We start from the raw sequence: 57,671 nt of genomic DNA on the forward strand, positions 1-57,671 counted from the left end.
CTTTTCTTGTTTTCTTGACCCTACATTAGATTCTTCTGAGTCCTTGTGTCAAGCCTAATTGAGATGCTCTTACCCTGATAAAGCATCCTTATTAGATTACTTCAAAATGCTTGATGATATTTAACTTAGCGCAATAATTAGAGTACGATCGCAATTGCGCGATCGAGGGAGTGACAAAGAGCGATTCCCGACGGGATAGCTTAGCTTCACGCGATTTGAGATTGAATTACTGAGAAATTTTTTATGTCTAAACGCAAACAGTCTGAAGGTTGTCGCCCGATGCTGCGGCGCACTTTTTTATTTTTAACGGGCATAGCTTTGGCGCGGGTTTTGGCTGACTATTTTGCGATCGCCAAAAACCGAGATACTTTCTTGACTCTGGGGGCTCAACTGTGGCAAAAGTCACTCGCTTTTTTATCAAGTATACAATCAAATCAAACTCCTCAACCTCTTCCTAGCAATCCCATTGTAAAATCGGCAAAAACCAATCAACCTCTGCCGAGTAATCCTATTGTAAAATCGCCCGAAAATTATCCTGCTACGCAGCCGTCTCAACCTCAAATTATCAGACGTTCTGCTAAGCAAGCAAAACCCGTACAAGTCAGAATAAAAACTGTAGCTGGCGCAAGTTTTTATCTCACAACTATTGACCTCGCCGACCCAGAAAATTATATCACAATTGGGTTAGCTAATAATGCAGATTTTGCTAATACTTCTAAAGTAACGCGGGGCGACGAACCTTTTGAAAATATGGTGTCGCGTTACCGGGCTGCTGTTGTTGCTAACGGGACTTTTTTTGGTAAAGACGATCAGAAATCGGTGCTGGGAAATATGGTGGCGGCGGGTAAGTTTCTGAAATACAGCCGATGGGAAAATTACGGCACGACTTTGGGGATTAAAGCGGGAAATCAATTGGAAATGGTGACGGCTAGAACTGAAGGTAAGCCGGATTGGAGTCAACATTGGTTTTCTCTGACTTGCGGGCCGAGATTGGTTAAAGGGGGGAAAGTTTGGCTGTCTCCTTTGTCGGAAGGTTTTAAAGATGCTGGTGTTTTGGGCGTGGGTTCGAGAACGGCGATCGGCTTTCCGGCTTCGAGAGATAAGTTATTTTTGGTGACTTTTCTTGATAGTTTGTCTTTGGAAGCAGAAGCTAATGTTATGCGGGCGATCGGCTGTTTTGAAGCCATGAATTTGGACGGGGGCGCTTCGGTGGGTTTGGCTCATCAAGGGCAGATTTTATTGCCGCCGGGACGGAATTTGACGAATGTGCTGGTGGTTTACGATCGCCAATATCCAGCGCCGGCTCAGTTAAAGGAGTCCTGGGAACGCTTTCAAAAGGGCTCTCGACCAACGCCGGACAAATCAGTGTTTTTTGATTGATCTAGCAGAAGGAAGTTCGGCAACGCGCACTGAATCGGGATGTAACGGATGGAGGAAAGAACGAAGAAGGAAGAAGGAATCGAGGGAGCATCCAGATTTTGGGTGGTGCTCCCAAGGGAAGGATGAAATCATTAGAGATAATGCTATAACCAGTGGTTGGGATACGTCCTTTCTGCCGCTAAATTATTAAAGATGACGGCGCACAAGACCAAGATTATTGAACCCTCAAAAGCAGGTGTTAGCAAAAATTTCCAGTCTGGTTGGGTCATCATGACGACTAAGGCAACTGCTCCCGAAGGCGGATGTAGAGTTCTGGTAATCTGCATAATTCCGATCGCACTAGAAACAGCCATTCCCATCGCCCAGGGAGAAGAACCGAGAAAATGCAGAATGATTAAACTGATGAGAGCAGCGAAGAAATTGCCCCCAATGACATTCCGGGGTTGAGCCAAAGGGCTGTCAGGGACACCAAAGATCAGAACGCTTGTAGCGCCAAACGGAGCCATTAGTAAAGGAGAATTAGTTTTTAGAGCAAGATAGGACGTTGCAGTAATTGCCAAAAAACTGCCAATCAAACTCCAAAAAATATGCCGAGGATGAGGTCTGTCTATTGGGCAGGCCAATGGACACGATCGCCATCTCCCAAGGGTTTTAAACCAATAACTTTCCCATTTCAGTTGAATTTTTTTACGGTCAATCATAAATCAGGTTACTTGATAACCAGGTTTCTTAAATTGCCTGAACTAGCCTCCGCTAAAGTTAAGATATCATAACAATTGGTCAAAAGGTAGTTAAAAGCACAGATTTTTTACTTCTATGCCGCTCAAGCTGCTGCTAACCACTCCGTTGGAACGGACTAGCAAGTTTGGTGGGTTTTGCAACTCACATCTTGCACCATTCTCAGGAACCGGCAAGATGCCTGTTCCACAAAGAGTGAATTTTTTTGTGGAACAGGCCGGAAAGCCTGTTCATAAAAAGCTTATTGAGAATGGTGCAACATCTCAGTTGCAACAGACGTTATCGGCAGCCGCAAAACTTCACCGTTAGCCGTCAGAGTTATTGATGAGGGTAAAGCGAGAGGTTATTTGTAAGGTGCCAGGCCCAGTAAGCGTAAGCTGGATTGGAGTCAATATTGGTTTTCTTTGACTTGCGGGCCGAGATTGGTTAAAGGGGGGAAAGTTTGGCTGTCTCCTTTATCGGAAGGTTTTAAAGATTCTCATGTTGTGGGCGTGGGTTCGAGAACGGCGATCGGCTTTCCGACTTCGAGAGAGAAGTTATTTTTGATAATTTTTTTTGATAGTTTGTCTTTGGAAGCAGAAGCTAAGGTTATGCAAGCGATGCGTCCCGCCCTCGCCCGTGCTACGGCTGTTTTGAAGCGATGAATTTGGACGGTGGTGCTTCCGTGGGTTTGGCTCATCAAGGGCAGATTTTATTGCCGCCGGGACGGAATTTGACGAATGTCCTGGTGGTTTACGATCGCGAATATCCAGATCCTGCTCAATTAAAACAGTCTTGGGAACGCTTTCAAAAGGGAGCTCGACCAGCACCGGACAAACCAGTGTTTTTTGATTGAATCGGCAATTACTATAATATGAAGTAAGCTTTTGCAGGCAAAGATTATGACAGCAACAAAAGAAAGAACTTGGACAGTCGAAGAATATCACCGCATGATTGAAGCTGGCATTCTCACTGAAGGTGATAAGATTGAATTGCTAGATGGGAGAATTGTTGAAATGAGCGCACAAACTCCACCCCATGCTGCTACAACCCAACGCAGCGATCGATATCTACAACACCTGCTAAGAGATTTAGCATTAATTCGCGTGCAGTTGCCAATTACTTTAGCAACTTCGGAACCGGAACCAAATATAGCTATTGTTTGTATCGATCCGGGAGATTATCGCGACCATCACCCAAATCCTAGCGAAATCTTGCTGTTAATTGAAGTTTCTTACGCGACATTACACATTGACCGCCAGGAAAAAGCCCCGATTTATTCTAGAGCAAATATCCCTGAATATTGGATTTTAGATGTAGCGGCGCGGGAGGCATATATTTATCGGAATCCTGCACCGGGAGGCTATCAATCTGAGACAGTTGTTGCAGATAATGCTGTGATGAGAATGCTAGCTTTTCCTGACCTTGAAATTAGTTTTTCCGAATTGTTTTTGCCTGTTTAGTTTGTGTTTTACAGCCACAAAATATGAACAACAAATTTACTTCGAGCCAATCTCAAACTGACTCGCAAGGCCTCGATGCCATAAGCGATCGAGATATTGATTTATCTGATTGCCCTGAAATTACGCCTAAAATGTTTGCGCTTAGCAGTAGTTGGGCGAGGTTTGCCCAACCCTCAGACTAAAGCTCAACTCACCTTACGCATAGACAGTGATGTTTTGGAGTGGTTTAAACCTCAAGGTCGTGGTAAGATTGAAAAATGAATTCAATGGCGTTTTATGTCAAATCTTGAATTATTAGACCAACTGCGGCAGTTATCCCCGGCCGAGAAGTTTCAAATAATGCAATTTTTAATGGCTGAATTGGCGAAAGAAGAAATGTTAAAGCCATTGGATAATGGCGCGGGTTATCGTGTTTGGTCGCCTTATGATTATGGTGATGCTGCCCAGAAATTAATGAGCTTATTAGAACAAGAAGAAACGAAAGAAAATGCGAAATTTTAAACGATTTTCTTTTATCGAACGAAGGAATCAAGCAGGAGAAACTAATTTTTTTCCCTGTGTACCCATAACTTTAAGCTATCGGGATTGTATTTCGGAGACTGTGGGTTTGTTGGATACGGGATCGAGTCTTAATGTTTTACCGTACCATGTTGGTTTAGCGTTGGGAGCTGTTTGGGAGGAGCAAACGCTTTCAATTCCGTTAGCAGGTAATCTTGCGCCAGTGGAAGCAAGGGGTTTAGCTGTTGTGGGACAAATTAGCGATTTTCCACCTGTTCGTTTGGCTTTTGCTTGGGCTAAATCTAACGATCCGCCTATTATTTTAGGCCAGTTAAACTTTTTTATGGAGTTTGATGTCTGTTTTTATCGTTCACAGTTGGCGTTTGAAGTGTGTCCTAAATTTAGGGCTAGTTGAGATTATGAATATGATAAAATGGTGGGTTGCAGCATAGATATGGGAAAATCTTAATTTTTTTGAGTCGAGATTGACACTACGCTCTGCAAGTAAACTCCGCTCAGAATGACATAATTACAATGACTTTCCGTGGGCCTAAAATCTCTTCATCCGCCTTAGCGGGATACACCCACAACTTAATCTGCCCGCATAACCCCCCTACTCAATAGTTTGTGATTCAATCCTGCATTCCCTACGGAGAGTTTTGCCACTCGGCGGTAAGATTGCGGAAATTATATTTAGATGCGCCGGGGTGACAAGTAACACAACTGCTGATATTTGCGGGTTGTGACATTTTGACTTTGGGGTGCAATGCTTTGAAATAGCGAGAACTGGCGACTCGGTAGGCGAGTTCTTCGTCTTTGGCTTGGGGACGGGAAAAAGTTTGCAGGTAGTTCCAGACTAGCAGGCGGGGCGGGTCTACTAGCAGTTTGATGGTTTGTCCGTAGTGTTGGGGATCTTGCAGCAACCGGCGCCAGGTTTCTGTAGGTAAGACTTGCGGCGGTAAAGCGATGTGACAGGTGGCGCAGTTTTCTAGGTATAGTTGTTGTCCGAGTTGGTAGCGTTCGGGGATGCGATCGACCGTACCACTATCCTCGATCGAAGAAACCTGAGCAAGTCGCGCGGGAGTGCGAGAGTAGGCAGTCTGATCTGCAACCCATCCGCCGCAGGTACAGCAGATAATTATCAACAATACCAACGTTGAGTAAAGCCCCCGCAAGCCTACTCTGCGACGTTTGCGGGGTTTTTCCTGTTTCATAATTCTGAATTTATTTTTGGTTAAATCACTGGTATGCTCATACCTTCGCGGGCTAAGCAGCTATTGGCGAACGCTGCTTGCACGTCTGCTTCTACGCCATCGAGAAAATTGTCGTCGTGGCCCGGATCGTGGTGAAACATCACGATTTTTTTGACTCCAGCAGCTTTCGCTATTTCTACTCCTGCTTGCCAAGTCGAGTGTCCCCAGCCAACTTTCGGGGTTTTGAAGTCGTAATACTCTTGGTTGGTGTAGTTGGCGTCGTAAATCAGCACGTCGGCGTTCCGAGCTAGGTGTACCACATTGTCGTCCAGGCGATCGGGAAAATGTTCTGTATCGGTGCAGTAGACGGCCGTGTGTCCCTCCCAGGTGACTCGATATCCGATCGCGGTGTTGGGATGGTTCAGCAGTGCCGTTTCTATTTTCACATCGTCGAGTTCGAGAATATCCCCAGGCGTCAAATCGTTGAATTTGAGGTCTGACTGCATCACCTGGATGGGGACGGGGAAATTGGGGTGCACCATTTGGTCGGCAAGACGGTGTTTGATTGTAGTGCCGTTGGGGGCGATCGCACCGTAAATATGAAAGCAGTTCCCTGGGATAAAGGCGGGAGTAAAGAACGGAAACCCTTGAATGTGATCCCAGTGAGTGTGACTAAAAAACATATGGGCTTCCACCGGCATTTGCCGCAGCAGATTGAGGCCCAGAACTCGCAGGCCCGTACCGCCGTCAAAAATCAGGCGTTTTTTGCCCAATCGCATTTCTACACAGGAGGTGTTCCCTCCGTAGCGCAGTGTTTTGGTGCCGGGGGTGGCGATGCTGCCCCGCACGCCCCAAAACTGAACGACAAACTCGGTCAAAGGACTATTTTCCATAGGGGCTTTGCGATCGGAAGGCTGTGGATTGGCTAGAGAGGGTGCGGAATCTGGCATTTTTTTTAGTTTTGGGGGCTGGAACTTGGGAGTTGAAATCTTAGTTTTTACTTTTTAGTTTTTAGCAATCTGTACTATAATAAAGCCCTCGATCGGGAAACTATTCGAGTGCCTAATACTTGGGCTGTTAGAATTCTCAACCTTACCGATTCGTGTAGGAGATGTCACGCTTGAGAGATGATTTGTTGCATCATCCGGGCAGCCCGCCGTGTTCTGTGTTCTGAGATTAAGATAGCGCCGATCGCTCTAAGTGTTAGGGTAAAACTTCCTCAAACGTAGAACGCATTCCTCTGGGGTAGAATTTGCGCTTCATCTTACTCTAGGAGTAGTATTTTTTTCAAGATTGGGGCCGGGATGGGGTTTTGAGGAATGCTGTTCCGGTGAGTCGGCATTACACGACTGATTTGACATTCTAGCCACCCGTTCCTCGACTGCATCCCCTGACGTGCAGCATCGCCTTAAGTTCGGCCTCCTGAGTTTTTAGTCGGGTTGCAGTCGAGGAGTACGGGCTAGGGACTTATTTGCGATCGGCTGCGATGCACTTTTCGACTAAGGGCATGACTTGATCGACATCTTGCCAACCCAGAATTTCCGTGACTTTTTTCTCCAAATTTTTGTAGGTTCTAAAAAATTCGGCTATTTCGTCCAAGCGGTGGGGGGCTACGTCTTTGAGGGACTTATAGTGAGCATAGCGGGGGTCTTTGTCGGGAACGCACAAAAGTTTTTCGTCCCTGTCGCCTCCGTCGATCATTTCCAGCATTCCGATCGGACGGGCTGCGATAATGCACCCTGGAAATGTGGGCTCATCCATCATGACCATGCCGTCGAGGGGGTCGCCATCATCGGCTAAGGTATTGGGTATGAAGCCGTAGTCGCACGGATATTGGACTGAGGAAGAAAGCACCCGATCGAGAGCAAAGGCTTGTAAGTCTTTATCAAATTCGTACTTGTTTTTGCTACCGGCGGTAATTTCGATGAGGACGTTGAGCAGTCCTGGTTTCGGCTGTGCCGGAATTAGCGATAAGTCCACAACAATATCTCCAAGTTAACAGATGATTGGGATGAGTGCTACTTGCCAAATCCCTTTGATAGCATTTTACGGGCGATCGGGCCTTTCGGCTGCATGAGATTGACCGAAAGCGGACGAGTGTGTCGCCGGCTGGGGGAATACACGCTTTCGGGCGGGACGCCCATCCCACACAAGAGAGAGCGGACGGGCGGGACGCCCATCCCACAATTTGAGAGGGGAATGCTTGGTTTGGGCGAGGGAGATATTTTCACATCGATCTCTTCTTTTGACCGTCTGTCAAAGTTCTTTGAATTTTCAATCTCAACCACTGGCTCAGTTCTGTTGCTAACCACTTGATTTCTGATTCACTTAGTCCCTCCTTCTCTCCTAACTGATATTTGTGGTTGCCTGCTTGAACTATCATCTGATAGACTTTCCCTAATCTCACTTCCGAGTGGCTCTCCTGCATAAATAATGATGCCGCTTGATATAACTCTCTAGGGATTGAAAAAGCAAAAATCATAACTTTTATAACTTTTACACCAATACCGCTGTTTCTATATTCACGTTGTTGAATTTCCAACTGGCAAATCTCGTTCCTGGGAGATGGCTTGGCATGATTCCATCTCAACCCCAGTAGATGGCTGCTACAGGAGATTTGCTGGCGATCGATTCTGAGACGCCTTTCCCGAAATAGTGCAAATATCAACTTTAGTCCTGCCATACATAACAAACTTCCTGATATTATTATAAAAAATTGGGGATTTATCTTTAACGCATCGCTCAACATATCCCTTGCTATAAATGAGACAGGACTCGCAGATACCAGAGCCGAAAGCGTGGCAATTAAACCAAAACCGATGCCTTTGGGCGGAATTACAATTTCTATAAATTCCGATTTTTTTGTAAGTTTAATATCGCTGCCTTGTGGCTGCAGCACCACCAGAGGATTTTTGTTGATCGGGCGGGGATTTTTAAGCCCTCGCCATGCTTCCCTAGCCGAAGATAACCGTTTGGAAAAACTTGGTTCTGTCATCCACTCCAGCCAATCTATTAAATTAGGATTGAGATGCGTTACCCGATCGGCAAATTGAATTTTCAAATCCTGCTGCGACAGTTCGGCGGGATGCAAACCCGTTACCAAATAAATTAAAGTTGCACCTAAACCGTAGAGGTCAGAAGCCGGAACCGAGCGCCCGCCAAATTGTTCGGGTGCCATATACCCGTAAGTTCCCACTACTGTAATTGTGCCGCCAAATTTTGCAGCTTGGTTCTGCACCGAACCGAAATCAACTAAATAAACTTGTCCGACCGAGTTACCCGATCGGCTGTGCAGTAAAATATTACTGGGTTTAATGTCACGGTGAATAACAGGCGGATTTTGCTTGTGCAAGTAATTCAAAATTGCTAACAGCGATTTAGCTAATTGTTTCACCTCGCTTTCGCTAAAAGTCCGCCCCGATCGCAAATGCTCTTGCAAAGTTTTTCCCTCTACATAAGTCTGTACCAGCGCAAAGCTTTTACTGTTTAGTTCGTCAATTTCCAGGTAATCGAGGTAGCGCGGAATTGCTGGGTGACAAAGTGCTTTTAAAGTTTCCGCTTCCCGTTCAAATAGCTTGAGGTCTTGCCATTCAAAATCGCTGCCGAGGAATAGCTGTTTGATGACAACTAATTCTTGAGTTTGTAAGTCACGAGCCAGCAGCGTTTGGCGACCAGTTTGTTTTCCTAGTTGTCGCTGCACTTCGTAGCGTTCTGCTAATATTTTGCTGGTCATATTTTTTTACATGAATTTGAGTGTGAGGGGAACGTCGGGGTTCAGAAACCGGGTTTTTTAGCGAGTCTGGCGGTTGTAACGTGGCTTTTCGTAAAAACCCGGTTTCTAGGAGTCGGAGTGCGTCCATAACTGTAAATTTTAGATTACAGTCCACTTTCTTTTTGATACCACCGGGCAATAGACTTGCTACTTGCCCCCATTGACAGTCCTGCAATTAGGGACGGTGCTAGCACGAAAACAATCTCAACACTCAAGTCGTTTAGCTTATTCCAATCCATTATCCGAAAGTAGACGATGCTTGTCGAGGTACAGAGTACGATACTAATTGCAGTTAAAACCTGTCGGTGAAGTTTGGGATTAGTTAGGGGAAAAAACCACAAGCGCGTCACAATTCCTACGATTATTCCGTTCCCCAACCCCAGCAGCAAGCCCAGAAGAAGACCGATTAATCCTCCGAAAATTGTCGCCACTACCGGAAAAATAAATGTGCCGTAAATTGCTGCACAAGCTCCTACACCTAGAGTGCCCATCCAAGTGCTGCGCCCGATCGCATTCTTGAACAACCTAGAGGTATCTAGCGTTTTTCCCAGTCTCAATGTCTGGGAATATTTATTTATTTCCTGTGGTTTTTCTAGAACTTCTTTAGCTATTTGGACTGAGGCGGGACGGCATTCTAAACTGGGATGCGTCATCCACTTCAGCCAATTGGTAAAACCGGAACTTAATTTGGTGAATTGCTCGAATTCAATCTGCAAATCTTGCTGTGGCAAATCTGCAGGATGCTGCTTGGTAATTAAGGCGATTAATGTTGCTCCCAAGCTGTACAAGTCGGAAGCTGGAACTGCTCTCCCGCCAAATTGTTCGGGCGGCATATAGCCATATGTTCCGACAACGGTGACTGTTTTTCCCTGTTGCGTTGCTAGGGTTTGAACTGCACCGAAATCGACTAGGTAGACTTCGCCGACGCTGTTTCCCGATCGATTCTTGAGTAAGATATTGCTGGGTTTAATGTCGCGGTGAATGACTGGGGGCTGTCGCTGGTGCAGGTAGGCGAGAATGTCTAATAATGCTGTGGCTAATTGTTTGACTTCTCTTTCGCTGAAGGTGCGGCCGTCTGAGAGATATTCTTGTAGGGATTTGGCTGCGATGTAAGTCTGAACTAGGGCGAATCCTTTGCGCTTGGGCGTGTCGATTTCAAAGGAGTCGAGATATCGGGGAATTGCGGGATGGGATAGGGATTTTAAGGTTTCGACTTCTCGCTGGAACAGTTTTAAGTCTTCCCAGTTAAAGTCGCTGCTGAATGACAGGAGTTTGACTACTACTTGCTTTTGGGTTTTTAAGTCGCGGGCGAGTAAGGTTTGCCTTCCTGCTTGCTTGCCGAGCCGCCGATCGCACTGATAGCGATCGGCTAATATTTCTTTTGACAAATCGCCGATGTTTTGTCCGCTCATGTTCTCTTGCCCTAGAACCGATTAAACCTAGTGTAATTGACAAAAGTGCAATAATCGGAAATGTTCGGGCTAGGGCAAAAAATTTTTTATGTCAAAGACCAACTGCCTTTAAGAGCGATCGATCTCGCACTGCGGAAGATGCCCCTGAGTTAAGCTTGAATTTAATTTTGGATTTGCTTGTAAATTGACTGCACTACGTCGAGCAGACTCAAGACTTGCTGCCATTCGGGGGCATCGGGGTTGTAGCTTTTGGCGCGCTGAGTTTTCAAACTGTGGTGCAAGAGGGAAAGCAGCGCGTCTGGAGACTGTAAAGAATTGTCCTCTTCATCTGCTGGGGTTTGGGCTGCATTTTCTTCGATATCTTCTTTAATTTTTTGTGCTCGATCGGCGAGGGCTAAAGATCTGCCTGCAAGGTTTTCCGGCATTTTGGGCTGTTCGGACAAAGAGGCGCTGGTTAGTTCTACCAATAGTTGGCAGACTCGATCGACCCATTCGCGATCGTTTACTGAAAAGGAACCTGATTTGAACACTTGCCCGTCAGGTCTTTGCTGAATGCTTTGTACCTTCTGGATCAAAGGGATAGCCTTAACAGTGATGTTTTCCGGGATTCTGGGGATATCTGACAGCGAGCTCCGAGCAATCTCCAGCAATAGTTGGTAAACCTGATCTACCCACTCAACATCTCCCGATTGCGAATTCCAATTATCCATAACTGACGCTAGTGGTTTTCTATATCTAAGACTAGAACATTGACTATCTGCGAAGTCAGCTCTTTTTAGGAGCCACTAACGCTATTAAGACTTACGCGGGCGGGGTGAGAAACCCGGTTTTTGAGCGGATTTTTCGTCGCCTTTCTCCAAGATTTTTCTCAGAAACCGGGTAACGCTGCCGCCCGTCATAACTATTTTTAAGCGCTTCAAATAATAGAAGTGCTAAGTTTGTTGCGGTAGGTAGTGCGAACGAAACACGTAGGGCGAAACCCCGGCATCTCGCTGGCAAATTCAAATCCGGTTATTTGACATACTCACGCCCGTTCTCTTCAGCGGTGATTCTTGACAGTTCATCGGGTCTTGCTACCGAAGTAGTCTTACAGTCCCTCCCTGTCCGTTTAAAGTCTCCCAATGCCCGCTAGGCGACTTTTACTCTTGCCTTCCGGGTTAGAGTCAACCATTGCCCTTCTAGCTGTCTTTAAGGAGAGCTCTCATCGTAGCTGTTTCAACGTGTCTTGAGCCTAAAGATCCTTTGAGTCTTCAGCATTTTAATACAAAGCCGTCCTAAAAGGACAGGGTTTTAAACCCATCTTCCTGATAACCATAATACCTGTTGGAGCTTATTTACAATTACCTCAATAGGATATTAAGGTTAATTGGTGGTGGGATGGGAGGCGCACCCCCGATCGCGATCGCCCCCGCCCCGAACCCTGACGCCACCGCCAGCATTTGCTGTGGGCTACTGCTATTTTTCTGTGAGATTCCACACACCATCCCAGTTGAGTACGTCTGAAAAACTATGCTGAAATAACATACAGCGATCGACGTGCAATTTAGCTGCCTTGTTTTTCGGGTCAACTTCCAGAACGGCGTTAAATTCGCGTTTGGCGTCTGTAAAAGCTTGCTTGGCTTTTGGTTCTAAGGCTTTCTTAAACTCGCTCAGCAGTTTTTTCACCCGATCGAGTCCCAGGTTTTCAAATTCCTCATCTAACATTTCTGCAACTGTCTCGCAGGCCCGACTTTTAATTTTCGCCTGCAATAGCTGCCTGATCTCTCCTGGTTTCAGCCGCTTGATTTGGGGATTTGATGGTTCTAAGATGTCTGCTTCCAACAGCTTTTTAACTTCGCCTTCTTGCAAGTATTTAATATCGTCTGCTGATAGGGGCTTGATTTTTGCTTGCAGCAGCATTTTGGCTTCGTCTTCCGAGAGGTTTTTGATTCCTTCCAATTTCAGCAGTTGGATTTCTGGCTGCAACAGTACGATGAGTTTGTCTGCTTCGGACAGGTTTTTCGGGTCGTACTCTGACAGCTTTTTCAGTTGATATAACAGGTTTTTGAGTTCGTGTTCCAACTGTTGCTCTAGATTGTAGGACAGTTTCTTAATCTCTGCCTCTGGCATTTCGGCGACATCCTTTAAGACGTTTTTCACCTCACTTTCTGAAAGTCTTTGCCTGACTGGAGTTTTGTAATGTTCGCGCCCCTTCGTGTAATGTTCTATAATTTGTTGCTGTGTTTCGGTTAGTGACTTGCCCACTGGCGAGTATCCCTCGCGGATGCCGACGAGTTCGTAAACGATTACGGGTTCGCTTTTGCCTTTGACAGTAATAAAGTCGAGTTCTCGCACGTACAGCCGATCGGCATAATCTCTGTAAGTATTGTCGCTGATGATCAAGTCGGTGCCGTACTGCTTGCTAGCGCCTTCTAAGCGAGAGGCGAGGTTTACGCCGTCTCCGATCGAAGTCAATTCCATGCGTTTGCTACTACCGATGTTGCCGCTGACAACTTCATCGGAATGTACGCCCATACCAATGCCGATCGGCAATTCGCCATTTGCCACCCGATCTTCATTAAACTCTGCCAGTTTTTCGCGCATTTTCACTGCCGTTTGCATGGCGCACCAAGCATGATCCTCTAGGGGCGCTGGAGAGCCAAAAACTGCCATCAGAGCATCGCCGATGTATTTGTCGAGAGTCCCTCCGTACTCGAATACGACATCTACCATCACTTCAAAATATTTATTCAGCATCACTACCACTTCTTCGGCTTGCAATTTTTCCGTAAGTGTGGTATAGCTGCGAATGTCTGAGAACAGCACCGAAACGTTTTTGCGCTTACCGCCCAATCCTGTATCGCCTGAAGCTAAAAGCGCTTCGGCTACTTCTGGAGTCATGTAACGGTACATCAAGTTTTTGATTTGCTTGGCGCTGCTAATATCTTCCATGACGACTAACGCGCCGTTGACCTTGCTGGGGTCGGTAGCGTCGGTCATTGAATTAATCGAGAGATTGATACTCTGCCCTTCTCCTTCCAAGGTCAGCAAAACTTGATCTGGGTAATACTGCTGGCGGTCGTTCTCGTCTTCGGGAGACAAAGAAGCATCAAACCATTTGGCAAAATCGCCTTTTTCTAACTTAATTAAGTCGCGCAAAGATTGACCTTCGGCTAATTCTGCATCGCTGACACCCAGTAAGTTTTTGGCACTGGGATTGGTTGCTACTATATTGCCTTTTTTATCTGTAGAAATCACGCCGTTAGTCAAGGCGTGTAGCATATCTTTTTGTCTTTGTTCTTGCTGTTTGACTTCGGCAAACAGTTTGGCGTTTTGCAGCGCGACTCCTGCTTGGATGTTAAACGCCTTCATAAATTCCATGTCGTTGCGATTGAAACTCGCTTTCCACTGTTCCGGGGCGTGAGGCCAATCTTCCGGGTTGTAGGGCGGGAATTCTCCTTGTCGTTTTTTATTAACTAATTGGGTGACGCCAATCAATTTTTTGTCCGAGTTAAATACTGGCATACAAAGCATACTGCAAGTGCGGTAGCCCGACTTTTGATCTACTTCTTTGGAAGTGGCGGCGCGGGGGTCGTCGTACACATCAAAGGGAATCAGCAGCGGTTCGCTAGATTGGGCGACGATGCCTGCAAAACCGGCGGTTCTGGGTATGCGAATTTCTTTAAGGTTGCCGCCCATCGGGATTTTCGTCCACAGTTCGTCTTTCTCTTCGTCGATCAGCCACAGGGTGCTGCGATCGGCGTTCATGAGTTCTTGGGCCTGATCCATCACCCTTTTTAGGGTATCTTCTAAGTCTAAACTGCTCTGAGAAAGAGCATTGACGGCATTCATCAGCGCCGTTGCAGCTCGTTGTCTCTGAGTTGCTGCGTAGAAAGATTTGGAAGATTCTAGAATTAGGCGAATCGAGGGAGCAAATTCTTTAAAAACTTGTTCGTCTTCTTTAGTAAATCCGTGCCTGTCTATTTGTTCGTCTAAAGTCGGGTATTTTTCGTGATTGGGTCTGAGTTTATTAATCAGTTGAACAACTGCTACTAACTCTTTTGTGTCTTCATTAATTAGGGGCATTGCCAGCATTGTATAAGTGCGGTAGCCCGTTTTTTCATCAGTTTTTTTTGCGTTAGCCGATCGTTCGTCGTTGTAAAAATCGTAAGGGATATTAACCACTTTTTGGAACGTGGCTACTTCTCCCGCAATGCCCACGTGGGCCGGAACTCGGATTTCTAGGTTTTTGCCATTTTCGTCTTTAGCTACGATCGCCCATAGTTCATTTTTTTCGTCGTCTAATAAAAATATCGTGCTGCGATCGGCATTCAGCAATTCCCCTGTTTTGAGGGTAATCGACTGCAACATCTCGTTGAGGATGGCATCAAATCCCTCGCTCTCCAGGATATTGTCGAGCATTCCCAGGGTTTGATTGACAACCTTAAGTTTGTCTTCTACTTCCTTAACTACTACTGTGAAACTTTGCTTATTTAGAAGGTCGAGAATGCCGGAGAGGTTTCCTTGGCGCGGGATAATTGCACTGCTCCTAATTTCCGGGGCAGGATAGCGTTCCTGATGATGATTTTCACCGCCGACAACAGCGACATCAATCACGTTGTCTAGAGAAGAGTAATTGGTGGAAGATGCAGATTTCATAGACCTTTACAGAAGCTTAAGTGTAAGGGTTAGTCTCTAAGCCAAGAGAGCGGGGAAGTTGATTAGTGAGTCACTTGTCGCACAAAACTCAATTATGTGTGAAAGTATTTCCCAGTTTACAGAACTCCGGCCACAAGGCAAGGGAAATTCAGTTGGCCTTGCTGCCCAAGGGAGGGTGGGAGAGTAACGAGGCGGTGGGAGTGCTGCAATCTTTTTAGAGATCGCGAATCTTGTTTAAAGGGTTTATTAACTGATTTTGACATTGTGCGTACCTGGTTTAAGTAGGTTCTGGCGATCTTTGAGCCGATCGCCCGCAGAAGAATGCGTACTGGCGGGATGACTGCTGAAAGAGGGGTGGTCTTGTGGGACTAGCCGCAATTGTGACACTATCTGTTGCTAGTGATGTGTGCCCTTCTCTACACAATTGTGGTTTTTAACTAGAATTTATCTCTATTTTGCTGCTCTTAGCTTTCAGCCCACTAAATTCACGGGGTTTTCAGCTTTTTTTTGTAAAATTTGCGGTTGACATTTTTAGTGTAACCTCCGACTCGGAAAAAACTCCGCCTTTTGGCCCCCCGATCGGCTTGAGGGTGCGATCAGGGTTGGGCCGACTGAGTTTGGCGCAATCCGGCGGCTTCGACAAGCAGGGATTCGGCGAAGGCGATGGCTTCTGTTGCTGAGCGGCCGCTGGCGAGTTGGGCGAGTTCTTCCCGCCGCTGGTCACTGTTGAGAGCGGCAACTCTGACTACTGTGCGTTCGACTGGTTCGGAGTCGGCTGCAGGTTCGCCGATACTTGGTTCTGCTTCGATCGTCTGTTTGTTGACGCGAAAATGAAAATCAGCCATCGCGGCGATCAGCGGCTGGTGGGTGACGCAGAGAACTTGGTGTTTGTCGGAAAGTTGGTAGAGTTTTTTAGCGATCGCCCCAGCGACTCTCCCGGAGACTCCGGCGTCGATTTCGTCAAAAATCAACGTACCGGCACTTTCTATTTGGGAAAAACAGGCTTTGATAGCGAGTAGAAAGCGGCTCATTTCTCCCCCAGAGGCGATCGCGCCCAAAGGTTGCAAAGGTTCGCCCGGATTGGGGCTGAAACAAAAGGCGATTTGGTCTGCACCCGTAGCGGTTGGGGTACAAGGCGAGATCTCGACTTGAAATTGCACTTTTTCCATTGCTAACGGCTTAAGTTCTCCTACGAGGTGCGTTTCTAGTTTGAGGGCTGCTTCGCGTCGCAGGGTGGTGAGGTGGCTGCAAGCGTCTTTTAATTGCTCTAAAGCGGTCTGATATGCGAGTTCTAAGGCTTCCATTGACTCGCCTCCTTCTAAAAGTTCATTTAGTTCGTTTTGAATGCTTTGGTAGTAGGCGATCGCTTCTTTGAGCGGCCCGTATTTGCGACAAATTTGTTTGAGTTCGCGAATCCGATCTTCTACTTCTTCGAGTCTTTCGGGATCTGCTTCTAATTGTTCGCCGTAGCTACTAATTTGCCGGCTGGCTTCTGTGGCTTGAGCTAAAGCATCGCTGACCATTTCTAGGATTGGTTGCAACTGCACATCGTAAACCGCCATGTCGCTTAAAATTACTTCGGCTTTGCTCAACAAGTCGGCGGCTGATGCGCTGTCGCCATCGTTTTGGTACAGGGCTTGGTGGACTTGGTAACTCTGCTGCTGCAATTCGACGACGTGGCCTAGCCGGATTGATTCGTGTTCTAGCTGTTCGAGTTCGTCGGCGTTTTCGATATGGGCTTCGCCGAGTTCTCGGACTTGGTATTCTAACAAATCAAGTCTTTGCAGTCGCTGCTGTTCCGACTGACGCCTGCGTTTGAGGGCGGTTTTGGCGCTGTTGGCTCCCAGCCACGCGGAGGCGACGATCGATCGCGCTTCAGTGAGCTTTTTGCCGCCGTATAAATCGAGCCATTCTCGCTGGAGGGTTTCTTGTCCGAGGTGGACGGTTTGGCCTTGGGCGGTAATTTCGACAAGCCGATCGCGCAGTTGATCCATTAACTGGCGGTTGACGAGAATTCCGTTCAAGCGCGATCGGCTGCGTAGAGCACCGCTCGATGCGTTAATTTCCCGGCTGCAAACGGCTAAATTTCCGTCTATGGGTTCGATTTCTTGCTCGCCCAGCCATCTTGCGGAAGCTTTGTCCAGTTCAAAGGTAGCTTCCAATATTGCCCGCGTTGCTCCGGTGCGAATCGATCGGCGATCGACTTTCCCGCCCAACACTGCATCGATCGCATCTAGGATAATCGATTTACCAGCGCCGGTTTCCCCTGTAAATACGTTCAAACTCGGGCCAAATTCTAGATCCAGGCAGTCAATTAAGGCAAAGTTTTCTATTCTGAGGGATATTAACATGAGGAATGGGGAATAGGGAATTGGGAATTGGGAATTGGGAATTGGGAATTGGGCATTGTGCCTAAAAGCATCGGACAATTTTAGATTGTAGATTGTATATTTTAGATTGAGTGGTAATCTTAATCTAAAATCCCCTATGGGAAATCCCCCATCGGATGGGGTCTAAAAGCATCGACCAAACAGGGAATTCGCTATTGGCTCCTCCACTATGGGGCGCGTCGAATTTTCCGAGTCCCATTTTTATTTTTAACTAGAATACTTTGGATTTTGCCATTATTGATCGAGTCTCAACCTCTATGCAAAATAAATTTCTGCTTCCCGTTGCTCTATTAAGCGTTGTCCTGATTGGAGTTTTTGGCTGGGATGTGTACAAAGACAAGCAGCGAGTCCATGAATTAACCCTACTGACGGGAAGCAAGACAGGCTATTATTATCCTTTCGGACAAGCAATTGCTGAGGTAGTTATGCAACAAAATCCGCGCCTGCGGATTAAAGTTGTTGAGACTCAAGGCGGTGACGAAAATATGCGCCGGATTCAGGCAAATGAGGCTCAGTTAGCTATTGCCCTGAACACTACGGGGGCAGTGCCCCAAGCGCGGGTAATTGCTTCTTTGTTTAAGGAAGTTTTTCATTTAATTGTTTCGGAACAGTCGGGGATTGAAAGTGTTTCTGATTTAAAAGGAAAACATATTGCGCTGAGGGAGCAAGGCAGCACTTCTTACAGTTCTTTTTGGTTGGTCAGCAAACATTACGGTTTGAAACAAAGCGATTTTCAGTTTACTACTGGCTCTTGGGCTGAGACTACTAAGTTGTTTGCTAGCGGCGAGGTTGATGCTATGTTTCGGGTGCAACCTCTGGGGAGCGATGCGCTTAGCGATTTGCTGCAAAATACGCGGGGCAAATTGGTGCCCATCGACCAAGCGGCGGCGATGAAAATTAAGTGGCCTTATCTGGAAGATCACTTGATTCCTAAGGGTACTTACAAGGCCGCTCCCGCAGTACCAGATGTGGATTTGCCTAGCGTTGAGGTGCAGGCTACTCTGTTGGTTCGCAAGGATGTCGATCCGGTAATAGTTAAGGAAATTACGCGGATTTTGTTCGAGCACCGCCGCAATTTGGTAGCTGCTAATTCTTTGGCGGCCATGATTAGTCAGCCGTCCGAAAGCGGCGGTTTGGCTTTGCCCGTACATGAGGGCGCTCAGGCTTATTACGATCGCGAAAAGCCGGATTTTTTTGCAGCAAATTCCGATGTTATCGGCTTGTCTTTTTCGTTTGTCACTCTTTTTGTTTCTTGGCTTTGGCAGTTGCGATCGCGCTTTTTGCAGAAACAAAAAAATCGAGCTGACAAGTTTAATTTGATTATTCTAAATTTGATTCAAAGAAGCCGCCAAGCCGGAAGTTTTGAGGAAATAGATCGGTTGCAAGAAGAGTTGTTTGAGATTTTTAAGCAAGTTATGGCGGATTTGGATGAAGATAGAATTGATGCGGATTCTTTTCATTCTTTTACTTTTACTTGGGAAACAGCTCTAAAAATTGCGAGCGATCGAGAAAAAGCTTTGCGGAATTTGTCGCTGGTTTCCCATGATTTAAAAGCTGATTTTACGGATGTAAAAAAGATGGAAAACTAATTTATATTAGCAGTTAGTAGTTATTGGTTATTGGTTCATTCCTGGATGCAAAAAGTGGTTTCACCCTACCGATAGCGGTAAGGTTCGCCCTGTACACCCTACTTAATTTATAAGAGGAGTTATAAGTTATTATAGCAATCCTAAATGATTCAGATAAATTCGTAGGGGTAGTGCCTTTCTTTGCCTACCCCCTATCTATCGGGCAACCGGGCGTGGGATGGCCCCTACAAGAATTATGCAAATGATTTAGGATTGCTATAGTAACATGGGAATGGGGAATTGGGAATTGGGAATTGGGAATTGGGAATTGGGCATTGGGCCTAAAAGCATCGGACAATTTTAGATTTTAGATTGTATATTTTAGATTGAGTGGTAATCTTAATCTAAAATTCCCTATGGGAAATCCCCCATCGGATGGGGCCTAAAAGCATCGGCCAAACAGGGAATTGGCTATTGGCTCCTCCACAATCGGGCGCGTCGAATTTTCCGAGTCCTATTTTCATTTTCATCGAGAATACTTTTGATTTTGCCATTCTAACGAGTCTCAACCTCTATGCAAAATAAATTTCTGCTTCCCGTTGCTCTAGTAAGCGTTGTCCTGATTGGAGTTTTTGGCTGGGAGGTGCACAAAGACAAGCAGCGAGTCTATGAATTAACCCTGGCGACTGGAACCAAGACAGGCTATTATTATCCTTTCGGACAAGCAATTGCTGAGGTAGTTATGCAACAAAATCCGCGCCTGCGGATTAAAGTTGTTGAGACTGAAGGCTCTGACGAAAATATGCGCCGGCTTGAGGCAAATGAGGCTCAGTTAGCTATTGTCCAGAACGATACGGCTGCTGTGCCCCAAGCGCGGGTAATTGCTTCTTTGTTTAAGGAAGTTTTTCATTTAATTGTTTCGGAACAGTCGGGAATTGAAAGCGTTTCTGATTTAAAAGGAAAACATATTGCGCTGATGGCTCAAGGCAGCGGTTCTTATAGTTCTTTTTGGTTGGTCAGCAAACATTACGGTTTGAAACCAAGCGATTTTAAGTCTACTCCTGGCTCTTGGACTGAGGCTACTAAGTTGTTTGCTAGCGGCGAGGCGGATGCTATTTTTCGGGTGCAACCTCTGGGGAGCGATGCGCTTAGCGATTTGCTGCAAAATACGCGGGGCAAATTGGTGCCCATCGACCAAGCGGCGGCGATGAAAATTAAGTGGCCTTATCTGGAAGATCACTTGATTCCTAAGGGTACTTACAAGGCCGCTCCCGCAGTACCAGATGTGGATTTGCCTAGCGTTGAGGTGCAGGCTACTCTGTTGGTTCATGAGGATGTCGATCCGGTAATAGTTAAGGAAATTACGCGGATTTTGTTCGAGCACCGCCGCAATTTGGTAGCTGCTAATTCTTTGGCGGCCATGATTAGTCAGCCGTCGGAAAGTGGCGGTTTGGCTTTGCCCGTACATGAGGGCGCTCAGGCTTATTACGATCGCGAAAAGCCGGATTTTTTTGCAGCAAATTCCGATGTTATCGGCTTGTCTTTTTCGTTGGTCACTCTTTTTGTTTCTTGGCTTTGGCAGTTGCGATCGCGCTTTTTGCAGAAACAAAAAAATCGAGCTGACAAGTTTAATTTGATTATTCTAAATTTGATTCAAAGAAGCCGCCAAGCCGGAAGTTTTGAGGAAATAGATCGGTTGCAAGAAGAGTTGTTTGAGATTTTTAAGCAAGTTATGGCGGATTTGGATGAAGATAGAATTGATGCGGATTCTTTTCATTCTTTTACTTTTACTTGGGAAACAGCTCTAAAAATTGCGAGCGATCGAGAAAAAGCTTTGCGGAATTTGTCGCTGGTTTCCCATGATTTAAAAGCGGATTTTACGGATGTAAAAAAGATGGAAAAATAATTTATCTTAGGAGTTATTAGTTATTGGTTATTGGTTATTAGTTCATTCCTGGATGCCAAAATTGGTTTCACACTACTTATAGCGGTAAGGTGCGCCCTGCACACCCTACTTAATTTATAAGAGGAGTTATCAGTCATTAGTTATTAGTTATTAGTTATTAGTTATTAGTCATTAGTCATTAGCCAACAGCCAACAGTCAACTGTCAACAGTCAACTGTCAACAGTCAACTGTCAACAGTCAACTGTCAACTGACTTCGGCTATAGTTTCAACCACCCAAACAAATCTCCTACCGTCAGCCGCAATTCTGCTGCCCAATCTGGAACGGGTAACAATTCTTCGGGTTTTGCTAAAATTTCCGGTTGCTTGCCAGGGGGATAAATTAAGATCGAGCGCACCATCGGATCGATGAGCCAACCCATTTTAGTGCCGTTTTTCAGACAGTGTAAAATATTCCCAGTTACTTTAGTTTGACTCTGGCCTGGAGAGAGAATTTCAATTGTCCAATCAGGGTAAGTTTCAAATACATTCGCAACATCCCCATTTTCATCAAGTGGTATTCTGTCCCAAGTAAATACTGTGACATCTGGCACGATCGATCTGCCGTCAAAAGTACACCGCAATTCTGGAAAAGCTAAGGCAGTTTTCGGCTTTTTAACTACGACATTGATCGCTGGGACTAATTCACCTTGAATCCTGCTATGTTTTCCTTGTGGCATAGGTTTTTGGATGATTTGACCGTTGATATACTCGCTAGCTGGTTCTGTTTCTGGTAGTTTTAGAAACTCTGATAAACTTAGTGTTTTTGTTTGTATTTGTACCATTTTTTACTCCTTTTATTCCATAAAACCTAAGTGTTTTCTAGCAGCAATAGTTACCATTCTCCCGCGATTTGTCCGCTGCAAAAATCCGATTTGCATTAAGTATGGTTCGTATACATCCTCAATGGTTTGAGTGTCTTCTCCTGTAGAAGCTGCGAGGGTTTCTAAGCCCACTGGGCCGCCGTTAAAGTTCTCAATCATTGCTGTCAAAATGCGCCGATCTGTCCAATCTAAACCTAGCGGATCGACGTTGAATAATTCCAGGGCAAGTGAGGCCACTTCGGCATCAATTGGCTTTAAATTTTTGACTTCGCTGTAGTCTCTAACTCGCCGCAGCAAGCGGTTAGCGATGCGGGGGGTTCCGCGAGCTCGGCGGGCAATTTCTGTGGCTCCTTCTGGGGTGATTTGAGTGTCGAGAACTTGGGCGGTTCTTTGGACAATTAGACTAAGTTCGTCTATTTCGTAGTAGCGCAATCTTTGGATCAAGCCGAAGCGATCGCGCAATGGAGATGTCAGCGATCCGACTTTTGTGGTTGCTCCTACTAAGGTAAAGGGTTTCAGGGGTATGCTGCGGATTTTGGCGGTTTTTCCTTGACCGATCGTAATATCTAACCGACAGTCTTCCATCGCCGGATAGAGGATTTCTTCTGTAACTTTAGATAAGCGGTGAATTTCGTCGATAAACAGCACGTCGCCTGCTTTGAGGTTGATCAGCAATCCGACAATATCTCGCGGTTTTTCTAAGGCTGGGGCGGTGGTGATTTTGCATTCAACTTCCATTTCTGCAGCTAAAATTAGCGACATTGTGGTTTTTCCCAACCCGGGCGGCCCGTATAGTAACAGGTGATCCATAGGTTCGCCGCGAGATTTGGCTGCTGCAATTGCGATCGCCAAAACTTCTCTCAAGTCTTTTTGCCCGATGTATTCAGCTAACCGCTGGGGTCGGATTTTGTCGTCTTGTTTGCTGTTGATTTCGTCGGGTAGTTCTTGCGATTCTAGCAATGATTCCGCCTGGGGTTTGGCGGCTTTTTTGCGACGGGCCGGGGCTATGTCTTCGGGTAGATTTGGGTCGGGGGGCTGTTGTTTGGAGGAGATAATAGCCATATTTATTTGCGATCGGGCAGCGGGAAGTGTTTACAATTGTTAGCAGAATCTTTAAAATTATTGAGTTCGTTATGAGTATTCCATCTTCTTTATTAGCATCGGAAAGCATAACTTTTGAGGGGGCGATCGAGCTGACTCAATCTTTACTGTCGTTCATGGAGGCCGATTCCCTACGGGATAGCTACGCTTCACGACTTTTACAAGCCGACATCCAGCAAGCTGTTACATCTCTGGTGAAAACACAGAACGGTGCTAGGGGGTTTTTTGTCACCTATCTAACGGACGATGGAGAGGAGGCAGATCACCCGTCACCCGGAGTAGTCGAGGCGCTGCGATCGGCTCCTGAGATCGTAGCAGAACTGCTGGTGAAAAATTTGGCGATGTCGGCGGCAATGGTTGTACATCATTCTCGCCAGCAAAAGGAGGAAATGGCGGCCGATTCTGCTAGAGTGCAGGAGCGATCGCGCAATTTAATTCAAATCCTGCAAATGCCGGCCTGTCAAACTATAGCGTCGCAAATGCTAGAAAGTTTGCACAGTGCCAAGGGCGAGTATGAAAAATTTTTCCAGCGGTGGGGCTACGACGACGAGCAAAAACGGGCGATCGGTTCGGCAGTGCGATCGGCGCTGTAAAATAACCTCCGAAGGAAGGGGAAAGAAGAAAGAACGAAGAAGCCCAAGCCAGGGTGGCAGATCCTTGATCAAAACGACAAGGCTGTGGAATAATTGCGGTTTAGCAAAAGCTGCACAATTGTAGCTTGAGTTGATTTAGGTGTGAAGCGAGTGAACGAGGGCGAAAAAATTGCTGAGAACGGTGAAAGGAGTTGCCCAAAAGGCCCGAAGGGTGCGCGGCAGGCTGCCCGCAAGTACGTCCCGGCGGTGGGCGAAGCTGAATCTGCTGGCAACATTGGTGCGCCGGGACTTGGAATCTCAATACAAAGGCTCGATTCTGGGCAATTTGTGGCCGCTGCTGAATCAGCTATCGCAATTGGTGATTTACACTTATGTATTTTCGATCGTCCTCAAGGTAAAGCTGAGCCTTGCAGGCTTCCCAGAAAACAGCGACATTACATTTGGAGTCTGGTTGTTTGCAGGTTTGCTGCCTTGGACTGCCTTCACCAGTGGCTTGATCAAGTCGGCAGTATCGGTGGTGGGGCAGCCGAATTTAGTAAAAAAAGTGGTATTTCCTCTCGGTTTGCTGCCTCTAGTGCCGATTTTTACAGCTTTTCTTGAAAGTTCTCTGGGTTTAGCAGCTTTGATCGTGATAGTAGCAGTGTCGTCGCAAAAGCTCAACGCTACTTTATGCTTGCTGCCGCTGGTGTGGATACCTCAGTTGCTGATAACTGCTGGTTTGGGATATTTGACAGCGGGCTTGACTGTATTTTTGCGAGACATTCCTCAGACATTAGGTGTTATTCTAAATTTTTGGTTTTATTTGACGCCGATCGTCTACCCAGCATCAATCATCCCCCAAGAGTGGCGAGCGTGGATATTTTGGCTGAATCCAATGGCCGCCATCTCCGAGGTTTATCGAGACCTCATACTGCTTGGAGAAGTTAAGCATTGGGGCGAATGGGGTGTCGCCACGCTAATTTCTGCTGCTATATTTTGTGGGGGTTTGGCAGTTTACCGGCGTTTGCGTCCCGCTTTTGCTGACGTGCTGTAAATTTGTTTTAGAGCTAAAGTCAATTCTTCAATCTAAAATCCCCATAAAGGTGTTTGCAGCATCGGAATGCAAGTCCTCATAAAAATCAGAGGACGGTCGTACTCACTACAAACCTATTTTTAGTTCGAGCGGACATAATATCAATCTAAAATCTAAAATCTAAAATCTAAAATCGGATGACAGAAAATGTAATTTCACTAAAAAATGTTTCCAAATGCTTTAAGCGGTACGATCGTCCCGGAGACCGCTTAAAGGAAATTATTTACCCAAACAAAAAACTGGCTGACGAATTTTGGGCCCTGCACGACATCAATCTGGAAATTCCTCAAGGACAAACTCTGGGAATCGTCGGTCGCAACGGTTCGGGAAAAAGCACTCTCCTGCAAATAATTGTAGGGACGCTGACTCCTACCACAGGAAGCGTAGATGTTAAAGGCCGAGTCTCCGCTTTGTTGGAACTCGGAAGCGGGTTTAACCCGGAATTTACCGGGCGACAAAATGTGTTTTTTAACGCTCAGTTACTGGGATTCAATCAAAAAGAAACTGAAGAAAAGTTTGACGATATCGCTGCTTTTGCTGATATTGGCGATTTCATCGAACAGCCAGTCAAGACTTATTCTAGCGGTATGTTTGTCAGGCTAGCTTTTGCCGTTGCGACTAGCGTCGAGCCAGATATTTTGGTGGTTGACGAAGCGCTTTCGGTGGGCGACGAAGCTTTTCAACGCAAGTGTTTTGCCCGCTTGCAAAGCATTCAGGAAGGTGGCGGAACAATTTTATTTGTTTCTCACGCTGCTACTTCTGTGGTGCAACTTTGTACGTCGGCGATTTTAATGGATAGCGGTGAATTGCTGCTCGCTCACACGCCGAAGGTGGTAATTTCTAAGTATCAAAAGCTGATTTATGCCGATCCGGATCAGGTTTTGGGGTTGAAGTCAGATATTCGAGCTCTGAACCAACTGACAAAACAGGAAAGTCAAGACCACCTTCAGGATGCTAATTTAGAAACCACAAAGAGGGAAGTTAAACCCGCTCAACATCTCTCCAAACCCAAGGAATATTACGAGGAATTTTACGATCCGGGGATGATACCGTCGAATACGGTAAGGTATCCGTCTCGCGGAGCGGAAATTATCAACCCCCACATCGAGACGCTCAAGGGAAAGGTGGTAAATCACTTGCTTGGCCGTCAAGATTATATTTACACTTACTCTGTCACTTTCTCCCGGTCAACTTCCAAAGTTAGGTTTGGAATGTTGATTAAAACAATTAGCGGTTTTGAGTTGGCGGGTGCTTCTTTGAAGGCTTCTACTCAGTCAGTTAGGTATGTGGAAGCTGGAACGACAATTGTAGTGAAGTTTAATTTTAAATGTTTGTTGAATCCCGGTGTTTATTTTCTGAATGCTGGGGTTGTGGGAACGGTAGATGGAGATTTAACTTATCTGGATCGCTGCGTTGATGTGGCGATGTTTAGAGTTCAGTCTTGTACTGAGTCCTGCGGCAACGGCATCGTTGACTTGCTTATCGAACCGTGTTTAACTGTTGTTAATTCTGATTCTCTGGTGAAAGAGCAGTCAACCGAAGTTATCTAAAATTCTGTGAGAACAATGAGCGATATCAATTTAGATTTAGTAGAAAATCCGGTAATCAAAGCATTTATTCGAGAGCAAGCTAAGTTTCCCGAAAATTTTAAACTGCATATCTGCGAAGACGATGAAATGTATTTGTTCAGCTTGAACAACGTCCAAGACGATCGCGATCGGGCTTTGGTGCGCTATTATTCGATCGGGCGTCGCATCTTGGATACGGTTAAACAAGTTGTGGAATGGCATTTTGGCAGTTGGGAAAATGTACCTTCTTTTCTAGATTTTGCCTGCGGTTACGGTCGATTTACCAGGTTTTTGATTCAGGAAATACCGCCGGAACGAATTTGGGTTTCTGATATTTATGCTAACGCGGTTAAGTTTCAAACTGAATACTTGGGCGTCAACGGTATTGTCTCAACTGGGCAACCTGAAAATTATTTAATTGACCGAAAGTTTGACTGCATTCTGGCTAATTCTTTTTTCAGCCATATGCCGGAAAGAACTTTTACAAGTTGGTTGCAAAATTTGTACGATTTGTTGACTGCTAACGGCGTTTTGATGTTTAGCGTTCACGATGAGTGTTTGCGGGCTCCTCATGTAGAAATGCCTGCCAGCGGTATTTTGTTCAGCGCCAACAGCGAAAGTCAGTCTTTAGACAAGGAAGAATACGGCACAACTTATGTAACTGAAAAGTTTGTAAGAGAAACTGTCGAGCGAGTTAGCGGAGGCAAAGCTTTTGTTCACCGCATCAAAAAAGGGATATGCAGGTTTCAGGATTTGTATGTTGTCACAAAGGAGCTAGTTAGAGATTTTTCGGAGTTGAAATTCAATCATCACCCGGAAGGATATATTGATGTTGCTGCTTTTACGAATAAGGAGAATTTGTATCTGGAAGGATGGGCCGCCGATCTAAATATCGGCGGTAGAATTGAGTACCTGCAAGTGCTGGTAAACGGCGAGGTTGTACAGAGATGCGAGCCTTTTTACGATCGCCCCGATGTAGCTGGATATTTTGAAAATGATGGGGCTTTGCAGTCGGGTTGGAGCTGTTATTTACCCAAAAACACTGTAGGGCTGGAGGATGTGTTAACAGTCAAAGCAATCAATAACTATGGTTGGGAATGGATTCTGGAAACTTGCACTGTTAACTCCCTGATTAACCAAAGACAATCGCAGTCTTTGTTGGGGTCTACTAAGACCAAACTCAAATTACTTGAGACTCAGTTAGCGTCGGCGAGGAGAGAAGGGGAGCAAAATCAAAATAAGTTAATGATTACTGAAACAAAGTTGGAAGAATCTCAAAGAAACTTGCAAGAAACTCAAACCCAATTAGTTTCAGCTCAAACGCAATTGGAGCAAACTCAAAAGCAGTTAGTATCTGTGCAAACGCAGTTGGATAAAACACAAAATCAGCTAATTAATCTCAAGGAAGAACTAGAGCAAGCGAAGTGTCGGGTTTTGGCAATGGAAAGCAGCAAGTTCTGGAAGCTCAGAAGCGCGTGGTTTCAAGTCAGGCAATCCCTGGGCTTAGCGGGAGAGTAGCGAGTAAATTTGGTGTGGAATTAGGGCGAGGGAGAAGGGAGAGAAATTGTGAGTACAAATGACAGCAAACCATCGGTTTTTATTGTTACCGGAATGCACCGTTCCGGTACGTCTTTAACAGCTTCTTTGTTTCAGAAAGTCGGGGTTGATATTGGCAAAAAGTTAGTGGGCCCGGCTGACGGAAATGTGAAAGGTCATTTCGAGAATGTTGATTTTGTGGAGTTTCACAAAAGTGTTTTGCGATCGCACGGTATTGATGAACTCGGATGTACGTTTGAAAAAACGATTCCGGTAGCAGCCGAATACGTCGAAATCGCCAAAAGGGCGATCGACCAAAATCAACTTCCTCACAAACATTGGGGTTGGAAAGACCCGCGAACAGCCCTTTTTTGGGAGTTTTGGCTGACTTTGCTCCCCCAAGCTAATTTTATCTGTGTTTATCGATCGCCCTGGGAAGTAGTCGATTCCCTTTACCGTCGGGGAACCGATGTCAGCTTGCTGCAAAATCCCGAAAAGGCAGTAAAAATGTGGATTCACTACAATCAAAAAGTTTTAGAACTTTACGAAGCTTTCCCCCATCGCTGTCTCCTAGCCAACGTTTACCCCATCGGCAACACTCCTGAACTTTTCCTCGATCGAGTCAACGAAAAATTTAATGTTAACTTAGGTGCGATACCGGGCGACAATTTTGAAGAATCTTTATTAGTCAACGATATTGTCCAAAGTCACAGACCTAGTTTAATAGAAAAATATTTTCCCGAAGCATTAGAACTATATGAACTTTTGGAAACCCAAGCTGGCAATCTCAGCAGCGAATCGAAAGGTGCGATCGATCGAGTTATTCATTTCCCAGCATCTCCAGTCTGGCCATTTGAAGATTGGCTAAAAATCCGCTTGCTGGAAAAACAGCAAAAAACCAGCTCTTCCGAACTCAAACAGTGGCAAGAACAATTTCACCAGGCCCAGGCGAAAGTGTTGGGATTAGAGACAGAATTAGGAGCAACTCAAGTACAGCTTGCAGGCAAAGAAGCAAATTTTCAAGAAGCTTTAGCAAAACTTCTCGGATTAGAAACAGAATTAGGACAAACTCAGGTACAGCTTGCAGGCAAAGAATCGCAATTTCAAGAAGCTTTAACAAAAGTCTTAAAATTAGAAGCAGAATTAGGGGAAACTCAGGTACAGCTTGCCGGCAAAGAATCGCAATTTCAAGAAGCGTTAGCGAAACTCCTCGGATTAGAAACAGAATTAGGACAAACTCAGGTACAGCTTGCAGGCAAAGAATCGCAATTTCAAACAGCGTTAGCGAAAGTATTAGAATTAGAAGCAGAATTAGGGCAAACTCAGGTACAATTTGAAGAGACTGAATTTATATTGCAGCAAAAGTTAGCTGAGTTACTTCAGTTAGAAACAGCACAAAGTCAAAATCAGGAAAAATTAAAGGAGACTCAGGAAAAATTAGAACACTCCCGCCAGGAAAATGAAAATTTTCGGGCAGAACTTGCTACAATCAAGTCTTCAATAGGGTGGCAAGTGAGAGAAAAGTTGTGGGAAGTTCAGCGCCAAATCCGCGACTGGTTCCCTAAATTTATTTTTTCGTTAGATCGACCCACTACTTGGCAAGTTTGTGATTCCAACCTGCTAATTGTGGGCTGGGTTTTTAACCAAAAAAGAGAGACTACAGCAGTCCGCGCCAGAATTAAAGACCAGAGTTTCGCAGGCGTTTACGGCATAGATAGAAGTGATATAGCGCTAGCACACTCTAATATTCCGGCGGCGCAGAAATCAGGTTTTACAATTCAATTGGAAGCGCCTGCGGGACGGCACGAAGTGCTACTGGAAGCGCAAGACGATCGAGGTAAATGGCATTTGTTGGCAGCTTATCCGCTGTTAGTTTCAACGATTCAAGCATCGTTAGATGTACCGGTGGTGTGGGAACAGCGTCAGGGTCAAATTTTGTTTGCAGGTTGGTGCTGCCACCACGATCGCAAAATTGCTAAATTAAGCTTGTTGTGCGGCGATACTTCTGTAGAATGCGCCTACGGTTTACGGCGAAAAGATGTCGGCGAAGTGTTTCCCGACTGGGTTAACAGTTCGGAAAGCGGTTTTGAGGCCCTTGTCGATTTGCCGCCAGGGGAATGGCACGTTTCTCTGCAAGCTGAGTTAGAAACCGGGGAAATTTTGTCTTTTCAAGCGCCTAAAATATTGACAGTGCGGCGCTACCATATCTGGCAGCGAAGTGCTGATAAGTTTGAGGAGTTATCAAGGTTGACAGCCGCCATTCAGCAGCGGGCGAAGGAAAGAAAACAGCGTCTCGGCAGAATTGTGCCGATGCCTTGGGAAATTGTGAAAGTGATTCGCCAGTTGGGGAAGATTTATCGGCAGCAAAAACAGTTTAGTGCGCCGGGAGATTTACTGCCGCCTGCGGGTTTTGTGGTGGCTCAACCCATTGATAGGTATGACGCTTGGCTGGAGGTGAATCAGTGGAACGATCGCGCGCGCGATTACTTGATTTCTCGGTTAAAATCCTGCCGGGAACCCCTGCCAAAAATTTCGGTAGTAATGCCAGTTTACAACCCGCAGATAGATTTTTTAGAAAGTGCGATCGACAGCGTAATCAATCAAGTTTATCCAAACTGGGAACTGTGCATTGCCGATGATTGCAGCACCGATTTCACTGTTGCTGAAAATTTGAAAAGCTGGGTTCAAAAGGACGATCGTATCCGCATCACATTTCGTACAGAAAACGGCAACATCAGCGCAGCAACCAACAGCGCCGCCGCCCTCGCAACAGGCGACATCATCCTGTTTTTAGACAACGACGACGAACTAACTCCCGACGCATTAGGCGAAGTCGCCCTATATTTTGCAGCGCATCCAGACACCGATTTTCTTTACTCAGACGACGACAAAATCGACACTAAAGGTCGCCGATTTGCCCCGCAATTCAAACCCGAATGGTCGCCGGAACTGCTGCTTTCTTATATGTATCTCGGTCATTTGTGCGCCGTAAAAAGACACATTTTTGAACAAATAGGCGGTTTGCGGCTAGGTTTTGAAGGCTCGCAAGATTACGATTTTGCCTTGAGAGCAACCGAAATTTCTCGCCACGTCGCGCACCTGCCGCTAGTGCTATATCACTGGCGAACCGCACCCGGTTCTACAGCCATATCTGGGGCAGCGAAACCCGCCAGTTTTGCCGCAGGTCAACAAGCCATTCAAGACGCACTAAACCGCCGAAAAATTAACGGCAATGTCGCTCAGCACGCATGGGCAGTTAAAGAAAATCTGGGCATATTTGCCCAGGAGTTCCCGGATAACGGCCCATCAGTAACGGTAATTATTCCTACTAAAAATCAGCTCAAATTGCTGAAAGCCTGTCTGGATTCTCTAGAAACTACAACATACAAAAATTATCAAGTTGCCGTTATCGACAACGAAAGCGACGACCCGAAAACTCTGGAATATTTAAACCAATTAACTTGCCAAGTTTTGAGGATTAAAAATCCTGGTGGCAAGTTTAGTTTTGCAGCAATTAACAACCGCGCTGCGGAACAAGTTGATAGCGAATATGTTTTGTTTTTGAACAACGATACTGAAGTAATTAACCCCCGCTGGCTGAGTCAAATCGTGGGATACGCTCAAATTCCCGCTGTGGGTGCAGTCGGCGCGCGGCTTTTATATCCCGACGGCAGAATTCAGCACGCGGGCGTAATTCACGGGCTGCATCACGGTTTGGCGGGTCACGCTTTTAAGCTGATGAACAGCGAAAATCGAGGCTATCTTTCTCAAGCTATGGTAACGCGAAATTACTCTGCGGTAACAGCGGCTTGCATGATTACTCCGCGTCAATTGTTCTTAGAATTGGGCGGTTTTGATGAGGAGAATTTTGCTGTTGCTTACAATGATGCAGATTACGGATACCGACTGTTAGAACGCGGTTATCGGTGCGTATATTGTCCCGATGCGGAGTTGTTGCACAAAGAGGGAACTTCTAGGGGTTTTACCGACAATCCTCAAGAAGTGGCAGCTTTTAGGCGTAAGTATGCGGGCAAAAATGACAGTTTTTACAGTCCTCACTTGTCTTTAGAAGATGAGTATTTTCATATTCAACCTCGACGGGTTTTTATGAAGGAAGAAGGTTCGGCAACGGATTATGTAACGGATGTAATAGATAAGGAAGAAGTAAAATTTAATGATTCTGGTTTGTTGGTAGCAGAAGCAGAGAATTTGATTCATCCTATCAGAGTTTTGATGTGCAGCAATTCGCTGGATTTTACGGGGGCGCCGCTGCATCAGTACGAAATCGCGGTGAAATTGGCGGCTGAGGGTGTGATTAAGCCGATCGTACTTTGCGTAACAGACGGGCCCCTGCGTCAAGCTTACGAACAGCAGGGAATTGAAGTAATTGTGCGCGACAATCCTCTCGAACACATCTACCAGCGCGATGCTTATGATGAAGCCATCCGCAGTTTTAGCACAGAAATTGAAAGTTTAAAAGTAGATGCAATTTATGCCAATACTTTAGAAAACTTTTTTGTAATTGATGCCGCACGGCAAATCGGAATTCCGGCGGTGTGGAACGTGCACGAAAGCGAACCTTGGCAAACTTATTTTAACAGGTTTGGTTCGGAGATTGCGGCGAGAGCTTTAGAGTGTTTTCGCTTTCCTTACAAAGTTATTTTTGTGGCAGATGCCACGCGGGACAGGTATTTGCCTCTCAACAGCCACCACAATTTTACCGTGATTCACAACGGCTTAGATTTGAGCAAACTGGAAAATTCGGAGAACTCTGAATTGGCTAGAAAAACTTTAGGTGTTGCAGCGGAAGATGTGGTAATTCTGCTGCTGGGAACGGTATGCGAACGCAAAGGACAGCAGGATTTAGTTCAAGCACTTTCTCTTTTGCCTGACAAATGGCACAATAAAATTAGATGTTTTATTGTGGGCGATCGTCCCAGTATTTACAGCAATAAATTAGCCGAGTTGGTGGGGGAATTGCCAGAAGAGTTGCGGCAAAGGGTGACAGTAGTCCCGGAAACTGGGGAAACGGGAAAATATTACAAAGCGGCTGATATTTTTGTGTGTACTTCTCGCGTCGAAAGTTTTCCAAGAGTGATTTTGGAAGCGATGGCTTGCGATTTGCCAATTATTACAACGCCCGTTTTTGGGATTAAAGAACAAGTGAGACCGGGAATTAACGGTTTGTTTTACACGCCCGATCGCCCAGAAGAACTAGCGGCCTCACTGCATAGTTTATTGGAAGATAAATCTTTGCGGCAACGGTTAGCAGAAAATGCTAAATATGTGTTAGAGTCGTTGAATAGTTTTGCAGAAATGACTCAAGCTTATGGTCAAATTTTTAGAGAAGGTTATTTTACTACTAAAAAGTAATCCTTCTAGATTCAATGGTGAAAAAGTAGGGCGTCAAATTTCGATCGGCAGGGAAGAGAACACCTCCAAGGAATTAACAGCTAAAAATTACTGGGAGAGTAACCCAACAGCCGCAATTGGGAAGCAGGGTTACTGGTTGTCTAATCCGATTATCGAACAAGCTATAAACCATCGGCTGTCAGGTGGTAAGACTCAAGGTTACTGGCTAACCTGGTTAGTCAAAAAATATTTCAAAAATCGACGCTTCGATCGTCTTTTGTCTATTGGTTGCGGAGTGGGAAATCACGAGATTCTCATGGCTAAATTAGGATTGGCAACTCAAATTGATGCCTTTGACTTTTCCGAAAGTTCTTTAGAAATTGCTAGAAAAGATGCAGCAGCAGCGGGCGTAGAGATTAATTTTTATCAAGATGACTTTAATGTTTTTGCGATTGATGATAATAAAAAATACGATCTAGTTTTTTGCTCTGGTTCGCTGCATCACGTCAAAGAACTAGAACGATGTTTATCAATTGTTCGGGAGTGTTTAAAACCCGATGGATATTTTATTGTCAATGAATACATAGGAGATTGCTACAATATATATAATCAAGCTCAAGTGGATGTCATTAATCGCATTTACAAATGTTTTCACTACACGCTAAGGTCGGGAACAACTGAAAAATTTTCTAGTCCAAGTATTGAGAAAGTATTGGCGAGAGATCCTTCAGAAGCAGTCCGGTCAAAGCTGATACTTCCGTTTTTAGAATTCTACTTTGATGTGGAAGTGTTGAATCTAGCCGGTGGGGGGTTGCTTCACGAACTTTACCCTTTTTTAGATCACGCTCGACTTTCAGACGGAGAACCAAAGAGTGAAACGATCGTCCAGTTATTGCTGGAGATTGAACAAATCTTAATGGAGCAGCCCGGAGGACTATCAAGCGACTTTTGTTTGTGTATTCTGAGACAGAAAAAAAAAAAATGGAAATAATACCGCCTAAAAGAGATTACGAAGAAGCTTGGGATAGCTACGCCCAAGAATGGAAAAACAATAATCCTGAACTCGCTTATTTGGGCGATGAATGGATAGGGAAAGGTGCCGGTGCGGCTAACTCGCTATCAGAATATGAATCCTTGATAGAACAGCAATTTATTGCGCCGTACATCAAAAAAGAACATACGGTTTTAGAAATTGGTATCGGCGGCGGAAAAACAGGTTCGCTGTTGCTGAAATATTGCGATCGACTAATTTGTGCCGACATTTCCAGTCAAATGCTGCAAGCGGCGCGATCGCGCTTGGGAGACGATCGCGTTTCTTACGTCAAACTCGACGGTTTAACATTAGACGGCATCGCTCCAGGTTCAGCCGATGTCTGCTTTTGTTACGATACACTGGTACACGTAGAGCCGGTAGATATATTCAACTACCTGACTCGAATTCCCAAACTGCTGCGGGGCGATCGAATTTGCGTCTTTCACCACAGCAATATTCTCAGCGAATTAGGGTGGCAAAAATTCGCCGGCGAGTGGGACAAAAACCTGCTGGGACGCAGAGACGGCACTGCATTTTCAGTTATGACTGATACAATTATGGAAAAATTTCTCACTCATTTAAACTATGAAATCATCCTGAAAAATACATCTTCAGTACCGCGAGATTGTGTCTGGATCTGCAAAGCGCCAACCCCCAATGAATAAAATTAAAGCTTTTTAGCCGAATCTAAATATTTTATTCCCACTAACAACTGAAAACAGTCAATCGATTTTAGATTTTAGATTTTAGATTTTAGATTGTTATCAGTCAACAGTCAACAGTCAACAGTCAACAGTCAATCGATTTTAGATTTTAGATTGTTATCAGTCAACAGACAACTGAAAACAGTCAACAGTCAACCGACAACAGACAACAGACAACAGACAATGAAAGCATTATTTCTCCATCCCAACTTCCCCGCCCAATACCGCCACATAATCACGGCTTTAGGCGCAGATCCGAAAAATCAAATTGTTTTCGGCACTAAAAACGAGCGCCCAGAGTGGAACATTCCCGGCGTTCGCAAAGCAGCATTTACCCCCAGCCGGGAACCCCACGCGCAGACTCACCAATACGTCCGCCCTTTAGAAAGTGCCGTCATCTACGGACAAGCCGTATTTAGAATGGCAGAACAACTCAAAGCCGACGGTTTCGTACCCGATATTATCTGCGGACATTCCGGTTGGGGGCCGACATTGTTCGTCAAAGAAGCTTTTCCAAATACGCCGCTTTTGTGCTATTTCGAGTGGTTTTATCATGCTATTGGTTCCGACGCAGATTTCGATCCAGCGGAACCTTTAACAGTTGACGATATGGCCAGAATTAGAATCAAAAATGCGCCAATTTTGATCGATTTATACTCTTGCGATTGGGGTTTGTCCCCCACTTATTGGCAGCGATCGCAATTTCCGCCAGAATTACAACAAAAATTATCCACACTCCACGACGGGGTAGATACCGATTACTTCAAACCAGACCCCGGTGCTAAACTAATTTTGCCTAACTTAGACTTGTCTGGCGTTGATGAAATTGTCACCTACGTATCGCGGGGAATGGAACCTTACCGGGGTTTTCCCGAATTCATTGAGTCGATCGCCTATGTACAAGAACGCCGCCCCAACTGTCACGTCGTAATCGTTGGTTCAGAAAGAGTTTGTTATGGGCGTTCTTTACCCAACGGCGAGTCTTACAAAGACTATATGCTCAAAAAAGTACCCCTAGATTTGTCGCGAGTTCACTTTGTCGGGCCCCTACCTTACGGACTGTATTTAAAAGTAATTCAAGCATCCGACGTACACGTTTATTTGACCAGACCTTTTGTACTATCTTGGTCGATGATTGAATCTCTATCAACCGGATGTTTAGTAATCGGTTCCGACACAGGGCCAGTCAGAGAAGTTATCCGCGACGGAGAAAACGGTTTGCTAGTCGATTACTTCTCACCGAAACAAGTAGCCGATCGCATTGATGAAGTTTTAGACCATCCTACCCGCATGGCAGACATTCGCATCAAAGCCCGTCAAACCGCCCTAGAACGCTACAGTTTAGCTAAGATGCTGCCGCAACATTTACAACTGATCGAGCAAGTAGCAAATCGTTCCATGCCGCCTACAGTTGGTATGGAACCAGAACGGGAATTAGCAGCATCTTTTGCAGTGAGAATTTAGCAATAAAGGGTAGTCCTGCATAGTCAGGACTACGCCAATTTTAACAGGAAGAAATGGCTGTACTTGCTTGAAAGTACCCATTTTTGTTACTATTGTTAAAACCCAACTAAATTCCTATGAAATCAACTACTAGGGCGCTGAAAGAATGGAATGTAGCAGTTAATGCTTTGGAACAAGGTCAAACCATTGTGCTGTTGCGGAAGGGGGGAATTCGCGAGCAAGCAGGACAGTTCAATGTCACTGACAAACAGGTTTTGCTGTATCCAACTTTTGAACACCAACAGCCTGATTTATTAAAGCCGGAGTTTGCACATCAAGTCCAGAAAGTTGAATCTGGTTGGCATCCAGAACTTATTAGAATTGGTAGTTGGGCGGAGATTACTGATGTTTTTTTGGTAGCTTGGGAACCGGCAATTACTGCGCTATTTCCGTACCATATTTGGAATGAAAATTTTGTCAGCGATCGCCTGAAATGGAAACAAAATCAGCCCATTTATATTTTATTGCTGCGGGCTTATCGCCTTGCAGAAATCCGCGAAATTCCCTACATTCCTGAATACGGCGGTTGCCGTTCTTGGATCGATTTGGCCGATGCTATTTCGCTGGAGGGAAGCCAAGCTGTTTTGAGCGATCGAGAGTACATTGAACGCTCAAATCAAATCCGCAATCTGATAGCAAATCCTGCGAATGCTTCTGGTTCGCAGAGAGTGACAACCCTGACGGAAGGTAGCCAGGATTTTACTCTTCATTAATAGTTTTTAAGGTACTTTTCGAGAGGCGCGCTTCTACGAAACCCAGCCCAAAATCCGCAACTAATGCCATTAAAGCGGCCGGAATTGCCCCAGCCAAAAGTAACTGATTGTTGACGGTAGCAACGCCCCGGAAAATAAACACCCCCAAGCCGCCGGCACCAATTGCAGCGGCGATTGTAGCGAGTCCGATCGCAATTACCGCAGCAACTCGCACGCCCGCCAGAATCACGCCCAGCGCCAGGGGAATTTCCACTTGCCATAACAGTTGCATATCAGTCATTCCCATGCCTCTTCCGGCTTCCGTAATCGCTGGATCGACGCCGACAATACCAGTATAAGTATTGCGGATAATTGGCAGTAAAGAATACAGAGTGAGGGCGATAATTGCCGTGCGATCGCCTATTCCACCCACTATCGGCACCGGGATTAGCAAGCCAAACAAAGCTAAACTGGGAATTGTTTGCATAATATTAGCAAATCCCAAAATAGGCTTTTTCAATTTTGGCTTTCTCGTGGCTAAAATCCCCAGGGGAATCCCCACAATAAGAGCGATCAAAATTGCAACAGTTACTAAATATAAGTGTTCGGTTGCACGCTGAACTATCTCCGCACCATACCGATTTAAAAATTCTATCATTTGGTAATTGGCAATTGTGGTATAATTAAAAATCTCGTAGGGGCGGGTTCACCAATATCTTTAATTCCCAACCATCAGCTTCAAAAACCCGCCCCGCCCATACCCATAAACCAATGATGCGATCGCACATCATATTATTAGCCCGTTCCGGGTAATTGCAAACATTCAAGAAATGCCCCCGCTTCTGGATGGTGAGATTTGAGAAAATCATCAGGTGTTGCCAATTCAATCAACCGTCCGTCTTGCATCAAACCAATTCTCGAAGCTAACAAAAAAGCTTCTTGAATCCCGTGAGTCACAAAAATCACTGTTTTGCCCAGTTGCTGCTGCAATTGACCGAATTCCCGCTGTAATTCCAGACGAGTAATCGGGTCTAAAGCACCAAACGGTTCATCCATTAACAATATCGGAGGGTCAGCCGCCAGTGCTCTAGCGACGCCTACCCGCTGCCGCTGTCCCCCGGACAACTGATGGGGATAGCGTTTGGCGAAGTGCTGGGGGTCGAGGTTGACTAATTCTAACAGTTGCCGGACGCGAGATTGAATACGATCGCCCTCCCAACCTTCTAATTTTGGCACTAAACCGACGTTTTGCTCCACGGTAAAATGGGGAAACAAACCGATTTCTTGAATCACATAACCAATTTTGCGGCGCAGTTGAATTGGGTTCCACTGAGTTGTCGGTTTTCCCATGACAAGAACTTCGCCACTGCTTGGCGTTAGTAAATTGTTAATCAATTTCATGGTAGTAGTTTTGCCACTCCCGCTGCGTCCCAGCAATACTAAAACTTCTCCTTGCAGCACTTTGAAATTGAGTTGGTCTACTAAATGCCTGCGGTTGAGGCGATATGTCACGTCGAGGCATTCGACAGCAACTTCCTTATTGAGAGGCATGATTACTTCCGGTGATTTGGGTTTTCAGGAATTTTAGAACTTACAGACAAGGGGCTAGAAACCAGGTTTTTATATTAGGAACTAGAATTAAATAACTTGCATTTTTTGTAGGTTGGGTTGAGGCACGAAACCCAACAATCAAGCGTGGGCTTGGGCGGAGTGAAACGGAGGGTTCGTGCCACGGGCCCAACCTACGGAAGTTATTTAATCCACGATCCTTAGATATTTTGCTGCTTAATACCAATTTAAGGTGAAGTTGCACATATCTCGATCCCCCTAAATCCCCCTTAAGAAGCTATGCTTTATAAACATCTTTCTTAACAAGAAAGTTGACAAAAGTAACTACTTGTGTAGCGGATATGGGGGCGCTCGCGGACGATCGAATACGAATTATCCTGATTCGAGTTTTCATTGATATCTCCGTCTTTCAATGAGTTGGCTCAAGTGCGTTCGGGGTTTTTCCCGATCGCACATTTTGAACCAATAGAATAAAATGTTTTTCTGCCATTGGCTCACGGCGGTTTACCAAAATTATCGTTGATAGGAGCGACACAATTTGCGAGCGCAGCTATTTCACCCTGAAAACATACAAATTCAAGTTGTTTTCAGTTGATTAAATAGTAGCCAACCCGTCATAATATCATCCAATCTTCTCAAGCCACGCCACAAAGTCTTAACTCCTGGAAAACCATCATGTTTTCGTCCTAAAAAACCTCCCAATTTGGCAATCCAACCAACAGCTTCCCCTAAAGTTGGCGGGGAAGAATGAGGATAACTTTTGTGATAAATTGTTGCATAAAGAGCCTGCCATTCTCGATGTGATAACATAGTTTCACAACTGGCATCAGGCGCGCTGCGAGCCAGATGAGTAATATAAAGCAAACGCCAAGCTACTATCGAATAAGTAGCTAGAGCCATTTCCAACCTCTCTGCTGTTTCTAATTGCAGCTTCTCAATTCCACAACCACTTTTTAATACATAATGATAACGCTCAATCAACCAACGATAACTATACCACCTCACATAAGTAGTCACATCCTCAATACAAGTAATAGGTAAAGTTGTTAACAGCCACCACTCAATTGCTTCTGCCTCCGATGGTGCTGATGATTCTCTTACTAAAATAACTTGCAGTTCGAGCGGACTTAATTTCTCTTGTTTAGCCCGATTTTTAGGGGGTTGAATAGTTAAGGTTTTATACCGAATAGTTAAAGTTGCTACTCGTGATGGTCGAGTCGGGTTGCGCTTTAATTCAACAGTCATCGTGGCTTGCGGTTCGACTAACTCCATCTCTGCTTTAAGATGGTTGGATGAAAACTCTAAACATCTGTTTTGAGTAGCTCGAATCAAAAAATCTGCTTTCTCACGGTTGGCGCAGGCAAATAAGTCATAAAAGTCTGCTTCTCGATCGGCAATTGTGACTACTTTTTGCGAATTAGGGATGATATATAACGTGTTTTTTAAAGCATCAAGCCATCTTTGACTTTCTTTTTCTTCAGTTGATTTTTGAGAACGTTTAGCAGCTTTACCTAAAGATTTTGGCGCTCTTGCCCAGACATATTGGTCGATAATTCCTAATGGTAGCCCTTCTGTTGTGGCGGCCAAAGTTGAATGTACTTTCAATCCACTTGCATATTTACTATCAAGATATCCGACTCCTTTAACTGCTTTATGAGTAGTGTAATTTAATTCGGTTGTATCTTGTATTGCCAAGACAATGTGATGATTTTTGATTCTTTCTACTGTCGCATCTACGTGTCCTTTCCTAAGCTGAGCTGGTTTGATGTATGGTGAATCCCAGAAATCGTAAGTAGCCTTAGTTTCCGCCCATGTACCACTCGCTTCAGGTACACTAGATTCTGGTTTATTGCTTAAATTAGAGACAATTTTCATGAATCTATTTGTCCTTCTTGGATCTCCTAAGTCAGTTTTTTCTAATTCTTGTCTTACCCATTGCTCGATCATTTTAACCTGACTCCTGGGCAATCACCCGATCTTTTAACAGCATAGATGTTTATTTTTGTCAACTTTCTTGTTAAGAAAGATCCTTATAAAGCATAGCTTAAGAAGGGGGACTTTGAGAAGAATCTTGTCCCACCCCCTACTCCCCTTATTAAGGGGGGTTAGGGGGGATCAGATTCTACGGGGCCTCATAAAAAATTGGTATAACCCAAGATTTTTCAGAGAAACCGGGTTTATGAGCGTAAGTCATAAAATTCAAATCAGCGAGTATCGGGGGACAACTCCCAATTCTAAAATCTAAAATCTAAAATCGACTTGATTTTGCCATTCTAGCAGTAAGGCTCGACATTGGAGGCAAGTTAATTTTTTGAGCAAGTCGCGAATTCCGTCTGGGGTGACAGGATATTCAGCACCGAGAAGTTCGGGGTTTACTGTTGCTGTCGGGTGCAATTCTGCAATAAAACCGTAGAGTTTTTGATTGGAAAAGGAACTGTTTACTGCCCAGCCAATGGTGTTGATCGGTTCGATGCGGGCGATCGCACTTTCTGTCACGCCTAGTTCCCTTTTCATTATAGCTGGAACGGCTGCTGCTGGCGTGGCTTCGGCTGGTACGCGACCGCCGGGAAAATCGAGGGTTGCTTCTGCCACGCCGGGGCGATACATCGGTGTGGGAAACAGCAATTTGTCAGCTTGAATGGTCAAGATTACAACTGAATCTGCTCTTTCTACTCGCCAATATTCTACTGTTTTTCCTTCGGTTGTTTCGAGATGTTCGGCGATTAGTTTTACCCAATGAGAATTGATTTCTACAAAGCGGTCTAGAGTTTTCCACTGGGATTTTGCAGTTTGGTTCATGTCGGAATTTTTGAAATAAATTAGATATTTTTTGCTATGGTAGCCGATTGTTAGCGAGCGCAACAATAGCCGATCAACCTTTTGAGCTTTGAGCCAGTTTTTTCCTCTCGATTGTAAATTTTTGCTACAACCTTACACATTCGCCTAGATAATTCCGTAACATAGACTACATAATCAAAATTTATCTGCGCCTTCGCTCTGGGTTGTTTCAACCGCGCCCTGGTGCAGACTCTTAGCTAGACAGGAGTAATTATGCAACTGCAAACAGATATTCGTACTTGGCAATCCCAACCAACGCCCGGAAGCTTCGCCAGTGTCCGCGACTGGGAAAAATTTGGCTGCGCCGTACCTGCACCAAAATTGACTCCTTCTATGTGGGTTAAATTGTTCAATCCGCCAACCGCATTCAGCTTTGACGAAGCGTGGCTGTTGTGTGAATCTTCGGAAGAACAGTGGCTAGCTTGGATTCCTGATTATGGCGAAATTTTACTGAGTACACATGAATTTTGCGCTCCTAAATCGTGAATTACGCAGACAAACTTTCATAAACCAGGTGTTAAAATCCATATCCCTCCGGTTCCACGGGATTTTTTGGAAACAAGCTGGTTTCTGCGTAATTATCTCGTTTGCAGTGAGGAATGCAAGTCCTTAAACTTTGATAAGGACTTGCATTCCTCACTACAAACATCTTATTATGATGTCGTTTCAGCCGATATCATATAATATTATGTCCCATAGATTGACCGCGATTAAAGGCCGGGGCGGGTTTACAGATTTTCCCGTTTCTATTCAATATCTTGGCGAACCCGCCCCTACAGGAATCATGGTTAATTGACCGGACATGATATAAGTCCTAATAGATCTTAATAGAAATTTCGCCAACAAAAAGAGCAATAGAAAACCTATTGCTCTTTTTGTTCACAAACACTCTCTAGTTTTTATCTTTAAGATAGATAGCGGAAGTTATATCAACTGGCCTCGATTGACCCCAATATCGCTGCGGTGACGGGTTTACTGTATCGATGCTTGCATGGGAGATATTGGTGAACCCGCCCTTACAGCAATTACGGTCAATTTAGCCCCTGTGATATTGCTGGCTTATTTGCAAACTGCACGGTTATTTGCGTTTCTGACAATCGTGCCTACTCTACCATTAATCTGAATCGGGTTCTTGGTGCTGGCTCGAATCAAGAGTGGTTGTTTGGCGAGACATTCTCTGATTGATGCTGCCCAAGCGGTGAGAGATCCGGTGTATTCTGTACGACCCGCTGGGGCGCGAAACTGATCGGTAATTAGGAAATCCGAGGTGATGCTAGTGTCAGTACCAACATTGGTAATAATTGGAAAGTCAAAGGCTCTGGGCAAGGTTCGGTCTTGGATTCTGCCCGGTACCAACTGGTATTTCTTCGATCCACCCCTGTAGTCAATACCTGCTTGAGGGCTGGTGGGAGGGCTTGTTTGAGCCAATGCGGGAACAGGCAAGCTTGCTACCAAAACGGTGCAGGCACTCCAAAATAATTTCGATTTCATTCGATTCATCTCCTCAACTTTATGACGATTAGCACTAATTTAGGTATGCTCAAAAGACACTAGCTTTTATTGAGAAAGCGCCTGATGATATTGAGCTTTTGAGTTTGAGTTCAACTTACCTAATTTATTACCAAACACCTTCAAAAATGTTAAAACTGGTTGGCCTGACAAACTGTAGAAGAGTTTCAGTTGAGTTAGATATTTACACATCTGAAGTTGTTACAGCATTGGGGAGTCGGTTTTACCAGAATGATTCATTTTCGATCGATGTCATTGGAACTTTATCAAATTTTGTCTCAGATATCAAGTTTTGCCGATCGCGTATCCTGTTTTAACACTGGGAAAGCGGCTCGATCGAGGTTTGAGTGTGGCGCGCTATACCAGGGCGAGAAAGATGCTACAGTGCATCGATGGGCGTTTGAGTATTTTCAGGCGACAATAGACAGAGAAGGGGCTTGAAAATAGGTGATTTTAGTGGAAGAGAGTAAATTTATCGACGTATCGGACATTATGGGTGTTCCCGCAGCTCCGGCGGGTTACAAATCGGGCTTTGTGGGTATTATCGGACGCCCGAATGTCGGAAAATCAACGCTGATGAATCAGTTGGTGGGGCAGAAAATTGCGATTACTTCGCCGGTGTCTCAAACGACGCGTAACAGGCTGCGGGGCATCCTGACGACACCGGAAGCACAAATTATTTTTGTAGATACTCCCGGAATTCACAAGCCACATCACCAATTGGGCAAGGTTTTGGTGCAGAATGCCCGCACCGCGATTCAGTCGGTGGATGTGGTGCTGTTTGTGGTGGATGGTTCCGTGGAATCGGGAGGGGGCGATCGATATATTATCGAAATTCTCAGCAATTGCAAAGTTCCGGTGATTTTGGGGATGAATAAGTTGGACGAACAACCGGAGGATTCCGTGTTGATCGATCGAACTTACGAGCAAATTGTCAATCCTGAGTGGCCTGTAGTGAAATTTTCCGCTCTCACGGGCGAGGGTGTCGAGCCGCTGCAACAATTGTTAATCGAACATTTGGAGGTTGGGCCTTATTATTATCCGCCAGATTTGGTGACTGACCAGCCGGAACGCTTTATTATGGGCGAATTGATTCGGGAACAGATTTTGCTGCTGACGCGGGAAGAAGTGCCGCATTCCGTAGCAATTGCGATCGACATAGTTCAAGAAGAAGCAAAAATTACGCGCATTCTGGCGACAATTCACGTCGAACGGGATTCCCAAAAAGGCATTTTAATCGGTAAAAGCGGCAGTATGCTCAAGTCGATCGGCAGTGCGGCCCGGGAACAGATTCAAAAGTTAATTGAAGGCAAAGTATATTTGGAGTTATTTGTCAAGGTGCAGCCGAAGTGGCGGCAGTCTCGTACTCGTTTAGCCGAATTGGGCTATCGCGTGGAAGAATAAAACTTTATCTGTTGGCACTTGGGGTTCTTCCATTTTTTAGACCTCTTGCAAAAAATCCTTTTCATCAATTGATGGGACGGGCTCTCCGGCCCATCCCACAAGAAAAAATAAATCTTGTGGGATGGGCCGGAGAGCCCGTCCTAATTATTTTTGCAAGAGGTCTTTTGAATCAAGAATCGAGCACGACTTTCGCTCTGAGAGAGTTTCATCTGGTACCGAGAGTCGGTACAAACCCCCGCTTAACAACTAGAACGCCATTCCAATAACAGTACAGTAAACTGAGAGCAGCCCCATTCGCCCCAGTTGACCTATGCCACGTTGGTTCAATACTGCTGGCCCATGCCAAGAAGACATTCATTACGCACTGTCGCCCACGGTACGCTTACCAAGCTTAGAACGGTTAATCGCTCAACGCAACTATTTCGTCATCCATGCACCCCGGCAAGTGGGAAAAACCACCGCCATGCTGGCGTTAGCCAAACAACTCACCGAAAGCGGACAATACACCGCCGTGATGCTGTCAGTTGAAGTCGGCGCACCCTTCAGTCAAGACATTGCGGGTGCAGAAGAGGCTATTTTGGGGGCTTGGCGAGATAACATTTCCGTCCGTCTCCCACTCGAACTGCAACCGCCTGACTGGACAGCGATGCAATCGGGGGGACAGAAAATTCGGGCTGCTTTACAAGCTTGGGCACAAGTTTCATCTCGTCCTTTGGTCATTTTGATCGATGAAATTGACGCACTACAAGACCAAGCTTTGATTTCTATTCTGCGCCAATTACGCGATGGTTATCCCAATCGCCCGAAAGCGTTTCCGCAATCGGTGGGTTTAATTGGTTTGCGGGATGTTCGCGATTACAAAGTGGCTGCGGGGGGAAGCGATCGACTCCATACATCCAGTCCGTTTAATATTAAAGTGCGATCGATTACTCTCAGAGATTTTAATGCCTCTGAAGTCGCGGAACTCTACGCGCAACATACCCAAGATACCGGGCAAGTTTTTACACATGAAGCCGTAGCCTTAGCTTTTGAACTGACTCAGGGACAACCTTGGTTAGTGAATGCTTTAGCTAAGGAAATTGTAGAAGAATTAGTTACCGATGAATCTATAGAAATTACACCCGACCATATTTTAGAAGCCAAAGAAATTCTCATAAAACGACAAGATACGCATTTGGATAGCTTGGCAGAACGACTGCGAGAAAACCGAGTTAAAGCCATTATCGAGCCGATGCTAGCCGGACGAGAATTGCCAGAATCTTCTAATGACGATCGCCAATACCTCGTAGATTTGGGCTTGCTCAAACGAGATCCAGCCGGGGGTTTAGTTATCGCCAACCCAATTTATCGAGAAGTGTTGCCGCGAGTTTTGGCGCAAGGGCCGCAAGATAGTTTACCGATTATCCGTCCGAGTTGGTTGAACGATCGCGGCGAACTACTACCAGATGCACTCCTGCAAGCGTTTCTCGCGTTTTGGCTACAGCATGGCGAACCGTTACTCAAAAGTGCGTCTTATCCCGAAATTGCCCCTCATTTAGTGTTGATGGCATTTCTGCATCGGGTGATTAATGGTGGGGGAACGTTGGAGCGGGAATATGCGATCGGACGCGACAGAATGGATTTATGTTTGCGTTATGGTGACGTAACATTGGGAATTGAACTGAAGGTTTGGCGAACTCGGAAAGTCGATCCGTTGAGTAAAGGGTTGGAACAGTTAGATGGATATTTGGCTCGATTGGGACAAGATGAAGGGTGGTTAGTGATTTTCGATCGACGCGAGAATGCGCTCGAATTAGAAGAACGATTGAATACTGAAATTCATCTGACACCAATGGGGCGAACGGTTACAGTTATTCGTGCGTGAAGAAGTTGTGATGAATGTCTCGATTTTTGCGATCGCCCTAGTGTGCGATCGACTCTAAATGCTCTCTAATCTAAAATCTAATATAGATAGGTTTTTTCAGTGCGATCGCTTAAGTGATTGAGTAGAATCGTGCGGCGAACTCTATCTAGGAAAGGAGATTCCGATGGCGAGTAAGAAGGGGTTGACATACATCATCGATATGCGGGATCTTTAGACTATAGCGGTTCTCCTTAATATAAGGTGTACGCTATTCTTTGAAGTCCGTCCGGATTTTCGAGGCTTTTTCTGTATCTCACCTACTTCTAGACCATAATTATACTAAACCTTCGGGAGGTGATTGTGATGGAGAAATTTGAGAACAAAACTGACTTACTATGCACGGCATAAGGAAAGATCGCCTTCCTAGTGAATTCACTATCCTGTCAATGTGATTTCACTAGAAAAATTTTTTCTGTATCTTTTAAGTGGAGTTTGCTAGTTGCTATGACCTATTACCAAATACCTGATCTTGAAACGCTACATAGCACAAGCACGAGTGATTTGAGTTTTCTGGTTGGCAAAACTGATAACTCCTACCTGGTTGGTATTTATATCGATTTCCCTTGTTATAAATGCGTTAAATCAAGATTTAGGTCTTCAAGCTGGTTTGAGAGCAGCAAATATAGAGCCTTGGCTGATGAAGAACTGCTCAAAATAAGTGAGCATATAAAAGATGAAATTGCTTCTTTTCACCCAGGAGTTATTTGGGAGTTGGATTCAGATCAGCTTTTCCTTATTAAGCAACATAAGCTATTGCCCAATCCAAAATGTTCAACATGCTGCCATGAGTTCTGAAAATAAACTTATTTTGTCCATGTCTGACTTATCAAGTTTAACTACGTGGCAAGAGGAAATTTTAAGTTCTGTTTTTAGCGATAAAGTAGGAATTATTAATGCTTTCCTGGAACGCAAGGAGTTAAGCTCATACGGTCTATCCATGCTTCAAGCATTGACTACAAAAACTAGCTATCTTTTCTCATTATCAAAAGACGTTTAAAGCGGTGGGCTAGGAGTAAACTTTGACTACAGTATGACGCTTAATACTTGTATTAGCGAAAGTATTGAACGTTATTGTATGCAATTAATCCCTGATGGTGATCTTGTCCTATGCAAACTAGATGATTTACCAAATCGACACAAGATAAATTGCTTTAACACTTATACTCCGGAGCAGTACAAAGAAAACAGCGATGCTTTTATTAATCCTTATGAGGATGAAATTTTATGGACAAAAATATATAATTCTAAAGTACATGAAGATTATATTTATAATCCTGCAAGTTTAGTATATTTGCCGTTTGAACTACAGAAAAATGTTGCTGAAACTTCTTCTACGGGCGTAGCAGCTCATCTTAATATCTCTGAGGCAATAGCTTCAGGCATTCTGGAATTAATTGAGCGTGACGCTCTCATGATTAATCACTTCCAAGATTTAAATCCTCCTGAGTTAGATATTAACTCTGTTCTCTCCAATGTGAGGAGTCCTGATTTTATAAGAAAGATATTATCTAACTACAATGTCAAGATATACAAGCTTTTTAGTGATATTAAAATCCCTATATTTCTTGCATATGTATGGACAGATGATGGTGGTCTCCATTTTGGAATAGGTGCTTCTGCTAGTCTTGATGCCGAACAAGGAATTTTCAAGGCGTTCCAGGAATGTTTATTTACATATTTTTACTCGAAAAATATGTTGCACCTTAGAAAAACCCTAAAAGATGATATTTCTTCTTTATATGAACACTTCTTGTACTATCAATCCAACTATTTCTTTGGCTTGATAAGAAACCGTGATGTGATTCAGTTTGAAAATGTTCAATTTAACCCTTCTTACCTAGATAACCAGCTTTCTGAAAATAATCTTGATGTATACTATAAGAATTTAACTACACCTGACATAGAATCACTGCCGATACAAGTGGTAAAAGTAGTTATTCCTGGACTTATCGATCTAAATAAATCATTTAAACTCAGAAGATTAGGTGCAAGACGTTTCTGGGAAGTACCTGGGAAATTAGGACTCAGGTGTTCAGCAAAACTGTTTGATGAACCACATCCATTTCCCTATAGAAACGCCGTATAGTTTGTGTACTTATCAATTTTTAGGAGAATTATCAATGATTAACCTTTATGAAGCGAGTGAAAACCCTATCAATAATGTCGGTAAGAAAGCCTACAACTTATCGCTATTAATGCGTAACGAAATGAATGTTAAAGAGGGCAGGGTTTTGACAGCGCAAGATATTTCAAGTGGCTTTCTTCTAGATAGTAGTAACTTACTAGACTCATTAAAAAATGACGTATATGCTGTTAGAAGCTCTGGTATAGGTGAAGATAGTAGGGAGTTTAGCTGGGCAGGTCAGTTCCTTACCCTTTTGAATATCAAGAAAGAATATCTCTCTGACGCTATTGCCAGAGTTATTTATCATTCTCATTCGAGTAGTGGGCTTAGACTCTATTCAAGATTTGCTAGTAACCAACCAAGTCATGATACTTCACCGACGTTAGCAGTTATTATACAAGAAATGGTTATTCCATTGTATTCAGGAGTTATCTTTACTAGAAACCCTGTTGATGGCAGTAATCATTTGATTATTGAAGTGGTCAAAGGGTTTGGAGAAAGTCTTGCTTCAGGTAGAAAAACGCCGAAAAGATATATTTATGACTACTTTTCGCAGCGATTCATCGAGACAAAACCAAATGGTATTCAATTAGATGAACCAACTCTTAGGGAATTGTTAAATGTTGCTAATTCAATTAAACATATTTTTCAATGCGATCAAGATATTGAGTTCTCTATTGAAGCAAGCACTGGCAAGTTATTCATCAACCAAGCTAGACCAGTTACCACTCGTCGTATAGATGATCGACAACCTTCCCAAAGTGATTCTCAGCAAGAAATAAGGGGAGGAATAGCTGCCTCTGCAGGTTTAGTTCGTGGACAAGTTGTAATGGCACAAACTGCTCATGATAAGCAGGCAATGGATTTGCTTAGTAGAGATACGGTTTTGGTCACTAAGTTTACAGACCCTGAGTTTATTCCAATGCTATTAAAGTTGATGAACGGTGGGGCTTTGGTTACAGAAGTGGGTGGGATGCTATCGCATGCTGCCATAGTCGCAAGAGAACTTGGTATCACGGCAGTAGTAGGAGTACCTCAAATAACGGAAATTTTGCGTACTGGTCAGCTTGTGGAAGTTGATGGAGATCGAGGTCATATTAGAGTTTTAAACTAGGTATATATCAGGGCTGTACTACAGTTTCTTTGGAGTCGTTTAGCAAGGAACAAGGAACAGATAGAACAATGAACATATATCTAAAGAAAAAAATTATCCCAAGCCATTGGAAAGCCGAAATCGATGATTTCATTGATGCACAGCTTCTCAATGCAAATCGTTATTTCGCTGAAACTCATATCTTACTCGGCAAGCTGGTTAATGAAACACTTAAGGAAGAGCCTCAAACATTTTACGAAAATCTGGTGCAAAGATGGAAATGGCATCATACTTTTTATGAGGAATATTTAGAGCCAGCCTTACTTGATCTTATCGAAGATGATGTATTTGAAATTTCTCCTCGGCAACTTGATTTTATAGTGAAAATTTATCATGTTTGTGTTGCCGTAGATAAAGCCACTTTAGTTTACTCTGCCGCAATTAAAAAATATGTCCAAAATTGGATTGATGAGAGTTTGATTTCTGATGAAATCATTACTTCGCTTATTACGCCCAATGAAAAATCATTTTTTTAGAGTATCAGCTTGCTCATTTGCAATATATTCTTGAATGCAGAAGAAACGCTTCATCGGATTTGACTGAGAACTTACGTACTGCTTTACTGAATAAATATCATATTGGAGATTCGGAAATTTATGAGAGTCGTTTGAGAAAGTTTTCTTGGGTTGATAATCTTGATTTAGATGATATTAATTTGACCGTACAAGGCTTAGAGAAGTCGGTTCCAGTAATCAGAAAGTATGACACTATCCCACAAGAATTTATAAGAAAAATAATTGCTTTTGACAACCGAGACGCATATTTTATTTTAAGGACTTTTATCGGAATTTCTGGGTTTGTCTTGCGAAGTAAGATTCTTGAATATTTAAACAAAGCTAAAATCCTAAAGAATGAGGGAGAAATTTATAGTTATAACGATCAGGATATTATCGCAGGACTATATCATTTCAAAGAATATAGAAAATCTGTTTTGAGAAAAAATGTTTCTGGGTATATACAAACAGATTATACATGTACTGCAGTTTGCTTAATGATGGTTCTGAACTACTATGGAATTGTTCCAAGTAGTCCTAATGTAGAACAGAAATTACACTCTTTGTCTTGCTCTAAATATACTTCGGGCGAGCATTATTCGGGGGTAGTGCTAAACAAGTAATGATGCATTATAATGATGGATGAAATACCAAATAGCACCGATATGGTTGTCTAATGATTTGGAAAATGACAAGGTTTTGCGTACTAAGCGAGAAACGCGCTGGCGTAAGGTGTTGTTGAATCGTTCAATATAACTGGTCTTACCCGTTTCTTTACCGACAGCTTGATGACGCTTTTTCGGTAGCACTGCTCCATAGGCAGCCCAGAAATCGGTGTGAGCAACCGCACACTGCCGGTAAACCTGAGGTAAGGAATTCCATAATTGACGGGCTGCCGCTTCGTCCCTTGCTCCAATATAAACACCGACAATTTCACGAGTATTGGAGTCCAGAGCTAACCAGACCCATTGCTTGTGCCGTTTGTCAGCGACAAATGACCACAACTCATCGCATTGAATCGTTAGCCTCCCCCTTTTTTTTTGCGTCACCTGCACACTTCGAGGCATCATGGCATATTTCTGGTTGACGTAGGTTTGGAGCCATTGTTCAGAAACCTGCGCTGCACGGGCAATTCCAGCCAGGGAAATGCCTTCTAGCAGCAATCGATCAATCAGTTCCCCTGTGGCTTGAGCAATCACTTTTTTAGTCGATTGTTCTACAAACTGTCGTCGGCAGTGATGGCATTTGAACCGTTGTTTACCGTTGTGGATACGACCATTTTTGACTGTTTGAGAAGACGCACAAATGGGGCAGCTTGGCATGATAGGAAAGCATAAGCACGAAATTCTACTCCTCTATCATTACATATTTAGCACTACCCTTGTCCCAATATGAAAATATGTGCGATATTATCGCCAATATTCCAAGGCGACTAAGACCTGTTCTTCGAGAGTTAGGATGGTGCGACGTCCTCTTCTGTCTTTAGGATTTTCTAGGGCAAAGTTTTCTAAGGCATTAACCATTGCTTTTAGGGTTTGAATCTTGATACCAAATCTACGTTGAAATTGATCGGGTTTCAAATTTAGGTAAGATTGATTTTTCATGATTTACTTATTTTGTAACGACCAACAGAACTTTCTAGCATTTTATCCTGTTTCTAGCAAGGCAAGAGTGCAAATAAGTCAGGAGTTTGGATTCAATCAACTCTCAGCAAAGATTTTCATTATATCATAAAACTATTTTCCAAGAAATCTATTAAGTTATTTATTTTTCATTCCTAAGTATCCCTTTTGAATCGGGAAAAGTTGTTCATTTTCCTCCGAGTGAATGTGCAATTTGTCCTCTGAGATCCGACTGCACAAATAGTAAAAGAGGACGTAGTGTATCAATTCATCCTGATGAAGCTTTAATGCAAGAGTTGCGAGCGCGTCAATCCACTACCACTGGTCGTCTTGACTTGAGAAAGCGTACTACAGTTGAACATTGTCTAGCCCATATTGGTCATTGGCAGGGGGACCGTGCCCGGTATCTTGGACAAAGGAAAAATCTCTTCGATTTACGTCGAGTCGCTGTTGTCCATAACCTCCATGTCATTGCTCGAATATCTAAGCTTTTGCCAATTCAACCGGGCATAGAGTCGAATTCAGTGGCCGGGTAATTGCATACATCTCTTTTGTTGTCAACTTCTAATACTGTACCGACGCCCTAGATGATCTAGGTTTTCTACTTTCATCTGGGATGCTTTCTGCATGGGCTGCTGAATCCTGATTTGAGCGTTCATCGATCTCGCCAGTTTACACTATTTTTGGTGATGATTGGTTACGGAAGAGCGATCGCAATTAACGCTTTTTCGCGGCTGTGAGCGCGTTACGGATACGTAATAAACTTGGTTTTTTACCGAGCGCAATTTTAACTGATATCAGATTTAACTCACGCCCTCACGTCAATTTTCCAGAATGGACTACTGGGTAATGCTGAGTGACCGAGATAGTTGAGTATTTCTACTCATGATGGTCTCGGATGATTCACTTTTACCCCCTCAATCCGCCGGTAGTGCCAGTTGGGGGTGCGGAATGTGGGTTAAAGTTAGCTATTTTTTTCTCTAGTTCCTCTGCTCCTTTTTGCAGCATTGCTAGCTAAAATTTAAATCTATCCATGCTAACGGGGTGACAACCCCGTCAGCTTTGTCGGATTATCTGCTAAGTAAATCCCGATTTTGTTTGGCCGGCAAATAGTTAGGATCGATTTTAAGAGCTTCTTCAAAAGCATTGAGTGCTTCTTGATAGCGCTTTAAGTGGAAGAATGCCATTCCTTTGGCAACCCAAATGCCGACCAGCTTCGGATCGAGCCGGAGGGCTTGCTGATAGGAATTCACAGCTTCTTCGTACTGCTTCATTGATTCTAAAGATAACCCTCGGTTGAACCAAGCTGATACAGAATTCGGATCGGTGGCGAGCGCGCGATTGGCAGAGGCGATCGCCTCCGGATACTGCCCCAAGCGCCACAACACAGCACTGCGATTTGCCCAAACAGAGGCGAGGGAAGTCGCAGGGACTAAACTAAGATCGCCGACGATCGCTCGATCGTAAGCTGCGATCGCCTCTTGATAGCGCTGCATGGCGTTGAGAATTCCCCCTCGATTAAACCACCCTTGAAAGTAGTTTGGGGCGATCTCAAGGACGCGATCGCTCGCTTGCAGTGCTTCTGCGTATTTTTGCGCTTGCCAAAGGATGACGCTTTTCGCATTCCAAGCGAGGTCCCAGTTTGGCCTCAAACTTAGGGCGCGATCGGCAGATGCTAGGGCCTCTTCAAATTGACCCAATCCTGCCAGTGCTTGACCCCGCTGGAGGAAAGCGTCAGCTGGTCCGCTTTCGTCCCATTTGCCATCTCCTTGCCATGCTTTCTCACAAGCATTCAAAGCCTCTTGATAATTCCCTAACTTGTTGAGTGCTGCACATAAATTCACTAAAGCAAAGGCATAATTCGGGCTGATTTTCAACGCTGTTTCTAGCGAGCTGCGTGCCTGAGCATAGCGGTTTAATTGATTTAAATTTGCCCCTTGCTGCGCCCAAGCTATTGCCAACGACGGAGCGTTCGCCGTGGCTTGTTCATAAGAATTAACCGCTGCTTCCCAGCGCTCTTGGGTATTTTTTTTAACACATTCATTGGTCAAAACAATGGTCATTGGTAAGGCAGTCTCGGTTGAGGAACAACTTCCTAAGACTTCTGGGACTTGCCCCCAACGGCTGAAGGCAAACCCCCGCCAAAACCAAGCTTGAGCGGGAAAACTTTCCCCCCAATTCTCATTCACTTGTAAAGCGCGATCGCAAGTCGCAATTGCAGCTTCGTATTGCCTAATTTCTGACAGCACTCGGCAGCGGCTTACTAAAGCAAAAGAATTTGGCCCTTCTACCTTTAACGCTCCTTCAAAAGATTCTAAGGCTTGAGGATAATGTTGTTTCCGCTCCTGCGCTAACCCCCGGCTTATCCATGCTAAAGTTGGCGAAAATTCACCCCAATTTTTATTGACCTCTAGAGCGCGGTTGCAGGCGGCGATCGCCTCGTCTTGCCGACCTAATGCTGAAAGCGATCGGCATTGCTGCGTCAGGGCTAGCGAATCCTGAGAACGGATTTGCAGAGCCGCCAAACTTGATACTAATGCTTCCTCATATTGCCGTAGATTCAACAAGATATCGCTGCGGACAGCCCACAGAGTTGCGTTTCTTTTTTTTAAATTAATTGCCTGATTGCAAGCCGACAAAGCTGCCTCATATTTGTGTTGACTCCGCCAAACGCTACAGAGAGAAAAATAGTAGTTAAAATCTCCAGTAACAGGGACAGATTGGGAAAGCCTGTCTGGATTATTTCTCCGGGCAGTTTCTGCTACTGAAATCTGCGGTTGCAAGCTGATATTTAGAACTAGGTTTACTGCACCGATCCAAGCTAAAATACTTTTCATAACTATCGCGAATTGCTCACTATTAAAGCTGAAGGAGGTTATTGACTTCAATCAAACTGAGGAGAAACTTCCATTGGTGAAGGCTGCAGGGAAGGGGTTGGGGAAGGAGTTGTAGAAGGATCTGAGGAAGATTGGCTGTTTGGCTGCGGATTGTCCTGAATTAGAGGCGGCGGGGTTGGTATATTTAGCTTAGGTAAACTTGGCGACGAAGAAAGGTTGTTTGGCTGCGGATTGCTCTGAATTAGCGGCGGCGGGGTTGGTATATTCCGCTTAGGTAAACTTGGCAATGAGGAGGGGCTTGGTGGAGCAGCCGGCGCAAAGATAGAGGAATTTTTTCCCGCCTCCCCTGGTGCTATTGGCAGATTCCTCGGTTTGGGCGCAGGCAATTTTTTACTGTCAGTTCCTTGAGGGGAAAGAGGACGCGGCAGTACGCCTTTTACATCTGGTTTTGAGGGGGAATTCACGGGAGGCGATACTTTCTCAATGGTTACAGTTCTACTCAATCTCTTACCATTAATTCCTGTTACTAACAGGGTAATTGTTTCGCTACCTACTTGCTGGCTGATGGGATAAGAAATTGCCCCTTCCAAACTAACTGTTCCAGGACTAGGCAGCAATTCAACTTTGGTATTTTTATCTCCTGCAACTTTCCACGAAATTACCAAGTTGCGAGCCGGACTTAGGGGATTTCCTTGCAGAATATATTTGGGTAGAGCTTCTTGACCATTAACGGCAAGTTCTAAAATTCTCAGGGGAGCTTGATAAGAATTGATTCTAATATTTTCCGTCTTTTGCGAAATCGTAACTTGATTATTAGCTTGCTTCGGAACCACAAAGACTTCAAATATATAGTCTCCTGCTTTCCTCACCTTTGTGGGAACTTTCCGGCAAATTAAGTTAGTTTCCCACGCACAATATAAGCTTAATTCTGAGGGAATCCCGTTCAGAAAATTGTAGGTTTTTAAAGGAGCAATGACTGTCCCGTCTACTTGTCTGCCAACTATTTTTAACTCTTGCAATTGTTCGGGATTGGCAATTTGCCAGTTTAAAGCAATAGATGCTCCTCTACCTCCCTCTCCAGTTGAAATATTAGGAGAAATAGTATCTAAACCGCTGGCTATTTCTTGATAAATAGGTTTGGTGGAACTGAATTCCACAATTTTCGGCAATGCCAAAGCTCCAATTTTAATCGTGCTAGTCTTCTGGGAATCTGCTAACTGTTCGCCTTTTTTGGCAAAAATTTCCATTTGAAAAACGTAGTTTCCCGCTTGCTGTGCGTCGGTGCGGACATTCTGGCAATTCAAAACTCTTTCTAACCTACAAAAATCTTGGAGTTCGCGAGGAATTCCTTGGTTAAAATCATAGAAAACGGCTGAGCTAAGAGCGATGCCACTTTCAGGAGATATGCCAACTATTTTGATTGCTTGTAATTGTTGGGGGTTACGGATCTGCCAACTCAAAGAAATTGCATCTCCCGTCGCTTCTTGATAGAGAGAAGAAATGGAAGTAAATTCCGCAATTTTCGGCGGTGTAGGCGGACGAAACAAAAACCACCAAATTAGGAAAATTAGTGAAGTAATCGCCCCTGCACCTGTTAAAAGTAGTAAAATCAAGTGCCACAAAGGGCGTGCTTCCCAAATTAACGTTCCTTCTAAGCGTTCCGGGACTGGCAGTTTGTAAGTATCTGCAAATTCTACATAAAATTGAATGGGAAGACCCTTCCCAAACCAAGGACGCCGCCACCATTTATTTGGTTTAACTCGCAAATCAATTTGACTGGTTGCTTGCGAGCCTATTCTAACTTCTTCTGGAGAGAAACTATAGGTACAAATTGGCTTTTCTGTGCCTTCTAGCAGACTCAAGTTAATTTCCCGCAGCGTGTTGCCCGAATTAGCAAGCAACAGGCGAAACCATCCTGCTTCTTGCCCTACTTTCGCAATCATGGTTTGCAGTTCGGGCATTAACTTATAGATGGGATTAACTTGTAAATACACCACATCCATCAGTACCAATTCTAGGTGATTTACCGAACTTAAACGGAAAGCGGGCGTGTAATTCCCTGCTTTAATATTGAGGGGAAATAGCAATCGCAACTGGACGTGTCCTTTGGCTCCGGGATTGAGTGCTAAACTTTCCCGTTCTGTAACTAATCCTTCTTCTACCAGTCCTTCTGGATAAGTAATTGTAAACCAATTGGAGGGAAGATCGGGAGAAGTCAAGCGGAAGCGATCGACGCGATCGGAACGGTTATAAACTACTATTGTTATATCTAGAGGGTGTCCTGGCTGAATGGCAGCAGGTTGGATGGCACTAGTAGCAGGTAAAATTGCAAAAGTGGGATCGTTAACCCGAACTGCAGACTGCACGGGTGGTAATACTTGAAGTTGCGCTTCATGGCGAATGGGCGTATCTTCTGGGTAGTGTTGGGGTGCGTCAATAACCAGCAAATATTTGTAAGTATTAGGGGTGGCATTCATAGGAATTGCCAACCGAAATGTAACTTCAGCGCTGGAATGATTGGCAAGGGCTAAACTTTCATAAGGGGAACTACACCACTGCCGCAGCAACCCTGAACTTTCATCAATATAAATATTAATAATAGCGCCTTGGTTGCCTTGATTCGTCACCGTCACCCGCAGTTCAAAGATTTCGCCGGCAAAAGCAGAAGTGCTTTCCGAGGGATTAACAATTACAGCTAGAGGTTTGGTCGAAGTGCTAATTTCTTGCTTGAATGCGTCATTCAAGCTTAGAGCAGGACTGTTGTTTGAAGGAATTTGCTGTACCATAGTTTTTTATTGTTAAATTAAAGTAGAAAGGGAACTCACGGGTTTTTCGTGTTCAGGGCGATCGCTCAATATTTCTGCGAGAATCGCAACCTAAATCCTCCCGTCTTTTATCTTTTCCAACTCTCACTTGAGTATCGTCGCTCCCACTGGCAATTAAAACTTGGCCATCAACTAACTTGAGATGAACACTGTTAATTTTTTTATTATTATAGGAGTGGGTAACTTTCTTTTGAACCACTTCCCCGTTTCTCAGTTCTCTAGCTCGTTTTCCTTCGGAAGTTAACGCCCAAAGAGTTACTTTTCCGTCATCTCCCCCACTCGCTAAATAGCACGCATTTTCACTCAAAGAGATGGAGCGAACCGCTTCACCTTCTTTGCTATGGAACCAGCGATCGAGCATTTGGCAAGGGCCTTTTCCCTCCAGGCAAGATCGCATATCCCACAGCATTATGTTACCTTTATTATCAGCCGTTGCTAA

At 44.6% G+C, this 57,671-nt stretch carries 51 protein-coding genes and 1 pseudogene (1 of these 52 running past the window's edge); 30 read left to right on the plus strand and 22 right to left on the minus strand.

Annotated features, from left to right (window positions below):
• Window positions 1-243 precede the first annotated feature (243 nt).
• On the plus strand, window positions 244-1,380 hold the full coding sequence (locus QT992_RS17310; protein ID WP_333339117.1) for a phosphodiester glycosidase family protein: 1,137 nt from the start codon (window positions 244-246) through the stop codon (window positions 1,378-1,380).
• A 143-nt stretch (window positions 1,381-1,523) separates the two neighbouring features.
• Here the strand turns inward: QT992_RS17310 and QT992_RS17315 are convergent, their stop codons facing one another.
• Window positions 1,524-2,081, minus strand: a complete 558-nt coding sequence (locus QT992_RS17315; RefSeq protein WP_333316813.1) for an HPP family protein — start codon at window positions 2,079-2,081, stop codon at window positions 1,524-1,526.
• Between the two features lie 214 nt (window positions 2,082-2,295).
• Between QT992_RS17315 and QT992_RS17320 the strand changes: the two genes are divergently transcribed.
• The 8 genes from QT992_RS17320 (at window position 2,296) to QT992_RS17355 (ending at window position 4,473) form a co-directional block, all read left to right on the plus strand.
• A complete protein-coding gene (locus QT992_RS17320) occupies window positions 2,296-2,427 on the plus strand; it encodes a hypothetical protein (RefSeq protein WP_333316815.1) in 132 nt (43 codons plus the stop codon).
• A 113-nt stretch (window positions 2,428-2,540) separates the two neighbouring features.
• Window positions 2,541-2,762 carry a hypothetical protein gene (locus QT992_RS17325; RefSeq protein WP_333339112.1) on the plus strand — a complete coding sequence of 74 codons (222 nt, stop codon included), beginning with the start codon at window positions 2,541-2,543 and terminating at the stop codon, window positions 2,760-2,762.
• The gene (locus QT992_RS17330) at window positions 2,759-2,953 is read left to right on the plus strand and encodes a hypothetical protein (RefSeq protein ID WP_333316819.1); all 195 of its coding nucleotides are present in this window, start codon (window positions 2,759-2,761) and stop codon (window positions 2,951-2,953) included. Before QT992_RS17325 ends, QT992_RS17330 begins: the two co-directional genes overlap by 4 nt.
• Before the next feature lie 46 nt (window positions 2,954-2,999).
• A complete protein-coding gene (locus QT992_RS17335) occupies window positions 3,000-3,560 on the plus strand; it encodes a Uma2 family endonuclease (protein WP_333316821.1) in 561 nt (186 codons plus the stop codon).
• A gap of 23 nt (window positions 3,561-3,583) precedes the next feature.
• Window positions 3,584-3,742 carry a hypothetical protein gene (locus QT992_RS17340; RefSeq protein ID WP_333316920.1) on the plus strand — a complete coding sequence of 53 codons (159 nt, stop codon included), beginning with the start codon at window positions 3,584-3,586 and terminating at the stop codon, window positions 3,740-3,742.
• Window positions 3,723-3,821 carry a BrnA antitoxin family protein gene (locus tag QT992_RS17345; protein ID WP_333101671.1) on the plus strand — a complete coding sequence of 33 codons (99 nt, stop codon included), beginning with the start codon at window positions 3,723-3,725 and terminating at the stop codon, window positions 3,819-3,821. The genes QT992_RS17340 and QT992_RS17345 overlap by 20 nt, the downstream gene beginning before the upstream one ends.
• A gap of 15 nt (window positions 3,822-3,836) precedes the next feature.
• Window positions 3,837-4,061 carry a hypothetical protein gene (locus QT992_RS17350; protein ID WP_333316823.1) on the plus strand — a complete coding sequence of 75 codons (225 nt, stop codon included), beginning with the start codon at window positions 3,837-3,839 and terminating at the stop codon, window positions 4,059-4,061.
• A complete protein-coding gene (locus QT992_RS17355; protein ID WP_333316825.1) occupies window positions 4,048-4,473 on the plus strand; it encodes a hypothetical protein in 426 nt (141 codons plus the stop codon). The genes QT992_RS17350 and QT992_RS17355 overlap by 14 nt, the downstream gene beginning before the upstream one ends.
• Window positions 4,474-4,705: 232 nt before the next feature.
• Here the strand turns inward: QT992_RS17355 and QT992_RS17360 are convergent, their stop codons facing one another.
• The 9 genes from QT992_RS17360 to recN form a co-directional block, all read right to left on the minus strand.
• The gene (locus QT992_RS17360; protein ID WP_333339106.1) at window positions 4,706-5,272 is read right to left on the minus strand and encodes a diheme cytochrome C; all 567 of its coding nucleotides are present in this window, start codon (window positions 5,270-5,272) and stop codon (window positions 4,706-4,708) included.
• Window positions 5,273-5,292: 20 nt separating this feature from the next.
• Window positions 5,293-6,201, minus strand: a complete 909-nt coding sequence (locus tag QT992_RS17365) for an MBL fold metallo-hydrolase (protein ID WP_333339104.1) — start codon at window positions 6,199-6,201, stop codon at window positions 5,293-5,295.
• A gap of 517 nt (window positions 6,202-6,718) precedes the next feature.
• Complete coding sequence (locus QT992_RS17370; protein WP_006634582.1) at window positions 6,719-7,231, minus strand: inorganic diphosphatase; 513 nt, start codon at window positions 7,229-7,231, stop codon at window positions 6,719-6,721.
• A gap of 38 nt (window positions 7,232-7,269) precedes the next feature.
• Window positions 7,270-7,482 carry a hypothetical protein gene (locus QT992_RS17375; protein ID WP_333339101.1) on the minus strand — a complete coding sequence of 71 codons (213 nt, stop codon included), beginning with the start codon at window positions 7,480-7,482 and terminating at the stop codon, window positions 7,270-7,272.
• Window positions 7,479-8,984: a serine/threonine-protein kinase gene (locus QT992_RS17380; protein WP_333316833.1), complete on the minus strand. Its 1,506-nt coding sequence runs from the start codon at window positions 8,982-8,984 to the stop codon at window positions 7,479-7,481. The genes QT992_RS17375 and QT992_RS17380 overlap by 4 nt, the downstream gene beginning before the upstream one ends.
• A 143-nt stretch (window positions 8,985-9,127) precedes the next feature.
• On the minus strand, window positions 9,128-10,435 hold the full coding sequence (locus tag QT992_RS17385; protein WP_333339097.1) for a serine/threonine-protein kinase: 1,308 nt from the start codon (window positions 10,433-10,435) through the stop codon (window positions 9,128-9,130).
• 161 nt (window positions 10,436-10,596) lie between these two features.
• Window positions 10,597-11,145 (minus strand): inorganic pyrophosphatase, encoded by a 549-nt coding sequence (locus QT992_RS17390; RefSeq protein ID WP_333316837.1) that lies wholly within the window; start codon window positions 11,143-11,145, stop codon window positions 10,597-10,599.
• A 745-nt stretch (window positions 11,146-11,890) separates the two neighbouring features.
• Window positions 11,891-15,073: a GAF domain-containing protein gene (locus tag QT992_RS17395; RefSeq protein ID WP_333316839.1), complete on the minus strand. Its 3,183-nt coding sequence runs from the start codon at window positions 15,071-15,073 to the stop codon at window positions 11,891-11,893.
• A 596-nt stretch (window positions 15,074-15,669) separates the two neighbouring features.
• The gene (recN, locus tag QT992_RS17400; RefSeq protein ID WP_333339094.1) at window positions 15,670-17,424 is read right to left on the minus strand and encodes a DNA repair protein RecN; all 1,755 of its coding nucleotides are present in this window, start codon (window positions 17,422-17,424) and stop codon (window positions 15,670-15,672) included.
• Between the two features lie 296 nt (window positions 17,425-17,720).
• On the opposite strand from recN, the gene QT992_RS17405 reads away from it, so the two are divergent.
• Both QT992_RS17405 and QT992_RS17410 read left to right on the plus strand, forming a co-directional pair.
• The gene (locus QT992_RS17405) at window positions 17,721-19,052 is read left to right on the plus strand and encodes a TAXI family TRAP transporter solute-binding subunit (protein ID WP_333316843.1); all 1,332 of its coding nucleotides are present in this window, start codon (window positions 17,721-17,723) and stop codon (window positions 19,050-19,052) included.
• Window positions 19,053-19,605: 553 nt separating this feature from the next.
• Window positions 19,606-20,937: a TAXI family TRAP transporter solute-binding subunit gene (locus tag QT992_RS17410; protein WP_333377377.1), complete on the plus strand. Its 1,332-nt coding sequence runs from the start codon at window positions 19,606-19,608 to the stop codon at window positions 20,935-20,937.
• Window positions 20,938-21,196: 259 nt separating this feature from the next.
• On the opposite strand, the gene QT992_RS17415 is transcribed toward QT992_RS17410, so the two are convergent.
• On the minus strand, window positions 21,197-21,760 hold the full coding sequence (locus tag QT992_RS17415; protein ID WP_333339086.1) for a Uma2 family endonuclease: 564 nt from the start codon (window positions 21,758-21,760) through the stop codon (window positions 21,197-21,199).
• A gap of 12 nt (window positions 21,761-21,772) precedes the next feature.
• Window positions 21,773-22,861, minus strand: coding sequence for a Holliday junction branch migration DNA helicase RuvB (gene ruvB, locus QT992_RS17420; RefSeq protein ID WP_333316849.1), 1,089 nt, complete (start codon window positions 22,859-22,861; stop codon window positions 21,773-21,775).
• A 71-nt stretch (window positions 22,862-22,932) separates the two neighbouring features.
• On the opposite strand from ruvB, the gene QT992_RS17425 reads away from it, so the two are divergent.
• The 9 genes from QT992_RS17425 to QT992_RS17465 all read left to right on the plus strand — a co-directional run bounded on the left by QT992_RS17425 (window position 22,933) and on the right by QT992_RS17465 (window position 36,974).
• Window positions 22,933-23,493: a hypothetical protein gene (locus tag QT992_RS17425; RefSeq protein WP_333339083.1), complete on the plus strand. Its 561-nt coding sequence runs from the start codon at window positions 22,933-22,935 to the stop codon at window positions 23,491-23,493.
• A 181-nt stretch (window positions 23,494-23,674) separates the two neighbouring features.
• Window positions 23,675-24,526: an ABC transporter permease gene (locus QT992_RS17430; protein ID WP_445251123.1), complete on the plus strand. Its 852-nt coding sequence runs from the start codon at window positions 23,675-23,677 to the stop codon at window positions 24,524-24,526.
• 176 nt (window positions 24,527-24,702) lie between these two features.
• Window positions 24,703-26,115, plus strand: coding sequence for an ABC transporter ATP-binding protein (locus QT992_RS17435; RefSeq protein ID WP_333316853.1), 1,413 nt, complete (start codon window positions 24,703-24,705; stop codon window positions 26,113-26,115).
• A 15-nt stretch (window positions 26,116-26,130) separates the two neighbouring features.
• Window positions 26,131-27,651, plus strand: coding sequence for a methyltransferase (locus tag QT992_RS17440; RefSeq protein WP_333316855.1), 1,521 nt, complete (start codon window positions 26,131-26,133; stop codon window positions 27,649-27,651).
• A gap of 48 nt (window positions 27,652-27,699) precedes the next feature.
• The gene (locus QT992_RS17445) at window positions 27,700-33,042 is read left to right on the plus strand and encodes a glycosyltransferase (protein WP_333377379.1); all 5,343 of its coding nucleotides are present in this window, start codon (window positions 27,700-27,702) and stop codon (window positions 33,040-33,042) included.
• Entirely contained in the window at window positions 32,999-34,012 is a 1,014-nt protein-coding gene (locus QT992_RS17450; protein WP_333316861.1) for a class I SAM-dependent methyltransferase, read from the plus strand. Before QT992_RS17445 ends, QT992_RS17450 begins: the two co-directional genes overlap by 44 nt.
• Window positions 34,003-34,719 carry a class I SAM-dependent methyltransferase gene (locus tag QT992_RS17455; protein WP_333316863.1) on the plus strand — a complete coding sequence of 239 codons (717 nt, stop codon included), beginning with the start codon at window positions 34,003-34,005 and terminating at the stop codon, window positions 34,717-34,719. The genes QT992_RS17450 and QT992_RS17455 overlap by 10 nt, the downstream gene beginning before the upstream one ends.
• 222 nt (window positions 34,720-34,941) lie before the next feature.
• On the plus strand, window positions 34,942-36,222 hold the full coding sequence (locus QT992_RS17460; protein WP_333101594.1) for a glycosyltransferase family 4 protein: 1,281 nt from the start codon (window positions 34,942-34,944) through the stop codon (window positions 36,220-36,222).
• Between the two features lie 116 nt (window positions 36,223-36,338).
• Window positions 36,339-36,974 carry a DUF1802 family protein gene (locus QT992_RS17465; RefSeq protein ID WP_333316865.1) on the plus strand — a complete coding sequence of 212 codons (636 nt, stop codon included), beginning with the start codon at window positions 36,339-36,341 and terminating at the stop codon, window positions 36,972-36,974.
• Here QT992_RS17465 and QT992_RS17470 read toward each other — a convergent pair.
• The 4 genes from QT992_RS17470 to QT992_RS17485 form a co-directional block, all read right to left on the minus strand.
• Complete coding sequence (locus tag QT992_RS17470; protein WP_333339074.1) at window positions 36,961-37,611, minus strand: ABC transporter permease; 651 nt, start codon at window positions 37,609-37,611, stop codon at window positions 36,961-36,963. The two genes, QT992_RS17465 and QT992_RS17470, sit on opposite strands and share 14 nt — an antisense overlap.
• A gap of 137 nt (window positions 37,612-37,748) precedes the next feature.
• Window positions 37,749-38,504, minus strand: a complete 756-nt coding sequence (locus QT992_RS17475; protein ID WP_333339072.1) for an ATP-binding cassette domain-containing protein — start codon at window positions 38,502-38,504, stop codon at window positions 37,749-37,751.
• Window positions 38,505-39,098: 594 nt separating this feature from the next.
• Window positions 39,099-40,466: an IS4 family transposase gene (locus QT992_RS17480; RefSeq protein ID WP_333339120.1), complete on the minus strand. Its 1,368-nt coding sequence runs from the start codon at window positions 40,464-40,466 to the stop codon at window positions 39,099-39,101.
• A gap of 297 nt (window positions 40,467-40,763) precedes the next feature.
• On the minus strand, window positions 40,764-41,321 hold the full coding sequence (locus QT992_RS17485) for an NUDIX hydrolase (RefSeq protein WP_333339069.1): 558 nt from the start codon (window positions 41,319-41,321) through the stop codon (window positions 40,764-40,766).
• Between the two features lie 252 nt (window positions 41,322-41,573).
• On the opposite strand from QT992_RS17485, the gene QT992_RS17490 reads away from it, so the two are divergent.
• Window positions 41,574-41,846: a hypothetical protein gene (locus QT992_RS17490; protein WP_333316873.1), complete on the plus strand. Its 273-nt coding sequence runs from the start codon at window positions 41,574-41,576 to the stop codon at window positions 41,844-41,846.
• Window positions 41,847-42,419: 573 nt separating this feature from the next.
• On the opposite strand, the gene QT992_RS17495 is transcribed toward QT992_RS17490, so the two are convergent.
• A complete protein-coding gene (locus tag QT992_RS17495; protein WP_333316875.1) occupies window positions 42,420-42,851 on the minus strand; it encodes a hypothetical protein in 432 nt (143 codons plus the stop codon).
• 510 nt (window positions 42,852-43,361) lie between these two features.
• Between QT992_RS17495 and era the strand changes: the two genes are divergently transcribed.
• The 8 genes from era to QT992_RS17535 all read left to right on the plus strand — a co-directional run bounded on the left by era (window position 43,362) and on the right by QT992_RS17535 (window position 50,571).
• Window positions 43,362-44,273 (plus strand): GTPase Era, encoded by a 912-nt coding sequence (era, locus tag QT992_RS17500; protein ID WP_293354472.1) that lies wholly within the window; start codon window positions 43,362-43,364, stop codon window positions 44,271-44,273.
• 310 nt (window positions 44,274-44,583) lie between these two features.
• Window positions 44,584-46,137 (plus strand): ATP-binding protein, encoded by a 1,554-nt coding sequence (locus QT992_RS17505; protein ID WP_333316879.1) that lies wholly within the window; start codon window positions 44,584-44,586, stop codon window positions 46,135-46,137.
• 483 nt (window positions 46,138-46,620) lie between these two features.
• Window positions 46,621-46,971 (plus strand): hypothetical protein, encoded by a 351-nt coding sequence (locus QT992_RS17510; protein WP_333316881.1) that lies wholly within the window; start codon window positions 46,621-46,623, stop codon window positions 46,969-46,971.
• Window positions 46,961-47,173, plus strand: coding sequence for a hypothetical protein (locus QT992_RS17515; RefSeq protein WP_333377382.1), 213 nt, complete (start codon window positions 46,961-46,963; stop codon window positions 47,171-47,173). The genes QT992_RS17510 and QT992_RS17515 overlap by 11 nt, the downstream gene beginning before the upstream one ends.
• 33 nt (window positions 47,174-47,206) lie before the next feature.
• Window positions 47,207-48,262, plus strand: a complete 1,056-nt coding sequence (locus QT992_RS17520) for a YcaO-like family protein (RefSeq protein ID WP_333341005.1) — start codon at window positions 47,207-47,209, stop codon at window positions 48,260-48,262.
• Between the two features lie 34 nt (window positions 48,263-48,296).
• Complete coding sequence (locus tag QT992_RS17525; protein WP_333316884.1) at window positions 48,297-49,415, plus strand: PEP/pyruvate-binding domain-containing protein; 1,119 nt, start codon at window positions 48,297-48,299, stop codon at window positions 49,413-49,415.
• Between the two features lie 68 nt (window positions 49,416-49,483).
• Entirely contained in the window at window positions 49,484-49,930 is a 447-nt protein-coding gene (locus tag QT992_RS17530) for a hypothetical protein (protein ID WP_333377384.1), read from the plus strand.
• Between the two features lie 59 nt (window positions 49,931-49,989).
• Window positions 49,990-50,571 carry a hypothetical protein gene (locus QT992_RS17535; protein WP_333377385.1) on the plus strand — a complete coding sequence of 194 codons (582 nt, stop codon included), beginning with the start codon at window positions 49,990-49,992 and terminating at the stop codon, window positions 50,569-50,571.
• On the opposite strand, the gene QT992_RS17540 is transcribed toward QT992_RS17535, so the two are convergent.
• Both QT992_RS17540 and QT992_RS17545 read right to left on the minus strand, forming a co-directional pair.
• Window positions 50,560-51,270, minus strand: a complete 711-nt coding sequence (locus QT992_RS17540; RefSeq protein ID WP_333377387.1) for an IS1 family transposase — start codon at window positions 51,268-51,270, stop codon at window positions 50,560-50,562. The genes QT992_RS17535 and QT992_RS17540 overlap by 12 nt on opposite strands.
• Before the next feature lie 87 nt (window positions 51,271-51,357).
• Window positions 51,358-51,552 carry a hypothetical protein gene (locus QT992_RS17545; protein WP_333316892.1) on the minus strand — a complete coding sequence of 65 codons (195 nt, stop codon included), beginning with the start codon at window positions 51,550-51,552 and terminating at the stop codon, window positions 51,358-51,360.
• A gap of 182 nt (window positions 51,553-51,734) precedes the next feature.
• On the opposite strand from QT992_RS17545, the pseudogene QT992_RS17550 reads away from it, so the two are divergent.
• Window positions 51,735-52,106, plus strand: a pseudogene (locus tag QT992_RS17550) (transposase); the annotation flags it as partial.
• A 534-nt stretch (window positions 52,107-52,640) separates the two neighbouring features.
• Here QT992_RS17550 and QT992_RS17555 read toward each other — a convergent pair.
• The 3 genes in view from QT992_RS17555 to QT992_RS17565 are tightly spaced (at most 52 nt apart) and all read right to left on the minus strand, a layout consistent with a single transcriptional unit that may run on beyond the window.
• The gene (locus QT992_RS17555) at window positions 52,641-54,407 is read right to left on the minus strand and encodes a tetratricopeptide repeat protein (protein WP_333340997.1); all 1,767 of its coding nucleotides are present in this window, start codon (window positions 54,405-54,407) and stop codon (window positions 52,641-52,643) included.
• Between the two features lie 47 nt (window positions 54,408-54,454).
• Complete coding sequence (locus QT992_RS17560) at window positions 54,455-57,193, minus strand: hypothetical protein (protein ID WP_333340994.1); 2,739 nt, start codon at window positions 57,191-57,193, stop codon at window positions 54,455-54,457.
• A 52-nt stretch (window positions 57,194-57,245) separates the two neighbouring features.
• Window positions 57,246-57,671 carry the final stretch of a hypothetical protein gene (locus tag QT992_RS17565; RefSeq protein WP_333340991.1) on the minus strand. 1,752 nt of this gene lie beyond the right edge of the window, so only the last 426 of its 2,178 coding nucleotides appear in the window; the start codon falls outside the window, past its right edge; the stop codon is at window positions 57,246-57,248.

Source organism: Microcoleus sp. T3_D1 (assembly GCF_036700405.1).
Lineage (GTDB): Bacteria > Cyanobacteriota > Cyanobacteriia > Cyanobacteriales > Microcoleaceae > Microcoleus.

What these genes read in the sequence shown, in the direction of transcription:
- QT992_RS17495 (WP_333316875.1), bottom strand. Translation starts at nt 42,851, where the DNA reads ATGAAATCGAAATTATTTTGGAGTGCCTGCACCGTTTTGGTAGCAAGC.
- era (WP_293354472.1), top strand. Translation starts at nt 43,362, where the DNA reads ATGGGTGTTCCCGCAGCTCCGGCGGGTTACAAATCGGGCTTTGTGGGT.
- QT992_RS17365 (WP_333339104.1), bottom strand. Translation starts at nt 6,201, where the DNA reads ATGCCAGATTCCGCACCCTCTCTAGCCAATCCACAGCCTTCCGATCGC.
- QT992_RS17415 (WP_333339086.1), bottom strand. Translation starts at nt 21,760, where the DNA reads ATGGTACAAATACAAACAAAAACACTAAGTTTATCAGAGTTTCTAAAA.
- QT992_RS17530 (WP_333377384.1), top strand. Translation starts at nt 49,484, where the DNA reads ATGAACATATATCTAAAGAAAAAAATTATCCCAAGCCATTGGAAAGCC.
- QT992_RS17470 (WP_333339074.1), bottom strand. Translation starts at nt 37,611, where the DNA reads ATGATAGAATTTTTAAATCGGTATGGTGCGGAGATAGTTCAGCGTGCA.
- QT992_RS17360 (WP_333339106.1), bottom strand. Translation starts at nt 5,272, where the DNA reads ATGAAACAGGAAAAACCCCGCAAACGTCGCAGAGTAGGCTTGCGGGGG.
- QT992_RS17355 (WP_333316825.1), top strand. Translation starts at nt 4,048, where the DNA reads ATGCGAAATTTTAAACGATTTTCTTTTATCGAACGAAGGAATCAAGCA.
- QT992_RS17505 (WP_333316879.1), top strand. Translation starts at nt 44,584, where the DNA reads ATGCCACGTTGGTTCAATACTGCTGGCCCATGCCAAGAAGACATTCAT.
- QT992_RS17310 (WP_333339117.1), top strand. Translation starts at nt 244, where the DNA reads ATGTCTAAACGCAAACAGTCTGAAGGTTGTCGCCCGATGCTGCGGCGC.
- QT992_RS17520 (WP_333341005.1), top strand. Translation starts at nt 47,207, where the DNA reads ATGACGCTTAATACTTGTATTAGCGAAAGTATTGAACGTTATTGTATG.
- QT992_RS17335 (WP_333316821.1), top strand. Translation starts at nt 3,000, where the DNA reads ATGACAGCAACAAAAGAAAGAACTTGGACAGTCGAAGAATATCACCGC.
- QT992_RS17395 (WP_333316839.1), bottom strand. Translation starts at nt 15,073, where the DNA reads ATGAAATCTGCATCTTCCACCAATTACTCTTCTCTAGACAACGTGATT.
- QT992_RS17450 (WP_333316861.1), top strand. Translation starts at nt 32,999, where the DNA reads ATGGTCAAATTTTTAGAGAAGGTTATTTTACTACTAAAAAGTAATCCT.
- QT992_RS17485 (WP_333339069.1), bottom strand. Translation starts at nt 41,321, where the DNA reads ATGAACCAAACTGCAAAATCCCAGTGGAAAACTCTAGACCGCTTTGTA.
- QT992_RS17425 (WP_333339083.1), top strand. Translation starts at nt 22,933, where the DNA reads ATGAGTATTCCATCTTCTTTATTAGCATCGGAAAGCATAACTTTTGAG.
- QT992_RS17490 (WP_333316873.1), top strand. Translation starts at nt 41,574, where the DNA reads ATGCAACTGCAAACAGATATTCGTACTTGGCAATCCCAACCAACGCCC.
- QT992_RS17475 (WP_333339072.1), bottom strand. Translation starts at nt 38,504, where the DNA reads ATGCCTCTCAATAAGGAAGTTGCTGTCGAATGCCTCGACGTGACATAT.
- QT992_RS17460 (WP_333101594.1), top strand. Translation starts at nt 34,942, where the DNA reads ATGAAAGCATTATTTCTCCATCCCAACTTCCCCGCCCAATACCGCCAC.
- QT992_RS17555 (WP_333340997.1), bottom strand. Translation starts at nt 54,407, where the DNA reads ATGAAAAGTATTTTAGCTTGGATCGGTGCAGTAAACCTAGTTCTAAAT.
- QT992_RS17465 (WP_333316865.1), top strand. Translation starts at nt 36,339, where the DNA reads ATGAAATCAACTACTAGGGCGCTGAAAGAATGGAATGTAGCAGTTAAT.
- QT992_RS17510 (WP_333316881.1), top strand. Translation starts at nt 46,621, where the DNA reads ATGACCTATTACCAAATACCTGATCTTGAAACGCTACATAGCACAAGC.
- QT992_RS17525 (WP_333316884.1), top strand. Translation starts at nt 48,297, where the DNA reads ATGATTAACCTTTATGAAGCGAGTGAAAACCCTATCAATAATGTCGGT.
- QT992_RS17330 (WP_333316819.1), top strand. Translation starts at nt 2,759, where the DNA reads ATGAATTTGGACGGTGGTGCTTCCGTGGGTTTGGCTCATCAAGGGCAG.
- QT992_RS17390 (WP_333316837.1), bottom strand. Translation starts at nt 11,145, where the DNA reads ATGGATAATTGGAATTCGCAATCGGGAGATGTTGAGTGGGTAGATCAG.
- QT992_RS17405 (WP_333316843.1), top strand. Translation starts at nt 17,721, where the DNA reads ATGCAAAATAAATTTCTGCTTCCCGTTGCTCTATTAAGCGTTGTCCTG.
- QT992_RS17540 (WP_333377387.1), bottom strand. Translation starts at nt 51,270, where the DNA reads ATGCCAAGCTGCCCCATTTGTGCGTCTTCTCAAACAGTCAAAAATGGT.
- QT992_RS17350 (WP_333316823.1), top strand. Translation starts at nt 3,837, where the DNA reads ATGTCAAATCTTGAATTATTAGACCAACTGCGGCAGTTATCCCCGGCC.
- recN (WP_333339094.1), bottom strand. Translation starts at nt 17,424, where the DNA reads ATGTTAATATCCCTCAGAATAGAAAACTTTGCCTTAATTGACTGCCTG.
- QT992_RS17455 (WP_333316863.1), top strand. Translation starts at nt 34,003, where the DNA reads ATGGAAATAATACCGCCTAAAAGAGATTACGAAGAAGCTTGGGATAGC.
- QT992_RS17440 (WP_333316855.1), top strand. Translation starts at nt 26,131, where the DNA reads ATGAGCGATATCAATTTAGATTTAGTAGAAAATCCGGTAATCAAAGCA.
- QT992_RS17515 (WP_333377382.1), top strand. Translation starts at nt 46,961, where the DNA reads ATGAGTTCTGAAAATAAACTTATTTTGTCCATGTCTGACTTATCAAGT.
- QT992_RS17560 (WP_333340994.1), bottom strand. Translation starts at nt 57,193, where the DNA reads ATGGTACAGCAAATTCCTTCAAACAACAGTCCTGCTCTAAGCTTGAAT.
- QT992_RS17410 (WP_333377377.1), top strand. Translation starts at nt 19,606, where the DNA reads ATGCAAAATAAATTTCTGCTTCCCGTTGCTCTAGTAAGCGTTGTCCTG.
- QT992_RS17435 (WP_333316853.1), top strand. Translation starts at nt 24,703, where the DNA reads ATGACAGAAAATGTAATTTCACTAAAAAATGTTTCCAAATGCTTTAAG.
- QT992_RS17320 (WP_333316815.1), top strand. Translation starts at nt 2,296, where the DNA reads ATGCCTGTTCCACAAAGAGTGAATTTTTTTGTGGAACAGGCCGGAAAG.
- ruvB (WP_333316849.1), bottom strand. Translation starts at nt 22,861, where the DNA reads ATGGCTATTATCTCCTCCAAACAACAGCCCCCCGACCCAAATCTACCC.
- QT992_RS17340 (WP_333316920.1), top strand. Translation starts at nt 3,584, where the DNA reads ATGAACAACAAATTTACTTCGAGCCAATCTCAAACTGACTCGCAAGGC.
- QT992_RS17315 (WP_333316813.1), bottom strand. Translation starts at nt 2,081, where the DNA reads ATGATTGACCGTAAAAAAATTCAACTGAAATGGGAAAGTTATTGGTTT.
- QT992_RS17380 (WP_333316833.1), bottom strand. Translation starts at nt 8,984, where the DNA reads ATGACCAGCAAAATATTAGCAGAACGCTACGAAGTGCAGCGACAACTA.
- QT992_RS17545 (WP_333316892.1), bottom strand. Translation starts at nt 51,552, where the DNA reads ATGAAAAATCAATCTTACCTAAATTTGAAACCCGATCAATTTCAACGT.
- QT992_RS17385 (WP_333339097.1), bottom strand. Translation starts at nt 10,435, where the DNA reads ATGAGCGGACAAAACATCGGCGATTTGTCAAAAGAAATATTAGCCGAT.